Source organism: Maribacter spongiicola, assembly GCF_052119685.1.
GTDB lineage: Bacteria > Bacteroidota > Bacteroidia > Flavobacteriales > Flavobacteriaceae > Maribacter > Maribacter spongiicola_A.
This window is the reverse complement of the sequence record NZ_JBGQOO010000008.1, coordinates 1-57,671: the sequence shown is the minus strand read 5'-3', so window position 1 is coordinate 57,671 and position 57,671 is coordinate 1. Positions and strand designations below refer to the sequence as shown.

The 57,671-nt window shown below is 35.2% G+C and carries 53 protein-coding genes and 1 other RNA gene (1 of these 54 running past the window's edge); 33 read left to right on the top strand and 21 right to left on the bottom strand.

Annotation, left to right across the window (positions count from 1 at the left end; genetic code table 11):
- Positions 1-775: the 3' portion of a peptidylprolyl isomerase gene (locus ACEN2N_RS12905; protein WP_441824776.1), read on the top strand. 362 nt of this gene lie to the left of the window's left edge; 775 of the gene's 1,137 nt are visible here — the last part of the coding sequence; the start codon falls outside the window, past its left edge; it ends in the stop codon at positions 773-775.
- A gap of 63 nt (positions 776-838) precedes the next feature.
- Here ACEN2N_RS12905 and ACEN2N_RS12900 read toward each other — a convergent pair whose 3' ends face one another.
- Positions 839-2,284 (bottom strand): aminoacyl-histidine dipeptidase, encoded by a 1,446-nt coding sequence (locus ACEN2N_RS12900; RefSeq protein ID WP_441824711.1) that lies wholly within the window; start codon positions 2,282-2,284, stop codon positions 839-841.
- A 68-nt stretch (positions 2,285-2,352) separates the two neighbouring features.
- On the opposite strand from ACEN2N_RS12900, the gene ACEN2N_RS12895 reads away from it, so the two are divergent.
- The 3 genes from ACEN2N_RS12895 (at position 2,353) to ACEN2N_RS12885 (ending at position 7,880) form a co-directional block, all read left to right on the top strand.
- A complete protein-coding gene (locus ACEN2N_RS12895; protein WP_441824710.1) occupies positions 2,353-3,420 on the top strand; it encodes a DUF3810 domain-containing protein in 1,068 nt (355 codons plus the stop codon).
- A gap of 174 nt (positions 3,421-3,594) precedes the next feature.
- Positions 3,595-6,549 carry an amidohydrolase family protein gene (locus ACEN2N_RS12890; protein ID WP_441824709.1) on the top strand — a complete coding sequence of 985 codons (2,955 nt, stop codon included), beginning with the start codon at positions 3,595-3,597 and terminating at the stop codon, positions 6,547-6,549.
- A gap of 38 nt (positions 6,550-6,587) precedes the next feature.
- On the top strand, positions 6,588-7,880 hold the full coding sequence (locus ACEN2N_RS12885) for an amidohydrolase family protein (protein ID WP_441824708.1): 1,293 nt from the start codon (positions 6,588-6,590) through the stop codon (positions 7,878-7,880).
- 74 nt (positions 7,881-7,954) lie between these two features.
- Here ACEN2N_RS12885 and ACEN2N_RS12880 read toward each other — a convergent pair whose 3' ends face one another.
- From ACEN2N_RS12880 to ACEN2N_RS12835, 10 genes are all read right to left on the bottom strand, one after another.
- A complete protein-coding gene (locus ACEN2N_RS12880; protein WP_441824707.1) occupies positions 7,955-8,362 on the bottom strand; it encodes a hypothetical protein in 408 nt (135 codons plus the stop codon).
- 21 nt (positions 8,363-8,383) lie between these two features.
- Positions 8,384-9,574, bottom strand: a complete 1,191-nt coding sequence (locus tag ACEN2N_RS12875; protein WP_441824706.1) for a molybdopterin molybdotransferase MoeA — start codon at positions 9,572-9,574, stop codon at positions 8,384-8,386.
- A 65-nt stretch (positions 9,575-9,639) separates the two neighbouring features.
- Positions 9,640-10,416, bottom strand: coding sequence for a sulfite exporter TauE/SafE family protein (locus tag ACEN2N_RS12870; protein ID WP_441824705.1), 777 nt, complete (start codon positions 10,414-10,416; stop codon positions 9,640-9,642).
- Entirely contained in the window at positions 10,400-11,473 is a 1,074-nt protein-coding gene (locus ACEN2N_RS12865) for a ThiF family adenylyltransferase (RefSeq protein ID WP_441824704.1), read from the bottom strand. Before ACEN2N_RS12865 ends, ACEN2N_RS12870 begins: the two co-directional genes overlap by 17 nt.
- A complete protein-coding gene (locus tag ACEN2N_RS12860) occupies positions 11,470-12,063 on the bottom strand; it encodes an NTP transferase domain-containing protein (RefSeq protein ID WP_441824703.1) in 594 nt (197 codons plus the stop codon). The genes ACEN2N_RS12865 and ACEN2N_RS12860 overlap by 4 nt, the downstream gene beginning before the upstream one ends.
- Positions 12,047-12,520, bottom strand: a complete 474-nt coding sequence (gene moaC / locus ACEN2N_RS12855) for a cyclic pyranopterin monophosphate synthase MoaC (protein WP_441824775.1) — start codon at positions 12,518-12,520, stop codon at positions 12,047-12,049. The genes ACEN2N_RS12860 and moaC overlap by 17 nt, the downstream gene beginning before the upstream one ends.
- Positions 12,520-13,503, bottom strand: a complete 984-nt coding sequence (moaA, locus tag ACEN2N_RS12850) for a GTP 3',8-cyclase MoaA (RefSeq protein WP_441824702.1) — start codon at positions 13,501-13,503, stop codon at positions 12,520-12,522. Before moaA ends, moaC begins: the two co-directional genes overlap by 1 nt.
- A gap of 176 nt (positions 13,504-13,679) precedes the next feature.
- Positions 13,680-14,096, bottom strand: a complete 417-nt coding sequence (locus ACEN2N_RS12845; RefSeq protein WP_441824701.1) for a molybdenum cofactor biosynthesis protein MoaE — start codon at positions 14,094-14,096, stop codon at positions 13,680-13,682.
- Positions 14,096-14,335 carry a MoaD/ThiS family protein gene (locus ACEN2N_RS12840; RefSeq protein ID WP_133687088.1) on the bottom strand — a complete coding sequence of 80 codons (240 nt, stop codon included), beginning with the start codon at positions 14,333-14,335 and terminating at the stop codon, positions 14,096-14,098. Before ACEN2N_RS12840 ends, ACEN2N_RS12845 begins: the two co-directional genes overlap by 1 nt.
- A gap of 100 nt (positions 14,336-14,435) precedes the next feature.
- The gene (locus ACEN2N_RS12835; protein ID WP_441824700.1) at positions 14,436-15,230 is read right to left on the bottom strand and encodes a DUF6503 family protein; all 795 of its coding nucleotides are present in this window, start codon (positions 15,228-15,230) and stop codon (positions 14,436-14,438) included.
- An 85-nt stretch (positions 15,231-15,315) separates the two neighbouring features.
- Between ACEN2N_RS12835 and ACEN2N_RS12830 the strand changes: the two genes are divergently transcribed.
- From ACEN2N_RS12830 to ACEN2N_RS12750, 17 genes are all read left to right on the top strand, one after another.
- Positions 15,316-16,128: a TrmH family RNA methyltransferase gene (locus ACEN2N_RS12830; protein WP_441824699.1), complete on the top strand. Its 813-nt coding sequence runs from the start codon at positions 15,316-15,318 to the stop codon at positions 16,126-16,128.
- Positions 16,129-16,173: 45 nt separating this feature from the next.
- The gene (locus ACEN2N_RS12825) at positions 16,174-17,406 is read left to right on the top strand and encodes a M48 family metallopeptidase (protein WP_441824698.1); all 1,233 of its coding nucleotides are present in this window, start codon (positions 16,174-16,176) and stop codon (positions 17,404-17,406) included.
- A 44-nt stretch (positions 17,407-17,450) separates the two neighbouring features.
- Positions 17,451-19,655, top strand: coding sequence for a RelA/SpoT family protein (locus tag ACEN2N_RS12820; RefSeq protein WP_441824697.1), 2,205 nt, complete (start codon positions 17,451-17,453; stop codon positions 19,653-19,655).
- Between the two features lie 50 nt (positions 19,656-19,705).
- On the top strand, positions 19,706-20,182 hold the full coding sequence (locus tag ACEN2N_RS12815; protein ID WP_441824696.1) for a Fur family transcriptional regulator: 477 nt from the start codon (positions 19,706-19,708) through the stop codon (positions 20,180-20,182).
- Between the two features lie 19 nt (positions 20,183-20,201).
- Complete coding sequence (locus ACEN2N_RS12810; RefSeq protein ID WP_441824695.1) at positions 20,202-21,473, top strand: adenylosuccinate synthase; 1,272 nt, start codon at positions 20,202-20,204, stop codon at positions 21,471-21,473.
- A gap of 151 nt (positions 21,474-21,624) precedes the next feature.
- Entirely contained in the window at positions 21,625-22,422 is a 798-nt protein-coding gene (locus ACEN2N_RS12805) for a 3-keto-disaccharide hydrolase (protein ID WP_441824694.1), read from the top strand.
- Positions 22,423-22,433: 11 nt separating this feature from the next.
- Positions 22,434-23,870 carry a Gfo/Idh/MocA family protein gene (locus ACEN2N_RS12800; protein ID WP_441824693.1) on the top strand — a complete coding sequence of 479 codons (1,437 nt, stop codon included), beginning with the start codon at positions 22,434-22,436 and terminating at the stop codon, positions 23,868-23,870.
- An 86-nt stretch (positions 23,871-23,956) separates the two neighbouring features.
- Positions 23,957-27,118, top strand: a complete 3,162-nt coding sequence (locus tag ACEN2N_RS12795) for a PVC-type heme-binding CxxCH protein (protein WP_441824692.1) — start codon at positions 23,957-23,959, stop codon at positions 27,116-27,118.
- A 20-nt stretch (positions 27,119-27,138) separates the two neighbouring features.
- A complete protein-coding gene (locus ACEN2N_RS12790) occupies positions 27,139-28,122 on the top strand; it encodes a ThuA domain-containing protein (protein ID WP_441824691.1) in 984 nt (327 codons plus the stop codon).
- A 119-nt stretch (positions 28,123-28,241) separates the two neighbouring features.
- Complete coding sequence (locus ACEN2N_RS12785) at positions 28,242-29,897, top strand: OstA-like protein (protein ID WP_441824690.1); 1,656 nt, start codon at positions 28,242-28,244, stop codon at positions 29,895-29,897.
- A 9-nt stretch (positions 29,898-29,906) separates the two neighbouring features.
- Positions 29,907-31,082, top strand: coding sequence for an aspartate aminotransferase family protein (locus ACEN2N_RS12780; protein ID WP_441824689.1), 1,176 nt, complete (start codon positions 29,907-29,909; stop codon positions 31,080-31,082).
- Positions 31,083-31,186: 104 nt separating this feature from the next.
- Positions 31,187-32,590, top strand: a complete 1,404-nt coding sequence (locus ACEN2N_RS12775) for a tetratricopeptide repeat protein (RefSeq protein ID WP_441824688.1) — start codon at positions 31,187-31,189, stop codon at positions 32,588-32,590.
- A 17-nt stretch (positions 32,591-32,607) separates the two neighbouring features.
- Entirely contained in the window at positions 32,608-33,522 is a 915-nt protein-coding gene (locus tag ACEN2N_RS12770) for a DUF368 domain-containing protein (protein ID WP_441824687.1), read from the top strand.
- A gap of 13 nt (positions 33,523-33,535) precedes the next feature.
- Positions 33,536-34,555, top strand: coding sequence for a DUF368 domain-containing protein (locus tag ACEN2N_RS12765; protein ID WP_441824686.1), 1,020 nt, complete (start codon positions 33,536-33,538; stop codon positions 34,553-34,555).
- Positions 34,527-35,279, top strand: a complete 753-nt coding sequence (locus ACEN2N_RS12760; RefSeq protein ID WP_441824685.1) for a shikimate dehydrogenase family protein — start codon at positions 34,527-34,529, stop codon at positions 35,277-35,279. The genes ACEN2N_RS12765 and ACEN2N_RS12760 overlap by 29 nt, the downstream gene beginning before the upstream one ends.
- 148 nt (positions 35,280-35,427) lie before the next feature.
- Complete coding sequence (locus ACEN2N_RS12755; protein WP_441824684.1) at positions 35,428-37,446, top strand: DUF349 domain-containing protein; 2,019 nt, start codon at positions 35,428-35,430, stop codon at positions 37,444-37,446.
- 135 nt (positions 37,447-37,581) lie between these two features.
- On the top strand, positions 37,582-38,793 hold the full coding sequence (locus tag ACEN2N_RS12750; protein WP_441824683.1) for a sensor histidine kinase: 1,212 nt from the start codon (positions 37,582-37,584) through the stop codon (positions 38,791-38,793).
- Positions 38,794-39,180: 387 nt separating this feature from the next.
- Here ACEN2N_RS12750 and rny read toward each other — a convergent pair whose 3' ends face one another.
- From rny to ACEN2N_RS12730, 4 genes are all read right to left on the bottom strand, one after another.
- Positions 39,181-40,749 carry a ribonuclease Y gene (gene rny, locus ACEN2N_RS12745; RefSeq protein ID WP_441824682.1) on the bottom strand — a complete coding sequence of 523 codons (1,569 nt, stop codon included), beginning with the start codon at positions 40,747-40,749 and terminating at the stop codon, positions 39,181-39,183.
- Between the two features lie 50 nt (positions 40,750-40,799).
- A non-coding RNA gene (ssrS, locus tag ACEN2N_RS12740) (6S RNA) lies at positions 40,800-40,909 on the bottom strand.
- A 56-nt stretch (positions 40,910-40,965) separates the two neighbouring features.
- Positions 40,966-41,262 (bottom strand): cell division protein ZapA, encoded by a 297-nt coding sequence (locus tag ACEN2N_RS12735; protein WP_441824681.1) that lies wholly within the window; start codon positions 41,260-41,262, stop codon positions 40,966-40,968.
- Between the two features lie 13 nt (positions 41,263-41,275).
- Complete coding sequence (locus ACEN2N_RS12730; protein ID WP_441824680.1) at positions 41,276-41,566, bottom strand: hypothetical protein; 291 nt, start codon at positions 41,564-41,566, stop codon at positions 41,276-41,278.
- A gap of 193 nt (positions 41,567-41,759) precedes the next feature.
- Between ACEN2N_RS12730 and ACEN2N_RS12725 the strand changes: the two genes are divergently transcribed.
- From ACEN2N_RS12725 to ACEN2N_RS12715, 3 genes are read left to right on the top strand one after another with little or no spacing between them, the layout of a single operon-like run.
- Positions 41,760-43,451, top strand: a complete 1,692-nt coding sequence (locus ACEN2N_RS12725; RefSeq protein WP_441824679.1) for a M23 family metallopeptidase — start codon at positions 41,760-41,762, stop codon at positions 43,449-43,451.
- 29 nt (positions 43,452-43,480) lie between these two features.
- Positions 43,481-45,922 carry a TonB-dependent receptor gene (locus tag ACEN2N_RS12720; protein WP_441824678.1) on the top strand — a complete coding sequence of 814 codons (2,442 nt, stop codon included), beginning with the start codon at positions 43,481-43,483 and terminating at the stop codon, positions 45,920-45,922.
- A gap of 9 nt (positions 45,923-45,931) precedes the next feature.
- Complete coding sequence (locus tag ACEN2N_RS12715; protein ID WP_441824677.1) at positions 45,932-46,585, top strand: hypothetical protein; 654 nt, start codon at positions 45,932-45,934, stop codon at positions 46,583-46,585.
- On the opposite strand, the gene ACEN2N_RS12710 is transcribed toward ACEN2N_RS12715, so the two are convergent.
- The gene (locus ACEN2N_RS12710) at positions 46,586-47,731 is read right to left on the bottom strand and encodes a cysteine desulfurase family protein (protein WP_441824676.1); all 1,146 of its coding nucleotides are present in this window, start codon (positions 47,729-47,731) and stop codon (positions 46,586-46,588) included.
- Between the two features lie 103 nt (positions 47,732-47,834).
- Between ACEN2N_RS12710 and ACEN2N_RS12705 the strand changes: the two genes are divergently transcribed.
- Positions 47,835-48,341, top strand: a complete 507-nt coding sequence (locus tag ACEN2N_RS12705) for a hypothetical protein (protein ID WP_441824675.1) — start codon at positions 47,835-47,837, stop codon at positions 48,339-48,341.
- A 1-nt stretch (position 48,342) separates the two neighbouring features.
- Here ACEN2N_RS12705 and ACEN2N_RS12700 read toward each other — a convergent pair whose 3' ends face one another.
- Positions 48,343-48,885, bottom strand: coding sequence for a Smr/MutS family protein (locus ACEN2N_RS12700; RefSeq protein ID WP_441824674.1), 543 nt, complete (start codon positions 48,883-48,885; stop codon positions 48,343-48,345).
- Positions 48,886-48,911: 26 nt separating this feature from the next.
- Between ACEN2N_RS12700 and ACEN2N_RS12695 the strand changes: the two genes are divergently transcribed.
- Genes ACEN2N_RS12695 through ACEN2N_RS12685 form a run of 3 tightly spaced genes read left to right on the top strand, consistent with a single transcriptional unit; the run spans position 48,912 to position 49,912 of the window.
- On the top strand, positions 48,912-49,250 hold the full coding sequence (locus ACEN2N_RS12695) for a DUF2752 domain-containing protein (RefSeq protein WP_441824673.1): 339 nt from the start codon (positions 48,912-48,914) through the stop codon (positions 49,248-49,250).
- Between the two features lie 19 nt (positions 49,251-49,269).
- Positions 49,270-49,596 (top strand): CCC motif membrane protein, encoded by a 327-nt coding sequence (locus ACEN2N_RS12690; protein WP_441824672.1) that lies wholly within the window; start codon positions 49,270-49,272, stop codon positions 49,594-49,596.
- Positions 49,597-49,600: 4 nt separating this feature from the next.
- Positions 49,601-49,912 (top strand): CCC motif membrane protein, encoded by a 312-nt coding sequence (locus ACEN2N_RS12685; protein ID WP_441824671.1) that lies wholly within the window; start codon positions 49,601-49,603, stop codon positions 49,910-49,912.
- Between the two features lie 51 nt (positions 49,913-49,963).
- Here ACEN2N_RS12685 and rocD read toward each other — a convergent pair whose 3' ends face one another.
- The gene (rocD, locus tag ACEN2N_RS12680; protein WP_441824670.1) at positions 49,964-51,244 is read right to left on the bottom strand and encodes an ornithine--oxo-acid transaminase; all 1,281 of its coding nucleotides are present in this window, start codon (positions 51,242-51,244) and stop codon (positions 49,964-49,966) included.
- A 233-nt stretch (positions 51,245-51,477) separates the two neighbouring features.
- On the opposite strand from rocD, the gene rlmD reads away from it, so the two are divergent.
- From rlmD to ACEN2N_RS12665, 3 genes are read left to right on the top strand one after another with little or no spacing between them, the layout of a single operon-like run.
- Complete coding sequence (gene rlmD, locus ACEN2N_RS12675; RefSeq protein ID WP_441824669.1) at positions 51,478-52,890, top strand: 23S rRNA (uracil(1939)-C(5))-methyltransferase RlmD; 1,413 nt, start codon at positions 51,478-51,480, stop codon at positions 52,888-52,890.
- 1 nt (position 52,891) lies between these two features.
- A complete protein-coding gene (locus tag ACEN2N_RS12670; protein WP_441824668.1) occupies positions 52,892-53,398 on the top strand; it encodes a DUF6452 family protein in 507 nt (168 codons plus the stop codon).
- Positions 53,379-54,170, top strand: a complete 792-nt coding sequence (locus ACEN2N_RS12665; RefSeq protein WP_441824667.1) for a DUF6048 family protein — start codon at positions 53,379-53,381, stop codon at positions 54,168-54,170. Before ACEN2N_RS12670 ends, ACEN2N_RS12665 begins: the two co-directional genes overlap by 20 nt.
- Here the strand turns inward: ACEN2N_RS12665 and ACEN2N_RS12660 are convergent.
- Both ACEN2N_RS12660 and ACEN2N_RS12655 read right to left on the bottom strand, forming a co-directional pair.
- Positions 54,165-54,302: a hypothetical protein gene (locus ACEN2N_RS12660; protein WP_423998601.1), complete on the bottom strand. Its 138-nt coding sequence runs from the start codon at positions 54,300-54,302 to the stop codon at positions 54,165-54,167. The genes ACEN2N_RS12665 and ACEN2N_RS12660 overlap by 6 nt on opposite strands.
- 89 nt (positions 54,303-54,391) lie before the next feature.
- Entirely contained in the window at positions 54,392-55,561 is a 1,170-nt protein-coding gene (locus tag ACEN2N_RS12655) for a THUMP domain-containing class I SAM-dependent RNA methyltransferase (RefSeq protein ID WP_423998599.1), read from the bottom strand.
- Between the two features lie 93 nt (positions 55,562-55,654).
- Here ACEN2N_RS12655 and ACEN2N_RS12650 point away from each other — a divergent pair, with 93 nt between their 5' ends.
- The gene (locus ACEN2N_RS12650) at positions 55,655-56,326 is read left to right on the top strand and encodes a ZIP family metal transporter (RefSeq protein ID WP_441824666.1); all 672 of its coding nucleotides are present in this window, start codon (positions 55,655-55,657) and stop codon (positions 56,324-56,326) included.
- The gene (locus ACEN2N_RS12645; RefSeq protein ID WP_441824665.1) at positions 56,327-56,752 is read left to right on the top strand and encodes a DUF4268 domain-containing protein; all 426 of its coding nucleotides are present in this window, start codon (positions 56,327-56,329) and stop codon (positions 56,750-56,752) included.
- A gap of 23 nt (positions 56,753-56,775) precedes the next feature.
- On the opposite strand, the gene trhA is transcribed toward ACEN2N_RS12645, so the two are convergent.
- Positions 56,776-57,408 (bottom strand): PAQR family membrane homeostasis protein TrhA, encoded by a 633-nt coding sequence (gene trhA / locus ACEN2N_RS12640; protein WP_441824664.1) that lies wholly within the window; start codon positions 57,406-57,408, stop codon positions 56,776-56,778.
- Positions 57,409-57,671 lie beyond the last annotated feature (263 nt).

The following is a 57,671-nucleotide window of genomic DNA, read 5'->3' as shown; positions in this document are numbered from 1 at the left end:
AGGTATACTTTCAATGGCAAACTCTGGCCCAACAACTAACGGTAGCCAGTTTTTCATCACTCATAAAGAAACGCCTTGGTTAAATAACAAGCACACCGTTTTTGGTGAGGTTGTAGAAGGTATGGATGTGGTTGATTCTATTGCAAATGTTGCAGTAGGCGCTGGTAATAAGCCAGTAGAACCAGTTACGATGACTACAGTAGAAATCATTAGAAACGGTAAAGAAGCACGTAAGTTCGATGCTGTAAAAATCATGACCGATTATTTTGATGGTGAAGAAGATAGACTTGCTGCTATTGAAAAAGAGAAAGCTGAAAAATTAGCTGAAGTTCAAAAAATAAAAGCTGAATTCGCTTCTTCTACCGAAGCTCAAAAAGCAAAAGCTACTACCTTACCTTCTGGACTTAAAGTACTAACTTTAGAAAACGGAGACGGTGAAAAACCTAAGGTTGGTCAAAAAGTCAATGTTATGTATGCAGGCTATTTAATGGACGGTACTTTATTTGACAGTAACTATGAAGAAGTTGCTCAAAAATATGGTATGTTCGACATCAAAAGACAACAAGGTGGCGGCTACATGCCAGTACCAATGGATTACTCTCCCGAATCTCGTTTAATTGCAGGATTTAGAGAAGGACTTTTAACGATGAAAGTTGGCGATAAAGTTCGTTTATTCATTCCGTCTCATTTAGGATATGGTCCACAAGGTGGCGGTCCAATTCCACCAGATGCAGATTTAATTTTCGATTTAGAAATTACTGGAATAACCGAATAATATTCCCAAATAAAAAAAGCCCTTTAGTTTTCACTAAAGGGCTTTTTTTTTATACCTGTAATTCTAATTTGTATTCTTTAATATTTCTAAAAGTAGTTTCCAAAACTTCTGAACAGATGAAATACTCACTCTTTCATCTGGTGAATGAGCTCCAAGAATTGTAGGTCCAAAACTCACCATATCTACATCAGGATAATTCTGACCTAAAATTCCACATTCCAAACCTGCATGACAAGCAACAACTCTTGGTTGCTCTTTAAACAAATCTATATATGTAGCTTTCACAACAGAAAGTATTTCAGAATCCGGATTCGGATTCCACCCAGGGTATGATCCACTAAATGTTACATCAAAACCACTAATTTCAAAAACAGAACGTAAAGAATTCGCTAAATCTAACTTTGCAGTATCAACCGATGAACGAGTTAGACAACCAATCTTGATTTCTCCCTTTTCAACCTTTACAATGGCTATATTATTTGACGTCTCTACCAAATCAGCAATAGCACCACTCATCGCGTAAACTCCGTTATGTGCTGCATAAACAGCCTTAATCAATTTTTCTTGAGTACCTAGACCCATTACTTTTTTAGAAGGCTTAATATCAGCTAATTCTATTTGTAAGTTAGGCTCTTGAACACTCAACTCTGCCTTTATCGCTTCAGAAAGCTTACTAACTTTCTTTAAGAATTTATCAACGTGCTTTCTACCAACATTTAATTTACAAACACTTTCTCTTGGTATCGCGTTTCTTAGACTTCCGCCGTTTAATGAACTAATACGAACATTAAAATCAAGTCCTAAATAAAGTAATCGATTCATAATTTTATTGGCATTACCCAACCCTTTATGAATATCCATACCACTATGTCCGCCTTTCAAACCTTTTACCGTAATCTTTATACCGGCATCACCATGGGCTCCGTCTTTTTCATTATGGTTTCTCTTTGCCGTAACATCAATACCACCGGCACAACCTATGTCAATTTCATCATCTTCTTCCGTATCTAAATTCAAAAGAATTTGACCCTGTAAAACTCCGGCTTTCAACTCAAAAGCACCGGTCATACCAGTTTCCTCATCAATGGTAAATAAGGCTTCAAGCGCAGGGTGTTGAATATCTGTACTTTCTAAAAGTGCCATTATTGCAGCTACGCCCATACCATTATCAGCACCTAAAGTGGTACCCTTAGCTTTTACCCAATCTTGATCAATATACATTTCTATACCTTGGGTATCAAAATCAAATACGGTATCTGCATTTTTTTGGTGCACCATATCTAGATGACTCTGCAGCGTTATCATTTTCTTATTTTCCATGCCTTTGGTAGCAGGTTTTCTTATGATAACATTACCAATAGCATCAGAAAAAGTTTCTAAGCCAAGGGCATTCCCAAATTCTAACATAAAACTGATTACCTTTTCCTCTTTTTTAGAGGGCCTAGGTACTGCGTTTAATCTTGAAAAATTCTTCCAAACAGCCGTTGGCTCCAATTTTTTAATATCCATACATTATTTTTCACGGTTAGTGCCGACAAAAATACTGATAGAAAAAGGATTTCGCTATTTTTGAGATAATGAAGATATCTTTTAAGAATGCCATTGCAATTTCATTGATTCCCCAAATCATTATCGTCAAATGGCTAGGTACACGACCAGATTTAGTTGAACAGTATTACAGTACTGGGTTGTACCCCGTTATTTCTAAATTCTTTAGACTGCTCTTCGGGTGGCTGCCCTTTTCAGTTGGTGACATTCTCTACTTCGTTTTACTTATTCTTGCGCTTGTTTACCTTATTAAGAACAGAAATTATATTTGGCAACATAAGCTTCAGTTTCTACATAATATAGCTATGGTGCTCTCTGTTACTTATTTCACATTTCATGTAATGTGGGGTATGAATTATTATAGAGAACCGCTAGCTAAAAAATTAGAGTTAGTTCCTAATAAAGATTATCAAGATTTGTTAGAATTCACAGAACGATTAATTTGCAAAACCAACGAATCTCAATTTACAATTACAAAAGACTCCAGTTTAGCCGTTAAGATTCCGTATTCTCAGAAAGAAATTTTTAATAAAACAATACAGGGTTATGATCATTTAAAAACAATACATCCGTTTTTGGCATATGATAGACCTAGTATAAAAAAATCATCGTTCAGTACCGGATTAACATATATGGGCTACGCCGGATATTTAAATCCGTTTACGAACGAGGCTCAAGTAAATGACTTACTGCCTAACTTCAGATTTCCCTTTGTTGCAGGTCATGAAGTGGGTCATCAATTAGGATACTCCGCCGAAAACGAAACAAATTTTATCGGCTACTTGGTAACGTCGAATAATGAAGATGTATATTTCAAATATGCAGCATATGCCTATGCTTTAGGATATTGTTTAAATGATGTAAGACGCACTGATAACGAAGATTTTGATAGATTGATGTTACTATTAAATTCTGGTGTAAAAAACAATTTTCAAGAAATGTCCATATTCTGGAATTCTTACGAAAACCCTATGGAACCTGTTTTCAAATCAATATTCGATACTTTTCTAAAAGCTAATAATCAAACCGAAGGTATAAAAAGTTATAGTGCCGTTGTTTTATTTTTAGTTGCCTACCATAAAGATCATCCACTTTAAAACAAGGTTAGAACTTCGTATTCTAAATGTATTATCACTGCTCTTCCTATAATATTTTAAGAAAATAATAACTATTCGTAATAACGATCTGCTGAACTGTTAAACAAAAGTGAAAGAGACCAATTTTACTGCAGAATCCGAGTATTTTTAAAACACTAATTCAAACCAAACATAATGAAAAAACTAATTTTTGCGCTATGCCTACTCGGGTATGGCTCATTTTTAACTGCTCAAGATTATTTCCCAGAAAACGCCGGGGTAAAAGTCAATGAAAACAATTATACGGCTTTTACAAATGCGAAAATCTTTGTTACCCCTACACAAGTAATTGAGAAGGGAACTTTATTGATTCAACATGGCAAAGTTGTAAGTGCATCAAGTACTGTTACCATTCCGAAAAATGCTGTTGTAATTGACTTACAAGGCAAATCTATCTACCCATCTTTTATTGATGTATATTCTAAATTCGGAGTAGAACAAGCTAAGAAAAAACCGGGCAGAGGAAGATCTACCGAGTACGAACCATCGCGTGAAGGCTATTACTGGAACGACCATATTATGCCAGAGAATAAGGCAGTCGAAAAATTCACTTATGATGACAAAGAAGCAAAAGTGCTACGTGATGCAGGTTTTGGTGTCGTTAACTCTCACATTCAAGATGGTATCGCCAGAGGTACCGGTGTTCTAATCGCTTTAAACGGAAACGGAACTAATGCAAATAGAATTTTAGATGACCGTTCTGCACAGTATTTTTCATTGAGCAGAAGTATAGCTAAAGGGCAATCTTACCCTGGTTCATTAATGGGTACTTTAGCTTTATTAAGGCAAATGTATAGCGATGCAGACTGGTATGCAAAAGGCAATGCGACTACAAAAGATTTGTCGTTAGAAGCATTGAACAGTAATAAAAACTTAGTTCAAATTTTCGAAGCTAAAGATAAATCTAACGATTTACGTGCCGATAAGGTCGGTGATGCCAACGGAATACAATATACTATTTTAGGTGGTGGTAATGAATTTGAACGTATTGAAGAAATAAAGGCTACCAATGCCAAATATATTTTACCGCTAAACTTTCCAGAGGCGTACGATGTTTCTAACCCATATGCTGTTGGCTATATCTCTTTACAAGATATGCGTTATTGGAATCAGGCACCATCCAATCCGAAAGTATTAGCAGAGAACGGAATTCAATTTTCATTAACTACCCATGATTTAAAATCACCTGCTAATTTCAAAGAAAAGCTAATGAAAGCCATTGAATACGGACTTTCATCTACCAAAGCATTAGAAGCCTTAACGACTGTTCCTGCACAAATATTAGGAAAATCAAATGAAATTGGTTCTTTAAAAACTGGTGCACTTGCTAACTTCTTAATTACTTCTGGTGATGTCTTTGATACATCTACTACTCTTTACGAAAACTGGGTACAGGGTACAAAAAGTGTTGTCAATTCAATGGATTCAAAAGATATTCGTGGAGATTATAGTTTAACAGTTCAAGGCAAATCGTATAATGTTTCTATAACAGGTGAAATTTCAAAACCGGCTATCGAAGTAAAGCAAGACACGACCAAATTGACTTCTAAAATTGCATACGATGACAACTGGGTTACGATGTCATTTGCGACCGATAAAGGTGAAAAAACATATAGAATGATTGGTGCGGTTACTAAAGCATCAGACAATTTATCGGGTCGTTTGGTATTGCCAGATGGTACAGAATCTCAATTTACGGCCACAAAATCAAAATCATTTACAGAAAAGGAAGCTGAAAAAGATACAAAAGAAGACGTGATTAAAGTAATGCCAGTGACCTTCCCTAATGTAGGATACGGATTCGCATCTAAACCAAAGGCAATAAATACATTATTCAAAAACGCTACCGTATGGACAAGCGAAGAAGCTGGTATTCTAGAAAATACCGATGTACTTGTAAAAAATGGTAAATTAGTTAAGATAGGAAAAGATTTAAGTGCCAGCGGTGCAACCGTAGTCGACGCAACCGGAAAGCACTTAACTGCAGGTATTATTGACGAACATAGCCATATTGCAGCTTTGGCGGTAAACGAAGCCGGACAAAATAGTACTGCTGAAGTTAAAATGGAAGATGTAGTAGACCCAGAACACATGGGTATTTACCACTCACTTGCCGGTGGGGTAACTTCTTTACAGTTATTGCACGGATCTGCAAACCCAATTGGTGGTCGATCTGCCATATTGAAATTAAAATGGGGAGAAGAAGCAGACGGATTAATTTATGACAACTCGCCAAAGTTTATCAAATTCGCCCTTGGCGAAAATGTAAAACAAAGTAACTGGGGTAGCTTCTCTCGTTTTCCTCAAACACGTATGGGTGTTGAACAGATGTACATGAACTACTTTCAAAGAGCTAAAGAATATGACTCCAAAAAGAAAAATGGAGAGCCATATAGATATGATGAAGAAATGGAAGTATTGGCAGAAATCATAAACGGAGAGCGTTTTATTTCGTGCCACTCTTATGTACAAAGTGAGATCAATATGATGATGAAAGTAGCCGAACATTTCGGATTCAGAATTAATACATTCACACATATTTTAGAAGGTTACAAAGTTGCAGATAAAATGGCAGAACACGGTGTTGGCGCTGGTACCTTCAGCGACTGGTGGGCATACAAGTTTGAAGTGAACGATGCCATACCTTACAATGCTGCAATAATGCAACAGCAAGGTGTTGTTACTGCAATTAATAGTGATGACCGCGAAATGATCAGAAGGTTAAACCAAGAAGCTGCTAAAACTATTAAGTATGGTGGCATGACAGAATTGGAAGCTTGGAAGATGGTAACTATCAACCCTGCAAAACTTTTACATTTAGATAATCGTGTAGGTAGTATTAAAGAAGGCAAAGATGCCGATTTGGTATTATGGTCTGGCAGTCCGCTTTCAGTATACTCGAAAGCTGAAAAAACAATGATCGATGGTGTTACCTATTTCGATTTGGAAACCGATAAGAAAAATCGTGAAACCATTAAGAAGGAAAGAAACGAATTGGTTACGATGATGCTTAAAGAAAAAAGTGGCGGTAAAAAAACACAAGGTCCGAAACAAAGTGTGAAAAAAGATTTCACTTGCGATAGTCTATAATTCCACAAGCAATAGTTCAAAAATATAAAATAATACACATGAAAAAATTCATAATATTAATCATAGCCCTAGGTTTGGTCATACCGACTATGGCACAACAAACACCCGGTGCTAAACAGACCGAAGCTATTACTATTGAAGGTGCAACTGCACACTTGGGTAACGGCGAAGTAATTGAAAGTTCTTTAATTATGTTCGAAGACGGAAAAATTACTTTCGTAGGCGATTCAAAATTGAAGATTGCGAGAAAAGGAAAAGTAATCGATGCAACCGGTAAACATGTTTACCCAGGCTTCATTGCCCCCGCCAAAACATTAGGCTTAGTAGAAATAGATGCCGTTAGAGCATCGAACGATGAAGATGAAATAGGCGATTTTATTCCGCACGTACGAAGTTTAATCGCTTATAATGCGGAATCTAAAGTAGTAGAGAGTATGCGCCCAAATGGAGTTTTAATCGCACAAATCGCCCCAACTGGTGGTCGTATTTCTGGTACCTCCAGCATTGTACAGTTTGATGCTTGGAACTGGGAAGATGCTGCTATTAAAGTAGATGATGGTATTCATTTAAACTGGCCAACAACTTTTAAAGAAGGTCGTTGGTGGGCAGGTGAAGAACCAGGGTATCAACCAAATAAAGACTATGCTAAACAAATGGAAGAAGTAGTTACATTTTTCAAAAATGCTGAAGCTTATGGGAAATCTACTCCTAAAGAGGTAAATCCTGCTTACGCAGCAATGAAAGGTGTATTTGATGGCAGTCAAAAACTATATGTGCATGCAGATGATGAAAAACAGATTATAGATGCTATCAACACTTTAAAATCTAATGGCGCCAAAGAAGTGGTTTTAATTGGTGGCTACCAAGCTTATAAAATCCCCGAGTTTTTAAAAAGCAACAATATTCCTGTACTGGTTCAGTACACTCATAATCTCCCTACATTCGATGATGATGACTACGACTTACCTTATAAGCTCCCTAAATTATTGGTAGATGCAGGATTAATGGTAGCTATTCAAAATTCAGATGCAGAAAATTTTCAGACTAGAAACTTACCTTTCTATGCTGGGCAAGTTGTACAACAGGGTCTAGATAAAGAAGTAGCTGTTCAACTTTTAACCGGTAATACAGCTAAAATATTAGGTATCGATGACCTCTATGGAACGTTAGAGAATGGTAAAAGCGCAACCCTTTTTATATCTAAAGGTGATGCTTTAGATATGGCTGGAAATCAGGTAACACATGTGTTTATAGACGGTAGAACAGTTTCTTTAGAAACACACCAAACGGAGCTTTGGAAACGCTACATGGGCAAGTACGAAGGAAAATAAACTTTTTAAGTTGGTATAATAAAAGAGGCTGTCTAACATTTTAGACAGCCTCTTTTTATAAAATAAGTTAGCATTTATTTTTTAGCAAGCATATATCCTAGATATCCCATAGGCAAATAAGCTACTATAATATCTAAGGCAGTAAACCACATTGGTCCGCCGAGCATTGCAATATTTGCTGTACCACCTATTAAGAAAAACAAACCAACAAGTAATGCCATAGTCATTTTTCTTGTAGCAGCAATTTTTGTTGCTATAACTGCACCCACCAACGTTCCTAAGGCATGGGCAAGAAACGGAAAAATAAAATGTTTGGGTTCAAATAAGTGCATAGAAGCCTTTAGCCCTTCCATAGTTGTAATATCTCCGCCTTCTGGTGGCGGAATAATAGAACCACTGATCATAATAATTCCCATATTAACTATGCTACCAACAACAATTCCGGCTACGACCGCCAAAATATTCTTTAACACTGGACTCATATAAAAAAATTTAATTGGTTACTATCTGATCTTTACAAAGCGTACTACCTCACCTACTTCATAATCTTCATCTCTTGGTTCAAGACAAATAAAACCGTCTGCCTTTGCCAAGCTGGTTAAATCTCCCGAACCATTTTCAACAACGGGCGTAGCCCAAAATATTCCATCTTTTACTTCCGTACTAACCTGAATAAATCTGGTTAGCGGCTGTGTTATTTTAATTGCTGCACTTAGCTTAATATACGAATTATCTAATGGAAGTCCCCACGAGGTCTGTAGCCATGGTAAAAAATAGAGGTGATAATTAGCAAATGTAGAAACCGGATTTCCTGGAAAAGAAAAAATAACCGTTTTCAGTTTTGGGTGAATGCCGAACCAAAATGGCTTACCTGGTCGCTGTAGAACCCTATGAAACACTTTTACAACTCCCAGCGACTCCATTACTTCGGGTATAAAATCAAATTTCCCTTTTGATACTCCGCCACTCAATAACAGCACATTATTATTCTGTAAAGCTTTTTCTAGTTCTCGCTCAATTTTTATTTTATCATCTAACAAATGAAGAGAACTGGCGTCAATTTTAGAATTCATTAATGCCGCTTCAATAGTCACCATATTCGATTTTCGTATTTGGTGTGATTTAGGAGTTTCGTTAACGGCAACCAATTCATTACCCGTAGCTATGGTACAAACTTTAGGATTACCCATAACCTTTACTGTGGCTTTACCAACAGTAGCCATTACTCCTATTTCTGCCGGAGTAATTTTTTTTCCTTTGGATAAAAGAAGCGCACCTGCTTTTTCATCGCTACCTTGGTAATGAATATTCTGACCTTTTACTACATTCTCGTTAAGGGAAACCTTGCCATCTTCAATAGTGATGTGCTCATACATAATAACAGTATCGCAATTTTCTGGCACTACAGCACCCGTCATTACCTCTAAACAATTGTTTTTATCTGTTAAAACTTGTTGAACTACACCTGCAGCAGCTTCACCTTCAATTGTGAAAAGGTGACCATTATTAACGAGAGTTGAATACTGAATGGCAATACCATCTTTGGTGGCACGATCAAACGGAGGGAAATCTCTATCGGCATAAATATCTTCTGCCAATATTCTATTTAAGCTATCCATAAGCGAAACGATCTCTATACCTAAGTCCAGAGGATGATCTAATACTTTTTGAAATGCTTCTTTAAATGTTATCATAGATTTAAAGGTAAAACGATTATAAATTTTACTCTTGAAGAATTGATGCTATATTATTTGAAATTTTAAAACAAGCCTAAACCATTAACCAATAATACTCGTATACCTACTACAAATACTAATAAAGCTGTAACCCTTTTAATACCATTTGCCGATAGTTTTTTAAGACTGATGCGAATACCTAACTGTCCGCCAAGAAGCACCGCCATAACCAAGCAATTAGTTTCTCGCCATGGTAATGACAATGAATCGCTTGTTATCAATCCGAATAAACCGGAAACCGAATTCACTAAAATAAAGAAACTGGCAAGAGCAGCTATTTTTATAGCTTTATTCCATCGTAAATGGTTCAGAACGGGAGCTAAAAATATACCTCCACCGATGCCTACTAACCCTGATAAAAATCCGATTCCTGCACCAAGAACATAGCTCAAGTAATTTGGATAATCTTCCACTTCCTTTTTTGACTTATTAATTTCAAATGTCTGAACAGCCAAGAACAGGGCGGAAAGAATAAGTGAGCATCCTAAAATTATAAAGAACACACTTTCTTTTAATCGGAATGTTGCACCTATATATGCTAACGGAATACTCGCCAAAACAAAGGGAAGAAAATCTTTAAGCTTTGCATGACCATTTTTTAAATACAGATATGTACTGCCTGAAACTACCACCAAATTACAAACCAATGCAATAGATCGGATGGCAAAAAAACTAGTTAAAACAAGAGTCAATAATGCCAAATAGCTAGAGCCACCACCAAATCCCACAGAAGAATACAAGGTGGCAATGATGAAAAACCCGATGCATAAAAACACCAATTGCTCAATAGGTATCAACATAATTCTTCATCTGGTTCATACCACCGGTAACATTGACAAAATCTTTACCTGGGAATAATTCTTGTAACTGAACAATCGCCTTTCTACTTCGTACACCAGATTGGCAAATTATATAAACGGTAGTTTCTAAATCAACCTCAGCCACTCTATTGATTAATTCACCTAAAGGTATATGTTTGGCCTCTTTTAAATGTTGTCTTTGAAATTCTTTTACTGTACGCACATCAATTAGCTCAACAGCCTGTTCAATCAGAATAGTATTAAACTCTTCAGCTTCTACTGATTTCAAAGGAAGTTCACAGTCAAACTCATAACTTGTAGCAAGAGTTTTAAATTCGTTATTACCTGGCTGCAACTTGAACTTCATTTGTTGTGTTCGTTGAGTAAGCGTATCAAACAGCAATAGAACTCCCGACAGCACCTCTCCCATTTCTGCAATAATCTTTACTACTTCTAAGGCTTGAAAATTACCAACGATACCCGGCAAAATACCCAATACGCCATTCTCATTACAATTAGGAACCGCATCTGCCGCTGGGATGGACGGGAACAAACAACGATATGTTGGTCCGCCTTTATAATTAAAAACACTCACCTGACCTTCAAAAGAATGTAACGCACCATAAACAAAAGGTTTATTTGCAATTACACAGGCATCATTAATTAAATATCTCGCAGGGAAATTATCGGTAGCATCAATAACGATATCATAATTTTTAATAATATCAAGTGCGTTAGCGACCGATAAAAAAGTTTGATGCGTATGTATTTGTGTACTAGAATTCTGTGCAGCCAATTGATTTTTAGCAGCAATCACTTTCGGAATACCCACCATATCTTCGGTAAACAAAACCTGACGATGAAGGTTGGATAATGAAACTACATCAGCATCAACAATACCTAAAGTACCGACGCCCATGGCGTTTAAATAGGTAAGAACCGGAACTCCGAGTCCGCCAGCACCTACTACAAGTACTTTTGCTTGGCTTAGTTTCCGTTGACCTTCGGTTCCAAATCCGGCTAAGGTGATTTGTCTTTGGTAACGATCTTGGTTCATAGTGCTATTTTAAGTAGCGCTTCTTCATATTCTGCTCTTGAATTGGCATTGAGCAATACTTCTTTCTGTTTTGGAAACACCAAATTGACATCTGAATTAATTAAAAATTTTCTTGGGCAAGATCCGTTACCTGCTTTCAAGTATTCAACAGATTGTTTTAAAGCTTCTGGTTCCCAAATAGCACAAAGTGGTTCTGGTAGGGGATCTTCAGCATCGGCAAATGCACTCGCTATCTTATCTGAGTTTCTTGCAGCTATTAATTCTTCAAGTGCCCTTTTATCCATCAATGGTAAATCGCATGCCAATACCAACCAAGCAGCTTCTGGGTGTGCTTTATGAGCAGATAACAGTCCGTTGTAAGGACCACGAAATTCATCTTGATCTAGAATAGTTTTAAACGAATTGGAAATCTCACTCTCTTGATCTTTACGAATACTTAGAAATGTTTGATAACACACCTCACTTAACAAATGGTATAAATGTTCTCGTTGTGGTAGGTTATGATACGTAATCAAACCTTTATCTTCACCCATTCTTGTGCTTTTACCTCCTGAAAGCACCAATCCGTATAACTTAGCGTTGGAAATCATTTTTCCCTCCTGTTTTTTGTTCTAATTGAATTGCACCAATTACGATGTCTTGCGAAAGTGCTTTGCACATGTCATAGATGGTTAATGCAGCAATTGAAACTCCCGTTAAGGCCTCCATCTCCACACCTGTCTTTTCATTACATTTTACCGTACATGTAATTTGAAAAGCATCTATACCTGGTTCAATTTCAACATTGATTTTTGATAAATTTATTTGATGGCACAACGGAATCAATTCTGCTGTTTTCTTTACACCTTGTATACCTGCAATAACAGCCGTTTGTACTATACTTCCTTTTTTACCAACAAAATCTTGATCCGATAAAGATTTAAAAACCTCTGATGGAAATTTTATCGTTCCACTAGCAATTGCTGTTCTTACCGAAACTATTTTTTGAGAAACATCTACCATCATAGCATTCCCAGATTCATCTATATGTGATAATTTCTTCTGCATCATCCTCCTATTGAAGTCATTGAATTACTAAAAACGTCTTTATATTTTTCTTGTGCTTCAAAACCTGTTTTAGCACGACTGCCAACAGCCTTTAAAATTTCTTTTTTGATATTTTCTTCCACATCATCAGCTCTCATAATATCCCTAAGATTCGCACTTGCTTTGGCATATAAACACGTAATTACATCACCTGTTGCAGAAATTCTTAAACGATTACAGCTTCCGCAGAACGTTCTACTAAAAGAAGGAATCACTCCGAAAGTCCCTTTAAAACCAGGAATCTTATAATTTATGGATGTTGATGTTTTTGGAGATTCTAATTTATAGTAATTAGGATGTGCTCCTCTAATATGTTCAAGAATGGTCTTAAAATCCCATTTTATAGTTTGAAATTCTTTTGACCCACCATTAAAAGGCATTTCTTCAAGATAACGAACCGATACATTGTAGTGCTTAGTCAATTCTAGCATAGGCAGAATATCATCTGTATTCTGACCTTCTAAAGCAATGAAATTAATACGAACATTGAAGCCTTCGGTGATTAAGCGAATCATGTTGTTATACACCACATCATAATGATCGCGGCGAGTAATACGCTCAAAAGTCTCACGATTAATGGCATCCATACTTACATTAATATTCTTAATACCAAGTTCTTTCAATTCATCTATATGCGGACCAATTAAGGTTGCATTCGTAGTCACTGAAATATCATTTAACCCTTCTAACTTTGATAAGCTTCGCAATAAAACCATTAAGTCTTTGCGAACAAAAGGTTCACCACCAGTAATTCGTATTTTATCTATGCCTTGAGATACCACTATCTCACTTAATTTCACCAACTCATCTATGGTAAACAATTTGTCATTTTTAGCAAAATTGATTCCCTCCTCTGGCATGCAATAATTACAACGCAGATTGCAACGGTCTGTAACCGCTAACCTCAAGTAATTTATTGCTCTATTATGGTTGTCTATTAACATACTTTCATTACCAATTGAAATACAAAATTAAGTTCAAGTGTCAAATTCAAATTCAAAAAACAAACTCAAAATAAAGTTCAAGTTCAAGTTCAAGAGTCAAGTTCAAATCCTCTCCTCTCTCTTTTCTATTTTCTTAATTCTTTTCTCTAACTTCTAATTTCTTTTCTCTCAAATACTCACGGATGCGCAGAAACCCACACCGTTTTATTCTTAAATTTCTCTTTCTTCCAAATAGGTACAGTTTCTTTTAGGGTATCAATTAAAAACCTGCATGCTTCAAAACAAGCATCTCTATGCGCAGATGATGCACCTACAACCACTACTGGTTCTTCTACACCTTTTTCACCTACGGCATGCCTCATGACCACTTTATTCAATGGCCATTTTTGCATAGCTGTATCGGCAATCTTATCCATTTCCTTTAACGCCATTGCCTTATAGGTTTCAAACTCTAAAGCAACTACTTCTTCATTGTTTGTAAACTCACGTACGGCACCCACAAAAACACAGATTCCGCCACTATTGGCATCGCTTAATTCAGCATAAACCTTAGCAGTATCAATTACATCAACTATTTCGATTACTTTCTTCATTAGCCTCCGCTTACTGGTGGTATAATGGCAATTTCTTCATTGCCGTTCAATAGTACATTATCATCAGCATATTCACTATTTACAGCTACTGCCAAAGAATTCAATTTAGAAAATTCAGGGTATGATTCAATAAGTTGTTTTTTTAATTCGGCAACGTTTACAGGTTTAAATTCATCAGAAAAACTGATTTCAGAGCTACCTACAATATCTTTTGTAATGCCAAAAAAAAGTACATTCATATCCCTTTTATATTAGATAAATTCCAAGTTAGGTATAAAAAATAAGGTGCCATAAAAATGGCACCTATTTTAAAAAAATTATATGATTTTGAGAAAAGCCTTACTCCACAATTACTGCATTCTCAGGTGCAGCATAAAATTCAAGGGGTTTAGGGTCTGTAGATAAACTAGCATTTTCAAAATTTACCGTTTTAGCCGCTTCTATAACTTTGCCCTCTTCAACCTTATGCCATGTAATAGAATTTGGCAACAAAACTTCATCAACCTTTACCCAATCAGCATAATTTATCCAATTAATTTTTGTTGATGGCTCACCACTAAAATAGGTCATGGTATAACCCAACCATCTCATTTCATATGTTTTTGCATCATAATGAATGTAGTATTCATCTGTAGAAGACGCTCCCACTCCATTATTATATGAAATTTTGTACCCAGGGTATGAAATTCCGTCATAAACCAAAGCATCAACTTCTTCATATTTAATTCCGTCATCTGCCAATACAAATGGCATCGCATAGAAATAGAACATTAAATTATGATAGAATTTTGGCTTGCCTTCATAATTACCGGTGTTGTCTAAAAGCCAAACTTCTCCGTTATAACCAAGCTTGTAATCTGGTGTAGAAATTTTATCGAACCTTTTTTGTAGGTCGATGGTTTGAACTTCGTTGAATTTCTCATTCGGCATTTCAAAATTCAATGTTTTATAACCTTTCCAAGCATTTAAACCACCATGAGCTTCAAATACTTTATTTAATTCAGCAGGGTATTTATCTAAGTTCACCTGCATAGCTATTTCTTCAACAGCATCGGTAATCATTTCTTTTTTGGGTGTTTCTTTACATGAAGATATAGCCAAGGCTAAAACTAAAAAGTAAAATTTATTCATCATCTCAATCAGTTATTTATTAATTTTTTGAAATCGCTTAGTCGATAAAATATAACGGACTTACCAAATTGAACTATTTTTGCATCTCATGCAAGAAACAAAACACATAAGCAGCCTACAAAACCAACTGATCAAGAAGATTTTACTCTTAAAAGAAAAATCTAGGGAGCGCAAAAAAACGGGACTTTTTGTGTTAGAAGGTTTACTTGAACTTCAGTTAGCAATTGGTGCACAATATAAAATAGAGACAATTTTATACTGTACTGATATTCTAGAAAATGCCCATGAAAATGCTATTTTAAGATCATTCACAAATGAAGAACTGATCTCAGTGAGCTTAGATGTTTATAAAAAAATAGCCTACAGAGATACCACCGAGGGTATTGTAGCAATAGCCAAAAGCAAAGACCACCAACTTTCGACATTGAAATTCGAGACTAAAAATCCGTTAATTCTTATCGCAGAGGCTCCTGAAAAACCTGGTAATATTGGCGCATTACTTAGAACGGCAGATGCGGCAAATTTAGACGCAGTTTTAATTGCCAATCCGAAAACAGATTTATACAACCCCAATATCATTAGATCAAGTGTGGGTTGTGTATTCTCTAGAAATGTAAAAATGGGCAGCACTACTGAAATTATATCGTATTTAAAAAAAGAAGGATTTCAAATATTCTGTGCAGCACTATCAGCATCTAAAGATTATACGACAGTCGATTTTACAGCACCTACAGCAATAGTAGTAGGTACCGAGCATTCGGGACTAAGTGATGAATGGCTAAAAAACAGCAATCAGAACATCATAATTCCTATGGAGGGTCAAATAGATTCTATGAACGTTTCGGTATCTGCGGCAATACTTATCTTTGAAGCGAAACGTCAGCGAAAAATAAACAAATAACATTTATACTTTTTATAGTACCGTTTTCGTTTGCAACTACACTATATGGATAAAACATTCGTCTTTTATTGCATCCTTTTCATTTTGATTGCAGAATTCATACTTGCCACAGTAATGAATTATTTGAATGCAAAACGCTTTAAAGACCCTATTCCTGAAGAATTGAATGACGTTTATAATGCTGAAGAATATGAAAAATCACAAGCATATAAATTAACCAACTACAAGTTCGGTGTTTTTACCTCCATTTTTTCGTTAGTATTAATCTTAGCCTTTTTATTTTTCGGAGGATTTGCTTGGGTAGATAATATTGCTCAAAATATCAGTGAGAACATTATTATACAGGCATTAGTATTCTTTGGTATTATTATGCTAGGAAGTGATATTCTGAACACTCCCTTTTCATACTATCAAACCTTTGTAATCGAAGAAAAATTCGGATTCAACAAAACCACAAAAGCTACATTTATAGTTGATAAGTTAAAACAATGGGCAATGACCATTATTTTTGGCGGTGTAATTCTATCGTTGGTCATATTATTTTTTGAATGGGCAGGCACTAACTTTTGGGTGTATACCTGGGCATTTGTAGCTATTTTTACATTGTTCATGAATTTATTCTACAGTAAACTCATTGTGCCTTTGTTCAATAAACAAGAGCCTTTGGAAGCTGGTAGCTTAAAAGAGAAAATAGAAAATTACGCAGCCCAAGTAGGTTTCGATCTGCAAAATATTTTTGTCATTAATGGATCTAAACGCTCAACAAAAGCCAACGCCTATTTCTCAGGCTTCGGAAAAGAAAAACGCGTCACTTTATATGACACCTTAATCAACGATTTAGAAGAAGAAGAAATTGTTGCTGTTTTAGCACATGAAATAGGGCATTATAAAAGAAAACACATCATTTTTAATTTAGCAACATCAATAGTACTTACAGGTATAATGCTATTTATACTTTCATTATTTATCAATTACCCAGAAGTTTCTTTGGCAATCGGTGTAGACAGACCAAGTTTTCATGCCGCATTAATCGGTTTTGGAATTTTATATAGTCCCATTTCAGAAATCACCGGGTTGCTAATGAATTATTTTTCAAGAAAATTTGAATACCAAGCAGATGACTATGCAAAGACCACTTACGCAGCCTTGCCTTTAGTGACTTCTTTAAAAAAACTGTCAAAAAACAGTCTTAGCAACTTAACTCCCCATCCTGCATATGTTTTTATGCACTATTCCCATCCTCCACTTATTGACCGCATACGTAATTTAAAGGCATAATTTTTGTTGCCCATCATATAAGATTATCTTATTTTTAATCTAGTATGACACAGGCAGCAATAGAAGAGGAAAATAAGCTTATAGCTCACGAGTACAAAGAATTACTGCGTATTAGTTACCAAAACCTAACGGATGAGGATAAAAAACTAATACGAAGTGCTTTTGAAGTAGCTGTTGACGCGCATAAAACGCAACGAAGAAAATCGGGCGAGGCTTATATTTTTCACCCCATAGCGGTTGCAAAAATTGTAGCATCAGAAATTGGTCTAGATGCTGTATCTATTGCATCTGCCCTATTACACGATGTTGTAGAAGACACCGAATACACCTTAGATGATATTGACCGCATATTTGGTGAAACTGTCGCACGTATTGTAGACGGACTCACAAAAATATCTCATTTAAAGAAAGACATGAATATCTCTCAACAAGCAGAGAATTTCAGAAAAATGTTGTTGACCTTAAATGATGATGTAAGGGTAATCATTATTAAAATTGCAGACAGATATCACAATATGCTCACTATGGATTCTATGCCAGAGCATAAGCAAGTAAAAATTGCTTCTGAAACCTTATACATATATGCACCTTTAGCACATAGAATAGGGCTGTATAATATTAAAACAGAACTAGAAGATTTAAGTTTAAAATATACCGAGCCAGAGGTTTATAAATCTATTAAAGATAAAATAGAAGATAGTAAAGAAGAGCAGCAAGCCTATATTGATGCTTTCTCTGATACCATTGATAATTCACTTAAAAAAGAGGGACTTCATTATATTATTAAAGGGAGGATGAAATCTATCTTCTCTATGCGTAAAAAAATGATTGCCCAGAATGTCACTTTTGAGGAAATCTATGACAAGTTTGCAATTCGTATTATCTATAAGTCAGATGTACAAAACGAGAAGTTTCTTGCTTGGAAAATCTATTCTATCGTAACTGATCACTTCACCCCTAACCCTGTTCGATTAAGAGATTGGATCTCATCGCCTAAATCTACCGGATACGAAGCGTTACACATCACCGTAATGGGACCTAAAGGAAAATGGGTAGAAGTACAGATCAGAAGTGAACGCATGCACGAAATAGCCGAAAAAGGCTATGCAGCACACTTTAAATACAAGCACGGTAACCAAAAAGAACAGGGTATTGAAATTTGGCTGAACAAGCTTCAAGAAGCATTAGAAAACGCAAATACCAATGCCGTTGATTTTGTTGAAGAATTCAAGCTCAACCTCTATTCTAAAGAGATATTTGTATTTACGCCTAAAGGAGAATTAAAGTCTTTACCAAAAGGCGCTACTCCCTTAGATTTTGCATTTAGCATACATACCGAAGTAGGTATGCGCACAAGAGGCGCTAAAGTCAATGGTAAATTAGTACCATTGAATACTACACTATCTAGTGGAGATCAACTTGAGATTATCACTTCTGACCAAGCAAAACCAAATCAAAACTGGTTAGACTATGCTACAACAGCACGGGCTAGAGCAAAAATTAAATCTGTTTTAAGGGAAGAGAAAAAATCTGTTGCCGAAGACGGAAAAGAAATTTTACGTAGAAAGTTAAAATCACAAAAAATAACGCTGAACGAAGATTCCATAAATAAAATGGTCACCTTCTTTAAGCTTAAAACAAGTTTAGATTTATTTTATAGAGTTGGTATTGGATCGATAGACAATGCCATGCTTAAAGATTTTGCTTCATCATACAGCAATGCGTTCATTAGTTTCTTCAAAAATCGCATGCGTAAAACGCCGATACCAGAAGATATCAATAGAGATGAGATTACCTCTAAGTATGACATGTTGGTTTTTGGTAAAGAAGAAGAAAAGCTAGAATATAAACTCTCTTTATGCTGTAACCCAATACCTGGCGATGATGTATTTGGTTTTGTTAGTGTATCTGAAGGTATTAAGGTTCACAAAAAGAACTGCCCTAATGCTATCTCTTTACAATCTAATTATGCCTACCGAATCATTAGCGCGAAATGGATAGATTCTTCTCAGCAAGAATACCAAGCAGATATTGTAATGACGGGTATTGACAACATGGGGTTAGTGAGCGATATTACAGAAGTAATTTCTGATATTATGCACGTAAATATGCGTAATTTAAATTTCAGTACAGATGGTGGCACCTTTAAAGGTAAAATTACCGTGGTGGTCAAGAACAAGGCAGTATTAAAAAAGCTGACCGATAATTTAATGAACATCAACGGTATTGATAAAGTTACTCGTATTTAGAAAAAGGAAATTAAAATTTAACTGTACCTTTGTGTATTAATGTAGTAAATATGTCTTCTGATAAAAATCAAGAAATTGTAAAAAATGTCTTCACTACCTTTTTGGAGGACAAAGGACATAGAAAAACACCTGAACGCTACGCCATACTTCAAGAAATTTATGTAAGTGAAGAGCATTTTGATATAGAATCACTCTATATTAAAATGAAGAATAAAAATTATCGCGTTAGTAGGGCAACATTATATAATACCATAGAACTTTTATTAGATTGTAAATTGGTACGCAAGCATCAGTTTGGTAAAAATCAGGCACAATACGAAAAGTCATATTTCGACCGTCAGCACGACCATGTTATTCTAACCGATACCGGCGAGGTAATGGAGTTTTGTGATCCAAGAATTCAAACTATAAAGAAAACAATCGAAGAAGTTTTTGATATTACGATAAACACACATTCCCTTTATTTTTACGGGACTAAAAATACTCCTGCAAAAGATGCAGGCAAAAAAGAAATTAAAGAGAACTAACCAAGTATATAATATTTAGATGGCAGTAGATTTATTGTTAGGCCTACAATGGGGTGACGAAGGAAAGGGAAAAATTGTTGATGTATTAACTCAAGATTACGACATTATTGCGCGTTTTCAAGGTGGACCAAATGCTGGTCATACTTTAGAATTCGACGGAATTAAGCACGTACTACACACAATCCCTTCAGGAATTTTTCATAAAAATGCAGTGAATGTAGTTGGTAACGGTGTTGTTATCGATCCTGTTATTTTCCAGAAAGAATTAGATGCATTGAAGAAATTTAATTTAGATGTAAAGTCTAAATTATTCATTTCAAGAAAAGCACATTTAATATTACCGACGCACCGCTTGTTAGATGCCGCATCTGAAGCATCTAAAGGAAAAGCAAAAATTGGTTCTACGTTAAAAGGAATTGGTCCGACTTACATGGACAAAACTGGTAGAAATGGTATGCGAATCGGTGATTTAGAATTAAGCGATTGGAAAGAAAAATACCGTAACCTAGCGAACAAGCACGAAGCAATGATCAGCTTTTACGATGTAGATATTCAGTATGATCTTGCCGAGTTAGAAACAGACTTCTTTAAAGCTGTTGAAGATTTAAAACAATTAACTTTCATTGATAGCGAAGAATATTTATACCAAGCACAAAAAGCAGGTAAGAAAATATTGGCTGAAGGTGCTCAGGGATCATTATTAGATATTGATTTTGGAACCTACCCATTTGTGACTTCTTCAAATACAACTGCTGCAGGCGCTTGTACAGGTCTTGGTGTTGCACCAAACCAAATTGGTGCAGTAAAAGGTATTTTCAAGGCATATACGACAAGAGTTGGCAGCGGACCTTTCCCTACCGAACTTTTCGATGAAGATGGTGAAACTATGGGTCGCGTAGGTAATGAATTTGGTGCTACTACCGGTAGACCAAGGCGTTGTGGTTGGTTAGATTTAGTTGCCCTAAAATACGCCGTTCGTGTAAACGGAGTTACTGAATTAATGATGATGAAAGGCGATGTACTTAGCGGATTCAAAAAACTAAAAGTTTGTACCGCATATAATTACAAGGGCAAACAAATAGAACATTTTCCATATAATATCGAGGCAGAAAATGTTACTCCCGTTTATTTAGAAATGGATGGTTGGAAAGAAGATCTTACAAAAATGACTTCTGCCGGTCAATTACCAAAAGCACTTAATGACTACATAGCATTTCTTGAAAAAGAATTAGAAGTGCCAATTAAGATTGTTTCTGTAGGTCCAGATAGAACTCAGACGATTTTAAGATAGACATTTAGCGACTCGAATAGGTTGTTCAACTTACAGGAATGGCGATATAGGGAAATACCTTTATCGCCATTCTTTTTTTTTGTAATTTCAGTACTATGTAAAATTTAAATTTTTACAAATCAACAACAGCTAAAAACAACATCTCTCAAGAATGAAAAAAACTACTTATGCTACACTATTCATTCTACTGATTTTTGCCGTTTCATGCAAAACAGAAACTAAAGAAAAAGTAGAAGAGCCTGCCACCACCGAACAGCAAACAAAAGGAAAATGGATTTCTTTATTCGATGGTACCACCACCAAAGGTTGGCGCGCTTATAACGGCAAAGAACTACCACCAGGATGGATTGCCAAAGATGGAGAATTACAATTCGATACTGAATTAGGAAAAGAGCAAGACTACACCGGTGGCACTGATATTATTTATGGTGCAGAAGAATTCGACAATTTCGAACTATATGTAGAGTGGAAAATACCAAAAGGTGGCAATAGCGGTATTTTCTACCACTTAAAAGAAGGCTATGATAGTCCGCCAGAAGTTTCACCAGAGTACCAATTGATAGACGATGAGAACTATGCCAATATTCATGATTTAACCGATTACAACTTAAGCTTAGGCTATACTGACAAACCAGAAGAATTAAAACCCCTTCAACAAACGGCTTCTGATTATGCTATGCATGCGGCTGACCCTGAAGGAAAAATTTTAAACCCTGTCGGAGAATGGAATACTACAAGAATCATTTTTACTCCAGAACAAGTTGAGCATTGGCTAAACGGTAAAAAAGTTGTGTCATTTGTACCTTGGGATGAAGCTTGGTACGCCAAAAAAAATTCAGACAAATGGAAGAATAGTGAAGATTACGGTAAATTCAAAACTGGCTTTATTGGCTTTCAAGATCATTCTAGCCCAATATGGTTTAGAAATATAAAAATTAAAAAACTATAACCACCTCACCGATGAACAAAAGAGATTTTATAAAAAACGCAGCGGCCTTGTCCACATTTGTATTATTACCATCAGGACTTTGGTCCTGTAAAAAAGAAGAAACGAAATTAACCAGACTTCGTACTGCGCATATTGGTGTTGGTAATATGGGATCTGAAGATTTAAAGGCAATTTCATCTCATAATAAAGTTGACGTAACCGTATTGTGCGACGTTGATGCAAACAACTTGGCAGAAGCTAAAAAGCTACATCCAAATGCAAAAACATATACCGATTACAGAGTGATGTTAAAAGAAATGGGCGATGAAATTGATGCTGTTGTGGTTTCTACGCCTGATCACACACACGCCCCTGCTTCAATGATGGCAATGGAAATGAACAAGCCAGTCTATTGCCAAAAACCATTGACTCATTATGTATCAGAGGCTAGAGCAATGAACAAATTGGCAGAAGAAAAAGGCTTGGTTACCCAAATGGGAATACAAGTACATTCCTTTTACGATTACAAACTAGCGACCTTACTAATACAATCGGGTATTATTGGTAAAGTACATACAGTACGTGCATGGTCGCCGAAAGATTGGGGCTATGATGGTGCCGAACCAACAGGCTCAGACCCTGTACCAGAATCATTAGACTGGAATTTATGGCTTGGAACTTCAGCAGAAAGACCATATAAAGAAGGTTTTTACCACCCAGGAAATTGGAGAAAATTAGTGGATTATGGCTGTGGCACTTTAGGTGATATGGGCGTTCATATCTTTGACACACCGTATAACGCCCTAGACCTTCAAGTTCCAATGACTATTAAAAACGAATGTAGAGAACCAAACGGATTCGGTTTTCCGCAAAACAATATTGTGACTTACGAATTTCCGCAGACCAATTATACTACCGAAACATTAAAATGGGTTTGGTACGATGGTCCGGGTGCACCAAAAGACCATGTGGACTTAATTCTACCAGGAGCTGAGAACATAACAGATTCAAAAGAAACTTCTGATGATTCTATGGAAGACAAAATGTCTTTGAAAACCAAAACTGCAGGTGAAGGTACATTACCAGATCAAGGCGCTATGTTCATTGGTGAAAAAGGTAGACTATTGCTACCACACTTTATGCAACTACCAAAGAAGATAGTAGATGGTAAATATGTAGATATTTCAGCAGAAATAGCAGCAGTAGAAAAAGTGAATAATATGGATAAACCAATTCGCGATTATGATTTGGAGGGACCTAAACATTACCACCAATTTGTAGATGCTTGTTTAGGCACAGATAAGACTACCGCTCCATTTTCATACGCATCAAGGCTTACAGAAACCATATTACTTGGTGTAATTGCCGGCAGGTTCCCAAATCAGGTTTTACATTGGGACAGTGAGAATGCAAAATTCGCCGAAGAGGAGGCAAATGCTTTCTTAGCAGGCGATTATAGAAATTTCTAAATCAATTATTAAAACTTCAAAACCACTTTCGAGTGGTTTTTTTATATGTATAATTAAAGGAACGAACCGCTAACTACTTACTCAAAATGACAACAATCTATACAAACATTTTTAGATATGCTCTTTTACTCATTAGCGTTCTATTGGTTCAAAGTTGCACCGAAAACAAAAAGCCAATACTTCAAATAAAGCCTCATACCACTATTGCTTTTATAGGAAATAATTTAGGATCAAGAATGTTGAATTATGGAAGTTTAGAAACAGAATTGCAACTGCGCTACCCAAACGATTCATTAATTATAAGAAACATGTGCGATGGTGGCGACACTCCAGGTTTTCGTCCGCATTCGGGGCGTGTTTCCCCATGGGCTTTTCCTGGTGCAGAAAAATTTCAGACAGAATTAGCACAGAATTCTGGTAGCGAAGGAGTTTTTGAAACTCCAGATGAATGGCTTTCACGATTAGAAACTGATATAATTTTAGCCTTTTTCGGCTACAATGAATCTTTTGAAGGCATTAGCGGAGTAGAAAATTACAAGTTAGAGTTAGATGCATTTATCAAACATACGTTGAAACAGAAATATAATGGAGTTACCGCTCCGCAATTAGTAATCGTTTCGCCTATTGCTTTTGAAGATATTTCAGACCATGTTGATGTGCCAAATGGAGTCTCAGAAAATGATAATCTAAACCTGTATGCCGATGCGATGAAAGAAGTCAGTAAGGCTAACAATGTTCCTTTTATAGATGTGTTTAACCCAACAAAAACTTGGTTTCAAAATTCCGATAAAGATTTGACCATAGATGGCTCTCAAATGAATAAAACCGGATATGATAAATTCGCTAAACTTTTAGCTGATGAACTTACCGGAAATAAAGCTATAAAACCTGAAAATAAAAGAATAGCTACAAACGAAGCTATCAACGAAAAGAATTTTTACTGGCATAATGATTATAAGATACCGAACGGAGTACATGTTTTTGGAAGACGTCATGCACCATATGGTACTGATAATTATCCGTATGAAATCAAAAAAACAAGAGAACTTACCGCAATAAGAGATTCGTCTATTTGGGCTACCGCTCAAGGCAATACTTATGATATAAATTCAGCTGATGCCCTAACAACTCAGCTACCTCCTGTAAAAACCAATTACAATTTAGCAAATGGCGAAGATCTTTTACATTATAAGTATGGAGAAGATGCAATTGAAACGTTGACCGTACCCAATGGGTATAAGGTTGAGTTATTTGCCTCTGAAAAAGAATTCCCCAATTTGGCTAACCCCGCACAAATATCTTTTGACAACAAAGGTCGATTGTGGGTCGCTACCCTGCCCTCTTATCCACATTACAAGCCAGGCGACCCAAAGCCAAATGATAAGATAATTATCTTAGAGGACACCGATAATGATGGTAAGGCAGACAAGGAAACGGTATTTGCAGATAAATTACATTTACCTATCGGATTTGAATTTTCACCAGAAGGCGTTTATGTCAGTCAAGGCACCAACTTAAAACTGTACACAGATACCGATGGAGATGACAAGGCCGATAACGTTGAAATAATTCTGAGCGGATTTGATGACCATGATACCCACCACGCCATTTCGGCATTTTGTGCAGATCCTTCTGGAGCATTTTATATGTCTGAGGGTATATTTCTTCACACGAATGTTGAAACCTCATACGGACCAGTTCGAGCCACAAATGGTGGATTTTACAGGTACAATCCGCAACGAAAACATTTAGAGCGCACATTACAAGTGGCAATTCCGAATCCGTGGGGAATTGCTTTTGACGAATGGGGACAAGATTTCTTTTTACACACTTCGGGTCCGGCAGTAAATTGGATGATGGCGAGTTCTTTAAAACCAATTTACGGCATTTCATCTCCATTGACCGAAGAATTGGTTGAAGAAGCACATCGGGTTAGACCAACTTCTGGAATGGAATTTATATCTAGCAGCCATTTCCCTGACGAAGTTCAAGGAGATATGTTATTAGCAAATTCCATCGGGTTCTTAGGTTTAAAGCAACATCAAATGATGGAAGATGGTACAGGCTACACATCTAAACACAGACAAGATTTAATTACGAGTACCGATCCTAATTTTAGACCTGTAGAAATGGAATTTGCGCCAGATGGGTCATTATATATTGTTGATTGGCACAATGTACTCATCGGGCACATGCAGCATAATGCACGCGACCCTTTACGAGATCACGTACATGGAAGAATCTACAGAATCACCTACCCTTCTAGACCTCTAGTAAAACCCGCCAAAGTTGATGGAGCTTCTATAGAACAGCTACTCGAAAATTTAAAATTACCAGAGTATCGAACTCGATACAGAACACGTCGCGAGCTAAGAGGTCGAAATACCGATGAAGTTTTAAAATATTTAAGTACTTGGGTTAATAATTTAGATAAAAACAATAGTAATTATGACCACAATCGCCTAGAATCTTTATGGGTTTCATGGGGCATGAACAAAGTAGATACAACACTTTTAGAATCACTACTAAAATCTGATGACCATAGAGTTCGTGCAGCAGCAGTTCGAGTAGTACGGTATATGGGGCACCAATTAAATAATGCACAAGAATTGATGAAATCTGCTGCCGCCGATAACCATGGTAGAGTTAGATTGGAAGCAATTACCGCAGCATCTTGGTTACCTAAATCGGAAGGTATAGAAATATTGGAAGTCGCCAAAAATTATCCTCTAGACAAATGGATGCAAGATTCTTTCAGTTTTGCCGGAACAAGATTAACAGGTAACTTTCTTGAAGAAAATAAAGAACAAATTCTAGCATCGCACCTAAAAGGAAACGATTTAGAAGTCTTCGCAAAAGGAAAGAAAATTTACGAAACAGAAGGCTATTGCATCACCTGCCACCAAGAAAGTGGCGCAGGTTTACAAAAAGCGGGCTACCCAACTTTGGTGGGTCAAGAATGGGTTTTAGGAGATGAAGAACGATTGATAAAATTAGCATTACACGGACTTTACGGACCAATGAATATAATGGGCAATCAATATGAAGGCCAAGTACCTATGATGGCTTTCAAAGGACTTTTAAAAGATGATGAAATTGCAGCAGTTCTTACTTATGTTAGAAATTCCTTTGGCAACAAGGCATCAGTTATTGACCCCAATAAAGTGAAAGAGGTCAGAGAAGCAACTAAGGATCGTAACAGTTTTTATACCCCAGATGAGTTATTAGAAGAGCATCCCATGAAATAAATAATCATAAAATAGATCCTATGAAATTAAAATATATAGCACTACTCTTTATAAGCATACTAACCGCATGTGGAAAAAAAGCCAAAGAAAAGACAGCAACGAAAACTGAAGAAACCAAACCACTTCATATTGTTTTCGTAACTGGTGAAGAAGAATATCGATCAGAAGAATCATTCCCCATGTTGGCAAAATTAGCAAAAAGAGAACTGGGTGCAAAAGTTACCGTTGTCTATTCCGTAGATAGTTTAGGCTTCATTGACCCTAACAGAACTGATCATATTGCAGGGCTTGAAGCTTTAGAAACAGCAGATTTAATGGTGGTATTTATGCGTTTTAGAAATCTACTAAAGGGCGAACGAGATTATATTACCGACTACGTAGAATCTGGCAAACCAATAGTCGGTTTTAGAACATCTACCCATGCCTTTAAATATGATAATGATTCAACGTTAACCGAATTCAATGAAGCTTGGCCCGCAAAGGTTTTTGGTCAACAATGGATTACGCACCATGGTCATTTTGATGATGGTAAATTTCCTGTAACCAAAATATCAATAAAAGAAGGTCATGCTGACAACCCAATTTTAAAAGGATTTTCAGAATTCGAAGCCTACAGCTGGTTGTACCATGTAGATGGTGGCGATTGGAAACTTCAAGGAGATAGTGAGCCTTTTCTTATGGGGCTCTCCACAAAATCGCAACATGAAATCGATGGCAAATTAGAAGAGTTCTCTTTAAATAACCCAGTTGCATGGACCAAAAGCTATACCGGAACTTCAGGTAAAAAAGCAAGAGTATTCTTTACAACACTTGGGCATCCATATGACTTTAAACTACCCGTTGTTCGTAAAATTGCAATGAACGGAATCTATTGGGCATTAGATAAAGAAGATAGTATTCCTGCAGACGGCGTAAATGTAACCTTAGAAGATCCCTTCTTACCCAACAATTCAGGGTTCGGTCAAAAATTCAAAAAGAATCAAAAACCAGAGTCGATACAGTAGTACTTTACTAAATGTATGCTAATAGTTTTATGCGCTCTTTTAAAATGTTCTATTTTTGAAAAAAAAGTAGATTGAAAACCCTTTGCGCGACCATCTTGTTATTTTTAACTTTCACAATTTTGGGTATAGCCCAAGATGCTAAAAGTGAAGAAGAATCAAAACAAATAAATATTGTCTATGGTGCCAACTTCACAAAAAATGAAGCTGAATACCCAGGTGCATCTATATTTAGTAAAGATGATCGACAAGTACAATTTGAACATCAAGGTGCCGACTTATGGTGCGATGTTGCTATTTACTACCAATTAGAGAATCGATTAGAAGCTATAGGAAATGTTGTTCTGAAGCAAGGTGACTCCGTCGAAATGACGAGTAAAAAAATCAACTATTTAGGTGATATAAAATTAGCGAAGGCTTGGGGCAATGTTGTTCTGACAAACTCAGACATGACGCTCAGAACAGACACCCTTCGTTTAGATCGCGAAAAGCAGGAAGCTTTTTATCAAGATAATGGTACCGTAATAGATTCTGCAAATACTTTGACAAGTAAAATTGGCAAGTATTTTATGGAGCTTAAAAAATATCAATTTTTAGATAGTGTACACGTAAAGAATCCGGAATATACTTTAGATTCTGAGCAGTTGGATTACTACACCACTTCTAAGAATGCTTATATGTACGGTCCGTCCACCATTAATGGCGAGACCTATAAAATATATTGTGAAAGAGGATTTTACGATACTAAAATTGAAAGCGGCTACGGAATTAAAAACACGCGAATAGATTATAACAACAGAATTATTGAAGGTGATAGTGTGTACTTTAATAAACTACAAGAATTTGCGTCTGCGACCAATAATATCACTGTAACAGACACCATCAATAACGGAATAATTAGAGCACATTATGCCGAAGTTTACAAGGCAAAAGATTCAGTTTTTGCTACACGTAGAGCGGTTTCTATTTCGGTACAAGAAAGAGATTCACTTTACGTACATGGCGATACTTTGATGGTAACCGGTAAACCAGAAAATAGAATTCTACGTGCTTTTAGAAATGCAAAATTCTACAAAACCGATTTAAGCGGTAAATGCGATAGCATACACTCTGCCCAAACAACAGGCATAACTCAATTAATTAAAAATCCAATTATTTGGAACGGTGCCAACCAAATGACGGGTGATAGCATTCACCTAAAATCGAACTTAGAAACTGAAAAATTAGATTCGCTTAAAGTATTACAAAATGCATTTATTATTTCGTTAGATAGTGTCAGCATGACGGGCTATAACCAAGCAAAAGGTATCAACCTCTACGGACAATTTATTGAAAACGAATTAAAGATTATCGACCTAGTCCAGAATACAGAAGTAGTATACTATATGTATAATGATGATGATGAACTTATTGGCATCGATAAAACGGTATGCAGTAAAATACGCATTACTATGGCAGAAAATGATATCGAAGATCTTACATTTTACACTGATCCCGACGGCGATATATTTCCTGAAAAAGATTTACCTGAAAATAGTAGAATATTAAAAGGCTTTATTTGGCGCGGCGATGAGCGTATTCTTACCAAAGAAGATATTTTTGACGAAGACGATAACAATTTAAAACTTGTTGTTATTAACGGCATTGACAACCCTATTGATATTGATGCCGAAGAGCAACAACGAAGCAAAAACGCTACCGACCCTATTAACAATATTCCAGGGCAGGATAAAGCAACAGATCCGAAAAAAACTGGGAATCCGAAAAAAATAAAATAAGTCTTTGACATGAATAAAGACTTTCTACAATATCAAGCTCAAACATCTCCGTATCCATTAGGGATGGAAGTATCTCATGCCAGTGGCAGTTATATTTATGACACCAATGGCAATGCACATCTAGATTTTGTTGCAGGTGTCTCAGCATGTACACTTGGTCATTGCCATCCAGAAGTTGTTGAAGCAATTAAAAATCAGGTAGAAAAGTATATGCATGTAATGGTATATGGTGAATATTCGCAATCACCAGCAACAACGTATACAAAATTACTGGCAGATAATTTACCAGAACCTTTAGAGGTTACCTATTTGGTAAATTCAGGAACCGAAGCCATAGAAGGCGCTTTAAAATTAGCCCGAAGATATACAGGACGTTCACAAATAATAGCGGCAAAATCTGCGTATCATGGTAATACCATGGGCAGCTTGAGCCTTATGGATTTTGAAGAACGTAAAAGTGTTTTTAGACCTTTGATGCCAGATATTTATCATATTGAATTCAACAACGATAAAGATTTAGAGAAAATAACCACCAAAACTGCATGCGTAATATTGGAGACAATACAAGGTGGTGCAGGATTTATACTTCCTAAAAATGGTTATTTAAAGAAAGTAAAAGAGCGTTGTACAGAAATGGGCGCATTACTTATACTTGATGAAATACAGCCAGGTTTCGGCAGAACAGGAAAATTATTCGCCTTTGAACATTTTGATTGTGTTCCCGATATTTTAGTTATTGGCAAAGGCATGGCATCTGGTTTGCCTGTTGGTGCATTCACGGCAAGCAAAGAGATTATGCATACCTTGAGCGAGAATCCGAAAATGGGTCATATTACTACATTTGGTGGTAATCCTGTAATTGCAGCATCAAGTTTGGCAACTCTGAACGTACTATTAAACTCAAATTTGATTACTGAAACTTTAAGGAAGGAAGCACTATTTAAATCGCTATTAAAACATCCGAAGATAAAAGAAATTAGAGGTAGAGGTTTAATGCTTGCCCTAATAATGGATACGCCAGTAACAGCTAATGAACTGGTATTACGAGCAAAAGAGAAAAACCTAATTCTATTCTGGTTACTGTTCGAAAATAGAGCCGTACGTATTTCTCCGCCATTAACCATTTCAGATAAAGAAATTAAAGAAGGCTGCGCAATAATTTTAGCACTTCTTAACTCCATGTAAATCAACGTTGTTAACTAATTTGTTAATAATATCGATTCCTAAGATGGCTGAAACCCCATACAATCACTTACTTTTAAAATATCTTGTAAAACCAAAAAGTTCCTATGGCGTTAGAATCTAACGAGAGACCGGACAAGCCAATTACAAAATTCGAATCAATGTTGAAGACAGACGATGTCTATTTCTTTGATGCCGAAGATTTTGAGGATATTGTGCACCACTACCTAAATCATGGGAAGATTTCTTTGGCTAAAAAAGGAATTAAAATAGGCCTACAGCAACACCCAGCTTCGATAGAATTGAAATTACTTCAGGTTGAAGTCATGGTTTTCGAAAACCAGATGGAAAAAGCTGAAGCACTTTTAGATGAACTACAACAATTAGATAAACACAACGATGAAATTTATATTCAACGTGCCAATATCTTTTCGAAACGAGATGATCACGAAGGTGCCATTGATTTGCTTCAAAAAGCATTAAGCTTCACCGACAATAGTTTTGATATTTATAGCCTTTTGGGCATGGAGTATCTGTTTATGGACAACTTCAAAAATGCCAAAGAAAGCTTTATGAAATGTGTAGAGTTCGACGAAGAAGATTATTCTTCACTTTACAATGTGGTGTATTGTTTTGAGTTTCTTGAAGATTATGATGGTGCCATTATTTATTTAAACGGTTATTTAGAAAACAACCCATATTGCGAAGTTGCGTGGCATCAGTTAGGTAAACAGTATTACTATAAACATATGTTTACCGAAGCCTTAACGGCTTTTGATTTTGCCATTATTTCTGATGATACTTTTATAGGAGCTTATTTTGAAAAAGGTAAGGTGCTAGAAAAATTAGGAAGGTATAAAGAGGCTATTGAAAATTACGAGACGACCATTTCTATTGAGGATCCCACATCTCACGCATTTTTAAGAATAGGAAAATGTTACGAAAAGTTGAAAGATACCGAGATGGCAAAATACTATTTCTACCAAACCGTTCATGAAGATCCCTTATTAGATAAAGGTTGGTTAGCGATAACAAATTTATATTACAGTATTAAAGATTTTGAAAAGGCTATTTTCTACATCAACAAAGCGCTGAATATAGATGGTGAAAATCCGCAATACTGGAAAAAATGTGCCAATATTCATATGGCACTAAAAAACTATGACCAAGCAGATTTCGCTTTTAAACAAGCGGTAGATTTAGGAAACTTTGAATTGGAAACTTGGTTAAACTGGGCAGAAGTAGTGCATATTAATGGAGAAGAAGCAGCGGCAGTAGAAATTTTAACTCAAGGAAGAGAATTTTATCCTGATAATTTAAAGCTATTATATAATTCTGTAGGTTACCTATTATTGGCCGAAGATCCAATAAACGCACGTATCATGTTAATGGATGCGTTGAAAATTGACAAGAAGCTGAAAAAACTACATTTGTTCACTGAAAATTTTCCAGAATATGGCAAGTCTGAATGGACGCAAGAAATTGTAAGAAAATACAATAAAACCTCATAGAAAAGGTTCTACATTTCATGAACAATAGAAAACTTAAAGATTATACGTTCATATCCCTAAAGGGTATGGCAATGGGTATTGCAGAATTAGTGCCAGGCGTATCTGGTGGCACAATTGCTTTTGTAACAGGCATTTACGAAGAATTTATTACTTCTATAAATAACGTCAACCTTACTACTCTAAAAATTCTAAAGGACGAAGGTTTTAAAAATTTTTGGGAGAAATTAAATGGCAATTTTCTATTAGCCTTGGTCTTGGGTATGATGATTAGCATTTTCTCGCTATCAAAAGTCATTGCTTGGTTATTAGAAGAACACCCAATAATTACATGGTCTTTCTTTTTCGGTTTGGTTTTGGCAAGTGTCATTTTTGTAGCCAAATCGATTAAAAAATGGAATGTTCTAGCTATTCTATTATTCATAATGGGTACCGTAAGTGCTTTCTATATTACGACCTTACCCCCTTCTGCTAGTTCTGGAAGCCTACCATTTATATTTTTATCGGGTGCGATAGCAATCTGTGCCATGGTTTTACCAGGTATTTCCGGTTCTTTTATATTAGTCTTGCTGGGCTCTTACAAAACTGTACTAGAAGCTGTTAATGAAAGAGATTTTGGTATTGTTATCACTTTTGCATTTGGTGCTGCATTTGGTATTTTAAGTTTTGCTCGAGTTTTAAAATGGATGTTTACCAATTATAAAGATGCGACACTTGCAGTTTTAACAGGTTTTATCTTAGGATCGTTGAACAAAATATGGCCATGGAAGAATATAATTGAGATTATTCAGATTGGTAAAAAAGAAATTATAATCGATGAAAACATCTCACCTTTCGCTTTTCAAGGCGATAATCAATTAACCTTTGCTATTGTAGCCGCTGTAATAGGTTTTTCTCTTATTTTTATATTAGAAAAATCAGCTTCTAAGAAGTAAAGCGAAAACCTACATGAACGAACCCCGATCCTTTACCGATAAATTTTTCTTGGTCGTAAAAGGGCTTTGTATGGGTGCTGCCAATAAAGTACCTGGCGTATCTGGCGGTATTGTTGCTTTTGTAGGCGGTTTTTACGAAGAATTCATTTATTCCCTTCAAAAAATAAATACCAAAGCTTTTAAGCTTCTAATTAGTGGTAGACTTAAAAGTTTCTACAGATATATAAATGGTCCATTTCTAACACTGCTTATTTTCGGTATGCTCGTTAGCTATTTCAGCATTTCGAAATTATTAGACTATTTTTTAGTAACACATGAGCTATATGTTTGGTCAGCTTTTTTTGGTATGATTCTAGGCTCTATTTACTATATAGGCAAAGATTTCGATTATTGGAAAAAGAAAACATTTACGGCTGCCATCATAGGGCTGAGTGTTGGTATTGCTATCAGTTTTCTTAGTCCGGCGAAAGAAAACGATAACTTATTATTCATCTTTTTATGTGGTATGATCAGTGTGTCGGGCATGACATTACCCGGACTTTCGGGTTCATTCATATTAATTCTATTAGGTAATTATGTGCTGTTACTCGTAGACTCTGTAAACGCATTATACGATACTTTCTCAGAATTACTAGTAGGTGATTTTAGTTTCACTTCTAATACCGAAAGATTACATACCCTTAAAATTTTAGCTGTGTTCACCTTGGGATCAGCAACTGGTCTAGTAACTCTTTCTCATGTATTGACTTTCGTATTAAAACATTATAAACATGTTACTACGGCAACTATATTGGGATTTATAACAGGATCATTAGGAGTTGTTTGGCCTTGGAAAAAAACTATTTTTAAAACAGGAATAGATGGGGAGACTATTTTAGACTCTAACGGAAAAGGCATAATAATGAACTACGAACGGTTTTTGCCAGATATGACCACTGTAGAAAACTGGACGGCTATTTTCTTTATTATATTTGGTATTAGTATTTTGTTACTTTTAGATTGGTATGGAAAAAACAGAAAGACAGAAAGCTAACTACGGCTTAATAGGAAAAGATATTTCTTATTCATTTTCAAGAGGATATTTTAAAAAGAAGTTCGAAGATATGGGATTGGATAATTGCTCATATCAAAACTTTGATTTACAATCGATTTCAGAATTCCCGACCATTTTTAAAAAAACTGAAAATGTACAAGGACTAAATATTACCATTCCTTATAAAGAAGAAGTCATGGCTTTTTTAGACGATATCGATATTGCAGCCAAAAAGATAGGTGCCGTAAATACCATAAAATTTACTAAAAATGGTTTAGTTGGGTTTAATACAGATGCCTACGGATTTCAAAAATCACTTGAACCCCATTTAAAAGATCATCATAAAAAAGCACTGATTTTAGGTACCGGTGGGGCATCAAAAGCTGTGGCATTTGTACTTGAAGAATTAGGCATTACGTTTTCTTTTGTATCTAGAAGCGGAAAAAACGATGGGTATACCTATCATGAGCTCAGCGATAATATCATAGTTGAACACACCTTGATCATTAATTGTTCTCCGGTAGGCACTTTCCCTAAAATAGAAGAGAAACCTGCAATACCGTATTCGAAAATTAGTGAAGCACATCTGCTTTTTGACCTCATATATAATCCAGAAGAAACCGCATTTTTATCTGCGGGTAAAGCCAATGGGGCATCGATTTGTAACGGACATAGAATGCTAGAGTTTCAAGCCGAAAAATCTTGGGAGATTTGGAACCAGTAACCTTCTGTTCTTAAACTTCTCTTTTAGTAATACATTTCAAATTCTTGATTTTGCTAAGATGTATTCAATTACATATAGCTAAAAAGAACAATCAATTCTTTGCCAATCGTAGGGTTGTCACTATCTTGTAAACATATAATTTAGGATTATGTCTGAGGATAAAGAACAACAATTAACAGAGAATTCAATAGATGAAAAAACTGTAACAGAAACTGCTGAAAACGCAGTGTCAGAAACAGTTGATTCTGTTAAAGAATCGACAGAGGTAGAAGTCGAAACATCAACTAAATCTAATGAAGAGTCAGTAGAAGCCGATGTTATGGAAGAAATTGATGATTCTAATGCTGAAGATGCTGAAGATACCGACACTGAAAAAAGGCATGAAATACCAATGCCTGATTACCATGAAATGAGCATGGAAAATTTGGTGGGTGAACTACAGCGATTAGTAAATAATGAAAAAGTTCAGTCCATTAGAAAGCATGTTGATACTATTAAGGATGAATTCAACCAAAAATTTGATGAACTACTAGAAGAAAAGAAAGAAGAATTCATTTCTAACGGTGGTAATGAAATTGATTTTAGATATAATTCAGTTGACAAAAAACAGTTTAACGAAGTATATACAGACTACAGAGATAAACGCAATCAACATTATAAAAGCTTAGAAAAAAGTCATAAAGAGAATCTTGCCTATAGATTAGACCTTATTGAACAGTTGAAATCTCTTGTAAATGTTGAAGAAGATATAAATACGACTTACAATAACTTTAAGGATATACAGGCGAAATGGCGTCATGCAGGTGCTATACCAAGAGCAGATTACACTAACGTTTGGAAGACCTATCACCATCACATAGAAATATTCTACGACTTCTTAAATATCAATAGAGACTTAAGAGACTTAGATTTTAAGCATAATCTAGAAGAAAAAACTAAAATTGTGGCAAGAGCTGAAGAGCTTTCGAAAGAGCCCGATTTAAATAGAGCTTTTAGAGAATTACAGGTATTACATAAAATCTGGAAAGAAGATTTGGGCCCTGTAGGTAAAGATCATAGAGAAGCTATTTGGGATAGTTTTAGTGCTGCAACCAAAATTATTCATGAAAGAAGACAAGATTATTTTAAGAATCTTGACCAGATAAAAGAAGAAAATTTAGCACGCAAACAAGCTATTATTGCCGAAATTAGTGAACTAAGTTCGAATGTCTCAAGTAATCATGGCACGCTACAACAACAAATTAAAAAATTAGAAGAATTAAGGGAGGCTTTTTTCAAAGCTGGTCAGGTACCTCAGAAATTAAATTCTAAAACTTGGAATAGTTTTAAAGGAGCCGTGCGCGCATTCAATCAGAATAAAAATGCGTTCTACAAAAATCTCAAAAAAGACCAACAAGAAAATTTAGACAAAAAGAGGGCGCTTTTAGAAATTGCGAATACCATAAAAGATAGCGATGATTGGGATGCTACCACGGCAGAAATGAAACGCATTCAAGGGCAATGGAAAAAAATAGGGCATGTTCCAAGAAAATACTCAGACAAATTATGGAAAGAGTTTAAAACCGCTTGTAATCATTATTTCGACAAGTTAAACGCTCTTAAAAATGATGCCTTTAAGGAAGAGGAAGCCAATTTTAAACAAAAAGAGGAATATATTGACCGTCTTAAAGCCTTTGAATTAAGTGGCGATAAAACGAAAGATCTATCTGCAATTAAGAAGTTTTCTGAAGAATGGAAAACATATGGTAGAGTTCCTTTTAAAAAGAAAAATATTAATTCAAGATTTGATAAAATCATTGATGCGCTTTACCAAAAAAGTGGTGTAAGTAAGCAAGAGTCTGAATTGTTGAAATACGGCAATAAGATTCAACAGCTGAGTGTTAATGATAATCAAGAACGTGCAATACAGAATGAGCGTGCATTTATCAGAAAAAAAATTGATGAAAGTAAAGATGAAATAAGGCAATTAGAAAACAATTTACAGTTTTTCTCAAATGCATCTGAAAGTAATCCTTTGGTGCAAGATGTTATAAAAAGAGTCAACCAGCATAAAGAATCTTTAGCAGCATGGAAAGCTAAATTGAAAAAATTGAACATCTTAAAAAACAACCTTAACAAAGAAGACGAAGAGGTTGAAGAATCTGAAGAAACTAAAACGGAAGAATAAATTCAACCATTTAAGACCACTATATAATTATATCGATTTATATAAATTAAGTTGATATTTTTGATAATTGGAAGACATATACCAATCAGGCAATTTGAACGTTTTTTATATAAGAAATAACGTACTATTAAAAGTATGGTTAAACCAGAAATAACAACAAACGAAAAACAACGTCTTAAAGCTTTAAAGAGCTTTAACATTCTTGACACCTTAGAAGAAAAAGAATACGATGCCATAACCCGTATTGCAGCAGATATTTGCGATACGCCTATGGCATTAGTTTCTTTAATAGATGAAGATAGACAATGGTTTAAATCGCATCATGGTATAGATGCTACCGAAACTCCGAGAGATTTAGCATTTTGTGCTCATGCCATAAACACACCAGACTCTTTATTCGTTGTCAACGATGCCAATCAAGATGACCGTTTTTTTGACAATCCATTGGTAACCGGAGGTCCATCAGTACAGTTTTATGCAGGTGCTCCATTAAATACCAAAGATGGTGAATCTATAGGTACGTTATGCGTGATAGATATCAAACCCCGAAAAGAATTTACCGAAAGACAAAGGGCTTCATTAAAAGATCTTGCCGATCAAGTAATGGCTCAACTAGAACTTAGAAGACAGAATATTCAGCAAAAAATTATCAATGAAGAGTTACGTATAAAGAACGATCAGCTAAAACATTTGTCTTATCGTTTGGCTCATGATATGAAAACACCCCTATTAGGCATAAGTTCTATAGTTGGCTTTATCAAAGAAGATTACTCAGATTTTTATAAAGAGACTGAAATTCCAAATTACCTAAGTATTATCGATAATAGAGTAGAGTTTATGGAATCGTTAATTAACGGCATCATTAACTATAATGCTATAACCAATGCAGATATAACCTTGCAAGAGTTCAATATCTCTAAAGAAATTGAATCGGTGCTCAACAAACAAACTAATGCTACCAAGGTTCATTTGCAATTAGACAGCTGCAATGAAACTATAAACCACTCACTTAATAGTTTTCATCAAATATTCAGAGATTTAATTTCTAACAGTATAAAATTCACCGATAAATCTACTATTGATATATTAATAGGTTTTAAAGAAGATCAAGATTTCTATGAGTTTACCTACGAGGATAACGGACCAGGAATACCCGAGCGATATTGGGAAAAAGTTTTTACACTTTTTGAAAAATTGGGTACAGAAAATACCAACGATACTGGTATTGGCTTATCCACTATTAAAGCTCTTATAGATAAACTTGGTGGCACAATTAGCATTGGCAAAAGAAAAGATGATAAAAAAGGTGTGTATTTTAATTTTACCCTTTCCAAAAATATAGGTTAACCTTGCTAACCCCTGTCAAATTTTTTTTATGGGTCGTAGTAATCGTATATACTTTTATTGACTTAAGCTCAAAAAAAAAGATAGCGATACTACCAAAGGTCAATCTAAAATACTACAACGAGAAGCCTTCTCCGTTCTAAATACTACCTGTAATTTCCGCCATGAGGGAAAAAGAAACAGAACAATCTTCAGCCTTGAAAAAATGAATACTTTGGCAAAAACAATAGAATACCAAGTATTTACTACTCGAAAGATGCCGAAAGGAAGAAAAAATAAACTATCACCTTTAGTAGAAGAGAAGTTGAAGAATTGGATGAACTCTCTGCATATCCCATAAAAAAATGCCTCTATAATATAGAGGCATTTTATATATATTCTAATTTAAAATTATTTCGCTACATTGACAGCTCTTGTCTCACGTATTACCGTAACTTTTACTTGACCAGGATAGGTCATATCTGTCTGTATTTTTTGTGAAATCTCAAACGACAATTGAGCAGCTCTATCATCATTTACTTTTTCGCTCTCAACAATAACACGAAGCTCTCTACCAGCTTGTATTGCGTAAGCCTTCTGTACACCACTAAAGCCAAATGCAACCTCTTCAAGGTCTTTTAGACGCTGAATATAAGAATCTAACACCTGTCTTCTTGCACCAGGTCTTGCACCACTAATAGCATCACAAACCTGTACGATAGGTGCAATTAGAGTTTTCATTTCAATTTCGTCGTGGTGAGCACCAATAGCATTACAAACTTCCTCTTTTTCTCCGTATTTCTCGGCCCATTGCATTCCTAAGATTGCATGTGGAGTTTCTACTTCATTTTCAGTATTCGGCACTTTACCAATATCGTGCAAAAGACCTGCACGTTTAGCTATCTTAGGGTTCAATCCTAACTCAGCAGCCATAACGCCACAAAGTTTAGCAACTTCCCTAGAGTGTTGCAAAAGATTTTGTCCGTAAGAAGAACGATATTTCATTCTACCCACTGCACGAATCAACTCTGGGTGTAATCCATGAATACCTAAGTCTATAACAGTACGCTTACCGATTTCTACGATTTCTGCTTCAATCTGCTTTTCTGTCTTCTTAACTACCTCTTCAATTCTTGCAGGGTGAATTCTACCATCGGTTACTAATTTATGAAGCGAAAGTCTTGCTACCTCTCTTCTTACTGAATCGAAACAAGAAAGAATAATAGCTTCTGGAGTATCATCAACAATAATTTCAACACCTGTAGCAGCTTCTAATGCTCTAATGTTTCTACCTTCTCTACCAATGATACGTCCTTTTACATCATCAGATTCAATATTAAAAACAGAAACACAGTTTTCAACAGCCTCTTCAGTACCTATTCGTTGTATAGTATTGATAATAATTTTACGTGCTTCTTGTTGTGCCGTAAGTTTAGATTCTTCAACCGTAGATTGAATATAAGCCATAGCATCAGATTTTGCAGTTTCCTTTAAACTCTGTACCAACTGATTTTTAGCTTCATCTGCAGAAAGACCAGATATAACCTCTAATTGTTGAATTTGGCTTTTATGCATTTTATCCAACTCTTCATGACGTTTTTCGAACAATTCTATTTTCTGTTCGACTTCCTTCATTTTACCATCTAACTGAGAGTTCATGTTCTTGTTTTTGGCAAGCTCACTACTCACTTGAGATTCTTTATCTCTTGTACGCTTTTCAGCATCGTTTATTTTTTTATCCTTACTATTAATAACCTTCTCATGTTCAGCTTTTAATTCTAAAAACTTCTCTTTCGCCTGTAAAATCTTTTCTTTCTTGACACTCTCTCCCTCAGCATTTGCATCTTTTAATATGCGTTCAGCGTCTTTCTTTGCGTTTATTATGGTTTTAGAGGCTTTCCCTTTTTCCAAAAATTTTGCTATTGCAAAACCGATCGCCAGCCCAACTATTGCGGCAATAATTATCATTGTACTATCCATAGTGTAATTTATTAATAAAAAAAAAAGCCCACATTGGAGAAGTTTTGATCAAACTCCGGTAAACAGGTTTAGGGTTAACAGACTGATCAAGGATCCCTATACGAGTAGGGCTTGCTTTTACAATCTAAACTCACCCTTCTTAAAAAAATAAATGTTGAGTTTGTCAAAAGGTATTACCAATGTGGGCAGTAACTTAATATATTTAAAAGAACGTTTTTATTTTAAAGCCAATTTAGAACTCACCAAATCTTCTAACGCTTTTAAACGTTCTTCAGCTTCTTTGGTACCTTCTGTTTGCTCTATGCCACTCTGCTCAATTTTAGAAGCAAACTGCAAGGCACACATGGCCAATACATCTTGTTTGTCTCTAACTGCATAGTTCTGCTCAAATTTTTTAGCCAACTGTTCTATATTTTTAGCGGCTTTACGCAAACCTTCTTCCTGAGCAGGATCAATAGTCAATGGGTAGACCCTATCAGCAATCGAAAGTTTAATTTTGAGCTTATCTGACATATTATTATAAACATTACTCCGACAATTGAGCTATACAATGGTCCAACTCTCGTATTAATGTATTTATTTTAAGCTTAGCTTCTGTTTTGTTTGTATTACTGCCAAGCATTGAATTTGCAAGTTTGAGTGAATTATATTTTTCTTCCCATTCAGATACCGTTTTACTGGTATTTTCTTGTGAAGATTTTATATTCCTCAATTCTTTTTCCAATTCACTATTAGCATTGTTTAAAACCTCAAGTTTATGCAACAATTTGCTAATTTTATTTTCTAAAGAATCAACGATTTTAATTAACTCGCTCATACATTACAGTCAATGCGATTTACACAAAGTTAACATACATTATATGACTTAGCAATAGTTTTGTGAAATATTCGTAAATCTGTTGTTCTTAATTTCAGAATACATAACAATAAACTCTTTATAATAATTTTAGCGTCCTCAACTTCACGGAATTGTTATTGATTAATTATTTTCGCACTATTGCTGTCTACCTATGAAAAAAATATCCCTTGGTCTGTTATTATTATTTTGTTTTAGTCTTTTCGCACAAGAAAATTATCCGAAAGATGCTTTTGGACCACCAATGGATATCCCCATCATTTTAGCGGGTACGTTTGGCGAACTACGTTCAAATCATTTTCATTCTGGAGTTGACATTAAAACGCAACAACGAGAAGGCATTCCTATAAACGCTATCGGCGATGGTACTATTACCCGAATTAAGGTCTCACTTTGGGGTTATGGCAAAGTTCTTTACATCGCTCACCCAAATGGATACACTTCTGTATACGGGCATCTTCAAAAATTCTCTCCCGCTATCGAAGCTTATATAAAAAAGCTACAATACGATAAAAAATCTTTTGAGGTAGAGGTATTTCCTGATTACGGAGAGTTAAAAGTATCGAAAGGCGAATTAATAGCTTATAGCGGCAACACGGGTGGTTCTGCCGGTCCGCATTTACATTTCGAAATAAGAAGTAGTATTTCTGAAAAGCCCACCAACCCATTAATGTATGGTTTAGACGTTGCAGATGCCACCAACCCTATAATTGAAAAACTTTTCGCGTATCCCTTAAATGACAAATCTCATGTAAATAGTAATTATGAGAGAACACAAATAAATTTCAGCAAACAGAGCGACGGCACTTTTTTAGCAGATAAAGTTTCTGCCCTTGGTGACATCGGATTCGGTTTTGTTGGTTTTGATAGGTTAGATATGGCTGCAAATAAAAATGGAGTATATAGTGTTGAACTAAGTGTAAACGGTAAAATATATTCACTTTACGACTTCGAATCATTTTCATTCGGTGAAACCAGATATATAAACACATTGGTAGATTACGATTATTATGGCCGAACAAGAGAGCGTATTCAAAAGAGCTTTAAATCGGCGGGTAATAACCTGAACATCTATAAGGAGCTATACAACAAGGGATTAATTTCGGTAGCCAACGGTTTAAGCTATACCGCCAAATTATTGATTAAAGATTATGCCGGTAATAAAATAGTGTTAAATATACCCATTGATGGAACAAAAAATTTATTGGGAAACAAAAAAGAAATTGCCAAAACCGATAATTATGTAATTGCAAAAAAACCAAATAATTTTGATTTAGGCGCTGCTAAAGTATACTTCCCCACCAATACCTTTTACGAAGATTTTTATATCGATCTAAAAAAAGGAAAAGACACAGTAACCATTCATAACAACACGGTACCGGCACATAGAAATTTCACCATTACTTTTGATGTCTCAAAATATTCGAACGAGATACAAAAGCAATTATTTATTGCAAGATTAGATGACAAACTTAGACCCAACCACGCAAGCACCTATAAGAGAGGTAATGAATTTACTACTCGTACCCGTAATTTAGGCACCTATACTTTAGCAAGAGATTCTGTTGCGCCAACCATTAGAACCAAAAATTTTAAAGAGAAACAATGGCTTAACAATTACAAATATCTTAGTGTTCATATAGCAGATGATTTAAGTGGTGTAGATACCTATTCGGCAACCTTGAATGGGGAATGGATACTGATGGAATACGAACCAAAACGTAATACATTGACCTATAATTTTGACGATAAGATAGAAGACAAAACGCAATGTGTTCTTGAAGTTACCGTTACAGATAATGTAGGCAATACAAACACCTTAACCACCTCTTTTTATAGAAAATAATATAGTTGAAACTCCTTAACGTTCTTAGCTTGATTCTACTGCTGTGCAGCTCCTTTGTTTTTGCGCAGAATGCTACTATTTCAGGTATTGTATTAGGTGACGACAACGAACCACTACCCAATGTTAATATAACCGTAAGTGGTTTAGGAACTACCACTAATTCTGACGGATTTTATATTCTAGAAATCACTTCAGATGAAGAAAACACAATCGTTTTTTCACACATTGCTTACAAAGATGTGGTATTAGAAAATTTGATTCTGACTACGAACGAAACATTTGAGTTCAACCCCATCTTAAAAAGTGATATTACGCAGATAGATGGCGTAACCGTATCTGCAACCGGCGAAAGAAACGTAAGTAGCATATTAACAATTTCACCAGAAAAAATAAGAAAAATACCAGGCGCTAATTCAGGTGTTGAAACAATATTAAAATTACTACCAGGTGTATCTTCTAATAACGAATTAAGCACACAATATGCAGTTCGTGGTGGTAACTACGATGAAAACCTAGTATACGTAAATGAAATTGAGGTGTATAGACCTTTCTTAATACGCTCTGCTCAACAAGAGGGACTAAGTTTTGTAAATAGCGATTTAGTACAAAATGTAAAATTTTCCGCTGGCGGATTTCAAGCCAAATATGGTGATAAATTGGCATCGGTTTTAGATATTACATATAAGACCCCTACTCTATTTTCACTTCGGGCAGATGTAAGTTTCTTGGGCGCCAGCGCAAGTTTAGAAACCGTTTCTAAAAATCAGAAATTAAGCTCGGTTTCTGGCGTTCGGTATCGCAACAATTCTTTATTGGTGAATAGTCAACAGACGCAAAGTAACTTCAATCCGGCATTTACAGATATTCAAAGTTATTTAACCTATCATGCATCCCCTAAATTTCAGCTAAACTTTTTAGGCAACATTGCGGTCAATAATTATAAAAACGAACCTTTAAACCGACAGACAAATTTTGGCACCATAGATAATCCGCAGGCATTAGTAGTGTATTACGAAGGTGAAGAAACGAATAAATACACCACTGCTTTAGGTGCTTTAAAAGGAAGCTATATTTTAAATGAGCAGACTACCCTAAAACTTATTTCATCTATATATCACACAACAGAAGAAGAATATTCAGATGTTGTTGCAGCATACGAACTTGGCGAAATAGATAGTAATTTGGGCAGCAATTCTGCCGGTGAAGTATTGACATCGCGCGGTATCGGTTCTCAGTTTAACCGTACTCGAAACGATTTAGATGCGCTCATATTTAATTTAGAACATAAAGGATTTAGTACTTTGGATAATTCTGTATTAGAATGGGGAGCAAAATATACTCATGAAGATATACGAGATCAGTTGCGAGAATCTGAATTTATCGACTCTGCCGGGTTTTCAATTAGACCACCGAGGGCAGAATTTATAAACAATCAACCTTCTGAACCATTTACAGCTCCTTTAGAGGCATACGATGGAATAAACGCTCTTAATTTTGTGAAAACAAATCGATTTTCGGGCTTTATACAAATAGGAACTCATAAAACATGGAACAATGCCGATATATATTATAACATAGGCGTACGTTCTCATCATTGGACGGTTAGTGGAACCGGAGTTGAAAAAGTATCGCAAACCGTAATTAGTCCACGTGCACAGTTTGCCATTAAACCAGAATGGGAGAAAGATATGCTCTTTAGGCTATCTACAGGTGTATACCATCAACCACCATTTTATAGAGAATTAAGAGACAGTACTGGTACAATTCAACCAAATGTTAAGGCTCAGAAATCTTTTCATATTGTTGCGGGTAATGAATATAGTTTTCAATTGTGGGATAGACCTTTTACATTGATCAGTGAGGCTTATTACAAAAAATTAGAAAACGTAAACCCCTATACACTCGAAGATGTTCGCATACGCTATGCGGCGAACAATAATACCGAAGCTTATGTCTATGGTGCAGAGGTTAGATTAAATGGTGCCTTTGTACCAGGTACAGAATCATGGGTTAGCTTGGGGTATTTAAAAACCGAGGAAAATAGAAACAATAGAGGATACATACCACGCCCAACAGATCAACGGGTAAAATTCGCGATACTTTTTCAAGATTATATTCCTACAATTCCTGATTTAAAAATGTATTTGAATTTGGTTTATCAAACGGGTGTGCCGGGTGGTTCGCCCAGTTATGCAGATCTGTACATTTTTCAGAATAGATTAAGAGATTATAAACGTGCAGATTTAGGAATTTCCTATATTTTTGCAAACAAGGATAAACAATTTCCAAGAACACATTGGCTTCATAATTTTAAAGAATTGAGTTTAGGTTTTGAAATTTTCAATTTATTCAACAACCAAAATTCGATTACCAATACTTGGGTTAGGGATGCGGACAGCAAAAATGAGTATGCAGTGCCAAATTACCTTACATCGAGAGTATTGAATTTAAGATTAGGAATTCGCCTTTAAACACTAAAAATGAAAAGAATACTTTTCTTACTAGCACTGATTTCTACACTAACCGTAGCGGCTCAGAAAAACATTTACGAAAGTCCGAATTTTGATGTCTTAAGTACTGATCACAATGTTTTAGCCATTATACCATTTCTTACTAATTTGGATCTTAACAGTAAAATATCTAAAACTGAACAAAAGAAGCTTGAAGAAAATGAAGGGTATGCCGTGCAAAATGCCTTAGAAACCTATTTTTCTAAACGTAGCAAAAAGAAAAAATTACCGGTAACCTTTCAAAACATTGAAAATACTACAGCCATATTGGCTAAAAACAACATTCGCTACGATAATATTGACGTATATACCACTAAAGAATTGAGTGAAATTTTAGGTGTTGATGGTATCATAAGCGGCACTTTAGATTTGAATATACTTTTATCTAATGGTGTACCAACAGAATTCAGCTTTACAGATTACTTCTCTGGTGGCGCAAATTATGGCAGAATAGGCATAAAAATCAGTGATGGCGACTCTGGTAAACTATTATGGAAATACGAAAAGGAAATCAATAAGAAAACCGGCAAAAACACCACTGACCTTATTGATCGTATGATGAAGTTGGCCATTAGAAAATTCCCTTATGAACGAGAACGTAAACGCGATCGAAACAAAAGCTAATTACGCTTCTATAATATCCTTTAGAATACCAATAGTATAATCAATATCTTCTTTGGTATTGTAAGTAGAAAATGAAAAGCGCACAGATGGCTTTTTCATATCTTCGGCAGACAGAATTTGTGTAAGTACATGAGAACCGGCATCACTACCAGACTGGCATGCACTACCTTTAGAACAAGCGATACCTTTCATATCTAAGTTGAACAATAGTAGCATTGCTTTAGCTTCGGTTATTGGTAAACACACATTGACCAAGGTATATGTACTTTTTTCCATATCACCAGAATGCCCATTAAATGTAGCATCAGGTATATCTTTATTTATTTTCTCGATGAAATAAGATTTCAGGCTTTCGACATACTTCTTCTCTTCCTCTAAATTATCGTAGGCGTGAATAAAAGCTTCTTCAAGCCCTACAATATTATGAAAAGACTCCGTACCAGCTCTAAGTCCGCGTTCTTGCGAACCCCCAGAGATCATACAACTTAATCCCGAATTTTTACGAATAAAAGCAAAGCCGATACCTTTTGGGCCATGAAATTTGTGAGCAGCAGCGGCTAAGAAATCAATAGGAAATGCTTTTACATCCCAATTATAATGTCCTAAAGATTGAACGGTATCAGAATGAACTAACGCACCATATTTCTTAGACAATAGGGTAATTTTTTCCAAGTCGATTTTATTGCCTATTTCATTGTTCACGTGCATTAAACTGACCAACTTCTTAGAATCATCTTTTTGCAATAGTGTTTCTAAATGTGCCACATCTGGGTTACCAAATACATCTAAATTTACATACAACACTTTTACAAAACCTTTTTGTTCCAACTCTTCTACCGTATGCAAAACAGCATGGTGCTCAATTCTCGTAGTAATAATAGTTTTTACACCTAAATCTCGAACAGCACATCTAATAATCATATTATCTGCTTCGGTACCACCAGAAGTAAATATAATTTCTGAAGGTTGTGCATTTATATACTTAGCAATAGTTTTACGAGCACTTTCAATGGCCGTCTTTGCAGTTCTACCGAAACTATGGGTAGAAGAAGGGTTGCCATAAGTACCTAAGGCATCTTGCATTTTTGCAATTACATTAGGGTGAACTTGTGTAGTAGCTGCGTTATCTAAATATACATTTTTCATAAAGGCGTACTCTTAAATACATAAAGGACAAAAATAGTTAATTAACCTATAATTGACCCTGATGCGACAGACACATTTACATTTTTTAAATTAAATTTGAATTATGAAAAAATACCTTTTAATTGGTTGTTCGATTTTGTTCTTTGGATGTAATGATGGTGACTTGCAAATAGAAACCGTAGATTTTGACAGTATAGAAACAGTTCAAAGTTGTAATGATGTTTCTGCATCGACCGAAAATGTTGTGTTTAAGATAAATGGCGATGAGGCATTGATTTTGACCATCGCTAACGGACTATTAAAAAACGAAGTAACCGCTTCTAGTTTAGAAAGTGCAGTACCTGGTAGTTCGCAAATTAGTTATCGAATATTCTCTGAGACTGTAACAAGTGCATATTTTTGCGATTCACCACCACCACTTACACCTACTGTTTTAGAAGAAATTGAAGCTGAAGGTGGTAGTATAATCGTAACTACCACGACCGAAGATAGTATTACATTTACTCACACTATTCAATTAAGCGGTATTACGTTTTTAAATGAAAACGGTAGTAGAATTACAGATTTGCAAGTAAATGAATTTGGTACGGTAACCACAACTGCAGAGTAATTTAAAAATTCTGCATAATATAAACTTCGGTTGCTCCTAGTCCATATTTTTGATAATCGGCATCGTAGAATTTGACATTGTCATATTTACCGAACAAATAGCCCAATTCTTCTTTTAGTACGCCCTCACCTACCCCGTGTATAAAGACAACTTTTTGAATTCTTTTACTGATTGCAAAATCTAACTGGCGTTTAGCGGTTTCTAATTGTAGGTTCAGCATTTCAAACTTACCGATAGACTTAGGGTTTTTCATTAATTGATTAATGTGCAAATCAACTTCCATTTTGGGGGCGGTACGTTCTTTTATTTTCTGAACGGTAGTTTTTCTTTTTTTAGGAATTTCTTTTTCCCTTTTAATTTGTGCAATCTCGTAATTCGATACCCTTATATCATCAGCAATTAAAACCAGTTCATGAGCAGCGAATATTAAAGGGAAGCCATCATCGCTCAACATGGTAATATTAGAACCATTAATAGATTCTACAACGCCTTTTATGACATCATCAATTGTTTCTACCGTATCGCCAATATTAAAATGAGACATGTTTTTGTTTTGAATACACAAAAATAATGGTAATTTTCGGACTATTAATTTATTTAGAGATGCGCCTTAAGGCATTAATCATTTTTTTAGGATTAGAAAGTTTCATGCTACCTTGTTTTACCAAGCAGTTATTAGGCGTTGATTGCCCTGGCTGCGGCTTACAGCGTTCACTGTTATTTTTCATCAAAGGTGAATTTGCTTCGGCTTTTTTAATGTATCCTGCCATTTATCCTATGTTGGCTTTATTTGCTTTTTTAGGATTCAATAAGTTTTATCCTGTTAAACATTCAAATACTATTACTATTACTCTTATGGTTAGCACCGTAGGTTTTATATTGACCAATTATATTTTAAAATTCATCTAATTAACTAAACCTTTAAATTATGGAACAACAAAAATTACCCAATGTAACGTTAGCATTAGTGCTTGCTATTTTAGGATTTGTATGCTGCTGCTTTGGTGGATTACCTGGTATCATCTTTGGTGGAATCGCTTATTTTTTAGCTACGAAAGACGAAAAATTATACAAAGAAAATCCTGAAAATTATAATAACTATAGTACTTTAAAAACTACCAAGACAGTTTCAATTATAGTTTTAGTTATTGGTATTCTTTATTTAGCATATTCAATATACGGTATAATGAGTATCGGTGGATGGGAAGCATATATGGAGCAAGTTCAAATAATGACAGAACAATATTCTCAATAAAGGAATGAACAATTCAGAGTACCAACAAATACCAGGTTCTAGTAATGCATTAACTTTTGGCATTTTATCTATTGTATTAACCCTTTTCTGTTGTGGTCCTTTCGGTGCCATATTCAGTTTTATCGGTTTAAGCAATGCTAAAACCGCAAAGAGGCACTACGAGGCTAACCCTGGTAATTATAGAGGGTACGAAAATATTAGTACAGGAAGAATTCTTTCTTATGTAGGTCTGGCTTTAGCCCTTATCTACCTAATGTTTGTCATTTTATACTTCGGATTGATAATCGCCTTCTTCGCTTCAGCCGATTTTCAATAAGAGAATAACACTCAAAAAAAATCCCCGATTTTCATCGGGGATTTTTTATTCCTATTTTTTAAATTCTTTCAGTGTTTTTATAATAATTGAAACACAGTCTAAAAGTTGCTCTTTCGTCATAACCAATGGTGGTGCAAAACGAATAATATTACCGTGGGTAGGTTTAGCTAATAATCCGTTTTCCTTTAAGGCCATACAAATATCCCAAGCTGTAGAACTTTCTTCGCTGTCATTAATTAAAATTGCGTTTAATAGACCTTTACCACGAACACTGTTCACTAAGTCTGTTGTCGGTATAAACTTGTTTAGTTCTGATCTAAAAAGTTCACCTAAAACAAATGCATTTTCTGCAAGTTTTTCATCTTTTACAACCTCTAAAGCAGCCATACCAACAGCTGCAGCAATTGGGTTACCTCCAAAAGTACTACCATGGTTTCCTGGTCGAATAACATTCATAATGGCATCATTTGCCAATACTGCCGAAACCGGGTAGGCACCACCAGAAAGCGCTTTACCTAAAATTAATATATCTGGCTTTATTTCTGGTGTACCACTACAATGCTTATCTGAACAAGAACAGTTACCACAGGTTGCCAATAAACGACCTGTTCTTGCAATACCTGTTTGTACTTCATCAGCAATGAACAATACATTATATTTTTCACACAATGCCTTTGCTCCGCTTAAATAACCTTCAGAAGGCACATAAACTCCCGCTTCACCTTGAATAGGCTCCACTAAAAAGCCGGCAACATTAGAATTTGATTTTAAAACTTCTTCAAGAGCCGATAAGTTATCATACTCTATTTTAACAAATCCGTCAGTATAAGGTCCGAAGTTCTTACGAGCTACTGGATCATTAGAAAAAGAGATAATCGTCGTTGTACGACCATGAAAATTATTCTCGCAAACAACTATTTCAGCCTTGTTCTCTGCAATACCTTTTTTCTCGTAAGCCCATTTTCTACAAATCTTCAAAGCAGTCTCCACCGCCTCGGCACCTGTATTCATAGGCAACAATTTGTCGAAATGAAAAGTCTCGGTAGCATACTTCTCATATTTACCCAACATATCATTATAAAATGCCCTAGAGGTCAAAGACAAGGTCTTAGCCTGTTCTGTCATTGCATTTACAATTTTTGGGTGGCAATGACCTTGATTTACGGCAGAGTAAGCAGAAAGAAAATCATAATACTTTTTCCCTTCCACATCCCAAACATGAACGCCTTCGCCTTTGCTTAATACAACAGGTAGTGGGTGATAATTGTGTGCTCCGTGTTTTTCTTCTAATGCGATTGCATCTTTAGAAGTGATGTTTTCTAAAATTGACATGATAAAAATTACTTTAAATAAAACTTTAGCAATTCCTTCTATACCTTTTTCCTTTCAAATCCCGAAAAGTTATCGGGGCGAAAATTCAGCGTGGGAGAGAAATCATCCTTGTAGAATCTCAAAAATACGAAATATTGACTGCAAATATAATAATTACGGCGAATGGTTCCAATATCTTGTTAATACTATCAACAACTGCTTCTCATTTCAAAGAAACCATTTATTTTTGCGTCATGCGAAAAAAGACAAATCGACTAGTTTTTGAAAATGTAATGGTATCCGATGCAGCTGCAAAAGGAAAAACTATAGGTAAAGCCCCAGATGGTAGGGTAATTTTCTTAAATAATACAGTACCTGGTGATGTAGTTGATGTGCAAACCACAAAAAAGCGAAAAGCATATTTTGAAGGTACAGCTATAAACTTTCATACATTATCAGACAAACGTGTTGATCCTGTTTGTCAACATTTTGGAGTTTGTGGTGGTTGCAAATGGCAAGATATGGGCTATGAACACCAACTTTTTTATAAGCAAAAAGAAGTAGAGAATAACTTAAAGAGAATTGGTCATTTAGATTTGCCAGAAATGACACCTATTCTTGGCTCGGCACAACAATACTTCTACAGAAACAAAATGGAATTTTCATTTTCTGATAGCCGTTGGTTAACTCTTGACGAAATACAATCTGACCATCAAATTGATGATAAAAATGCATTAGGTTTTCATATACCAGGCATGTGGGATAAAATATTGGATATTAAAAAATGCCACCTTCAAAAAGACCCATCAAATGCCATTCGATTAGAAACTAAAAGATTTGCGGTAGAAAACGGATTAACTTTTTTCAATCCGCGCAATCAATATGGTATGTTGCGAACCCTAATTCTTCGTACAACATCTATTGGTGAAATAATGGTAATGGTTCAGTTTTTTGAAGATGATAAAGAGAAAAGAGAATTGCTTCTAAATCATCTTGCTAAAAAGTTTCCAGAGATTACCTCATTATTATATGTTATCAATCCGAAACAAAACGATACTATTTATGATCAAGAAATCATCTGTTTTTCTGGACGGGATCATATTTTCGAAGAAATGGAAGGACTGAAATTCAAAATTAATGCAAAATCTTTTTATCAAACAAATTCAGAACAAGCTTACGAGTTATATAAAATAACCAGAGATTTTGCTGATTTAAAAGGTGATGAATTGGTTTATGATCTGTACACAGGTACAGGAACTATTGCTCAATTTGTCTCTAAGAAGGCTAAGAAAGTAGTAGGTATAGAATCGGTGCCAGAAGCTATATTAGATGCAAAGGCAAATGCTGTTCGTAATGAAATTGAGAACGTAGATTTCTTTGTTGGTGATATGAAAAATGTTTTCAACGAACAATTTATAGCTCAGAATGGAGTGCCAGATGTAATTATTACAGACCCACCACGCGATGGTATGCACAAAGATGTAGTTCAACAAATATTGAACATTGCTCCTAAAAAAGTGGTCTATGTAAGCTGTAACAGCGCTACGCAGGCTAGAGATTTAGAAATGATGAAAGAAATGTATACTGTAACTAGGGTTCAACCTGTAGACATGTTTCCACAGACCCATCACGTAGAAAATGTTGTACTTTTAGAAAAGAAAGTTTAAAATGAGAAGATTTCAAATCGGATTATTAATTTTTCTAGGGATAATTCTATCGTCATCATGCGAGAAAGATGATATCTGCGTAGAAGGTGACACTCCCCTATTGGTCATAGAATTTTACGATATATCAGATACCACAACTTTAAAGCAAGTTCCAACTTTGAGAGTTGTAGGCGTTGGGCAAACTGTTACCGTAAATACAGTAACAGACCGCAGCAATTTAAGTACCATATCCATCCCATTAAAAACAGATGAGAACACAACTAGTTTTATACTCATAAATAGTTCTGCTGCAGCCGAAGATGGTACAGAAACAGGCAATATTGATACCATAACTTTTTCGTATTCAAGAATTGAAGACTTTCTCTCTCGTGGCTGTGGTTTTGTAGTCAATTATGATGAATTAGTAGCCGAGGTAACAGCAGACACCAATAATTGGATTCAAGATATCGAAATAACACAATCGTTAGTCACCAACTCAGATTCTACACATGTCAAGATATTTCATTAATCTTTTACTCCTATTAATTACATATTCGGCATTTAGCCAGAGCAAACCTATTGATCTAAACCCAAAAGATACTGTCGGTTATAAACAATCGTATGGCTTAGGCCTAGGTATTGATTTAAGTAGGATTATAAAAGGTGCTTTAGATGATAATTACAAAGGCTTTGAAATAGTTGCAGATTATAGACTAACTCAGAATTTATATTTAGCTGCAGAGATAGGTACTGAAGAGAAAACACGACAAGAAGATTTATATAATTTTACCACCTCTGGTAATTATATAAAATTAGGTGTAAACAAAAATAATTATGCGAATTGGTACGGTGAGCGAAACCTAATTTATATGGGCGGTCGATTGGCATTTAGCACTTTCGATAACACACTTAACAATTATCAATATTTTGATACAAATAGATATTGGAGTCCTGACGAATTTTCAAACGGCTCTGATGTTCCTGAGAAATTTTCTGGTTTAAATGCTACTTGGTTAGAGGGTGTTTTTGGCACGAAAGTAGAATTATTGTCTAACGTGTATGTGGGCGCAAGTATACGCTTAGGTCTAATTATATCTTCCAATAATAATGATTTTGAAAGATTTCCTAATCTTTGGATACCAGGTTTTAATAAGGTAACCTGGGATAGTAATTTCGGGATCGGATATAACTACAGTATTTCTTATTTCTTACCGCTATATAAAAAGAAGAATAAGATCAAGAAAAAGATTGAATTATCTAGTGAACCCCAAGGTCCACCAAAACCAAAAGAGCGTCTATAAAGTTTTAAAACCCTTTATAAAAATCCATTTCATCACAATTTTATCGACACCTTCAATTTTGGCAACAGCAAATTTAGGAGCTAAAAAAGAAGCTGTAATAGCGGCAATAGCTGATAAATAAAGAGAGTTCATAGTTACAGAGATGTATAAAATGTAACGAAATAAAACAAACAGTACCGCGAAACTCAAAAAATTATAGATTAGAACTTTGTGCTTTAGCTTCATTCTTCCGTATTTTTTTGAAATTTTGCCTTCTTACTTCCTTCGTACATCTCGTACTTCACCAATCGAGACTCTAAGTGGCTGTTAAAGACTTTAATTTTACGAGATGGTCTTAGACCTACAAACTTTAAAGCTGGCAAATTACTTGTTATAAACCATGCATTCGTACCTGGGTATCCTTGCTTTAAGGTATCACCTATCGCACTATAAAAGTTCTCCATTTCAATATCTAATCGCTCACCGTATGGAGGGTTAAAACACATATGCAGTGTGCCTTGTGATTCTTTTTCGGTTTTGAAAAAATCTTTTCTTTCTACCGTAATATAGTCGGTTAGATTAGCATTTTCAATATTATCTTGAGCCTTTCTTACCGCAGAGGGTGCTTTATCGTAACCAATAATTTTAAAATGAAACTCTCTGGTTTTCTTTAAGCAAGAATCAATAATTTTCTCAAATAAATCAGCATCAAAGTCTGACCATTTTTCAAAAGCAAATCCTTTTCTATTAATATTGGCCGGTATATTACAAGCTATCATAGCGGCTTCAGTCAGCATAGTACCACTACCACACATAGGATCAAGAAAATCTGACTGACCATCCCAGCCACTTAATAGAAGCAAGCCAGAAGCTAATACTTCATTTATAGGTGCGATATTCGTTGCCGTACGATAACCTCTTTTATGTAATGAGTAACCAGAACTGTCTAATGATACGTTACAATCATTATTATGAATATGAATATTTATTCGAAGATCGGGATCTTTTACATCTACATCTGGTCTAATACCATCTGTATCTCTAAATTTATCAACTATGGCATCTTTGGTTTTTTGAGAGATATATAATGAATGTGTAAACTGCTCAGAGTTTACGGTAGCATCTATAGCAAAAGTTTCGTTGACAGAAAGATGCTCGGTCCAATCCATCGCATAAATTTTCTTATACAAGTCATTCTCATCTCTAACACGAAACGAATGGATAGGTTTTATAATTTTAATAGCTGTTCTTAAACACAGATTAGCTTTGTACATAAAACCAGTATCTCCTTCAAAAGATACATTTCGAGTTCCTTCTACCACATTACTGGCACCTAGATTTCTAAGTTCTTTTGAAAGCAGCTCTTCAAAACCAAATAAGGTCTTTGCGACCATTTTAAAATTATTACCCATATTCATTTTTTCTCGTACCGCAAAAATACGCTAATTTTGACGCCTGTTTAATTTATGACCTATTTCCTTTTTTAAAAGGTTTATCAGCATCACATGATTTATATTTTACCTATTCTGGGAGTGCTTATTAGTTTTCTGTTTGTGGTTATTACTAAACCACAAAAAAATGAATCTTTTAAACTATTATTGGCTTTTAGTGGAGCATTTCTATTGGCGCTTACCATTTTTGAAATGTTACCCGAAGTATATTCTAGTTTAGAACCCAAATCTATTGGTGTTTTTATCATGCTAGGAATTCTATTCCAAATTTTCTTGGAATTTTTCTCTAAAGGAGCTGAACATGGCCATGTGCATATATCAAAAGATAGCCAAACTTTCCCCTGGCTACTCTTTATAAGCCTATGTATTCATTCACTGTTAGAAGGTCTTCCAATAGGTACGAATGACACTATCATTTATGGTATTCTAATACATAAGATTCCTATTGCAATTATTCTAAGCATATTTCTTTTAGGTTCAAATATAAAACCGCTATATGCTGGACTTTTTATGGTATTATTTTCTATCATGACACCTTTGGGCACTTATTTAGCACATACTATTGAATTAGTGTCAACTTATGGTATATACCTAAATGCATTAGTAATAGGAGTATTTCTGCATATTTCGACAGTTATATTATTTGAAAGTTCTGAAGGTCATAAATTTAATTTAAGAAAATTATTGGTTATCATACTTGGTATAACTATCGCATATTTTTTATAAATGTTCAGCAAAGAAGAATCTAGAAAATTACGGGAAGAATTTTGGATCGCTTTTGGAAAATCGTTTCCGAATAAGTGGACATTATATAAGACTAAGGTGAAAGGATTATCATTTAAATTTCATTTTGATTTAAAAATGGCAATGGTTTCCATTGATGTTGATTCAGATTTTGAACAGCGTATAAAGGTATGGGACCAACTAGCTGCACTTAAATCTATATTAGAAGATGAATATCTTCCTGAAGCTGTTTATGAGGATTTCTTTATATTAGATAACCAAAAAGATATTTCACGGGTGTATGTTGAACTAAAGGGCGTTTCAATTCACAATAAAAACACCTGGAGAGAAACCATGGAGTTTTTTAATAAATCGATGTTACAAATTGAAGCTTTTTACGAAGAATATAAAGATATTATAGATACGTAGTTCAAAAAACACCAAAATATACCTTAAATAACATCTAGGTATATAAAAAACCAATGACTAATGGCACCGCATAGAACAAATATGTGCCAAATAAAGTGATTGTATGGAATTCTTCTTACCGCATAGAAAATAATACCAATCGTATAAAATGCTCCGCCAAGCATCAATAATTGAATTCCCAATTCAGAAGTATTATCCACTAAATTCTGAAAGTCAAAAACAATTAGCCATCCCATTGTCAAGTATAGCAGTAATGACACAATTTCAAACTTACCTGTAAAAAATATTTTCAAAATAGTACCAACAGCAGCTATACCCCATACTGCAAAGAAAATAAGCCATCCATTTCCGTTTACAAGAGTTATTAAAGCCACAGGGGTGTAAGTACCAGCAATAAGATAATAGATATTTATATGATCTAAAATTCTCATTCTAAGTTTCCAAATTGTATTGTCCACTGCATGATATATCGTAGACATTAATAACATACTTATCAATGACAAACTGTATATCACTATTCCCCAAGTTGCATAATCAGATTTATGATTATTGGCATTAATGAGTAATATCATACCTGCAATTGCCAATAATGCTCCAATACCATGGGAAATTGTATTGAACTTTTCTTCTTTTTCTAATGCATTAAAATAGGACATATGAATTAATACGTTATATATGCAACGCTTGTTTTAACCTTTTATTAAATTGTTTATGCATTCTTCTCTTTTGTATAAAACCGGTAGTAAGAAATAAAAGCACCGATTAAACTATCCTTTTACATTCAAACTCGTTCGGTAAATACATTCCTTGACATCCGGGTATAAAAAAAGCCCTTTACATTACTGTAAAGGGCTTTCGAAAAAGGCGGCTACCTACTCTCCCACTTGATATAGCAGTACCATCGGCGCAAACGGTCTTA

Coding starts and splice junctions, on each gene's coding strand:
- ACEN2N_RS12770 (WP_441824687.1), top strand. CDS start 32,608: ATGAACAATAGAAAACTTAAAGATTATACGTTCATATCCCTAAAGGGT.
- ACEN2N_RS12845 (WP_441824701.1), bottom strand. CDS start 14,096: ATGAAGAAAGTAATCGAAATAGTTGATGTAATTGATACTGCTAAGGTT.
- ACEN2N_RS12820 (WP_441824697.1), top strand. CDS start 17,451: ATGACACAGGCAGCAATAGAAGAGGAAAATAAGCTTATAGCTCACGAG.
- ACEN2N_RS12775 (WP_441824688.1), top strand. CDS start 31,187: ATGGCGTTAGAATCTAACGAGAGACCGGACAAGCCAATTACAAAATTC.
- ACEN2N_RS12670 (WP_441824668.1), top strand. CDS start 52,892: ATGAGAAGATTTCAAATCGGATTATTAATTTTTCTAGGGATAATTCTA.
- ACEN2N_RS12665 (WP_441824667.1), top strand. CDS start 53,379: ATGTCAAGATATTTCATTAATCTTTTACTCCTATTAATTACATATTCG.
- ACEN2N_RS12700 (WP_441824674.1), bottom strand. CDS start 48,885: ATGTCTCATTTTAATATTGGCGATACGGTAGAAACAATTGATGATGTC.
- ACEN2N_RS12690 (WP_441824672.1), top strand. CDS start 49,270: ATGGAACAACAAAAATTACCCAATGTAACGTTAGCATTAGTGCTTGCT.
- ACEN2N_RS12815 (WP_441824696.1), top strand. CDS start 19,706: ATGTCTTCTGATAAAAATCAAGAAATTGTAAAAAATGTCTTCACTACC.
- ACEN2N_RS12885 (WP_441824708.1), top strand. CDS start 6,588: ATGAAAAAATTCATAATATTAATCATAGCCCTAGGTTTGGTCATACCG.
- ACEN2N_RS12800 (WP_441824693.1), top strand. CDS start 22,434: ATGAACAAAAGAGATTTTATAAAAAACGCAGCGGCCTTGTCCACATTT.
- ACEN2N_RS12840 (WP_133687088.1), bottom strand. CDS start 14,335: ATGAATGTACTTTTTTTTGGCATTACAAAAGATATTGTAGGTAGCTCT.
- ACEN2N_RS12655 (WP_423998599.1), bottom strand. CDS start 55,561: ATGGGTAATAATTTTAAAATGGTCGCAAAGACCTTATTTGGTTTTGAA.
- ACEN2N_RS12730 (WP_441824680.1), bottom strand. CDS start 41,566: ATGAGCGAGTTAATTAAAATCGTTGATTCTTTAGAAAATAAAATTAGC.
- ACEN2N_RS12830 (WP_441824699.1), top strand. CDS start 15,316: ATGCAAGAAACAAAACACATAAGCAGCCTACAAAACCAACTGATCAAG.
- ACEN2N_RS12650 (WP_441824666.1), top strand. CDS start 55,655: ATGATTTATATTTTACCTATTCTGGGAGTGCTTATTAGTTTTCTGTTT.
- ACEN2N_RS12870 (WP_441824705.1), bottom strand. CDS start 10,416: ATGTTGATACCTATTGAGCAATTGGTGTTTTTATGCATCGGGTTTTTC.
- ACEN2N_RS12895 (WP_441824710.1), top strand. CDS start 2,353: ATGAAGATATCTTTTAAGAATGCCATTGCAATTTCATTGATTCCCCAA.
- ACEN2N_RS12660 (WP_423998601.1), bottom strand. CDS start 54,302: ATGAACTCTCTTTATTTATCAGCTATTGCCGCTATTACAGCTTCTTTT.
- ACEN2N_RS12780 (WP_441824689.1), top strand. CDS start 29,907: ATGAATAAAGACTTTCTACAATATCAAGCTCAAACATCTCCGTATCCA.
- ACEN2N_RS12810 (WP_441824695.1), top strand. CDS start 20,202: ATGGCAGTAGATTTATTGTTAGGCCTACAATGGGGTGACGAAGGAAAG.
- ACEN2N_RS12790 (WP_441824691.1), top strand. CDS start 27,139: ATGAAATTAAAATATATAGCACTACTCTTTATAAGCATACTAACCGCA.
- ACEN2N_RS12875 (WP_441824706.1), bottom strand. CDS start 9,574: ATGATAACATTTAAAGAAGCATTTCAAAAAGTATTAGATCATCCTCTG.
- ACEN2N_RS12825 (WP_441824698.1), top strand. CDS start 16,174: ATGGATAAAACATTCGTCTTTTATTGCATCCTTTTCATTTTGATTGCA.
- rocD (WP_441824670.1), bottom strand. CDS start 51,244: ATGTCAATTTTAGAAAACATCACTTCTAAAGATGCAATCGCATTAGAA.
- ACEN2N_RS12645 (WP_441824665.1), top strand. CDS start 56,327: ATGTTCAGCAAAGAAGAATCTAGAAAATTACGGGAAGAATTTTGGATC.
- ACEN2N_RS12685 (WP_441824671.1), top strand. CDS start 49,601: ATGAACAATTCAGAGTACCAACAAATACCAGGTTCTAGTAATGCATTA.
- ACEN2N_RS12765 (WP_441824686.1), top strand. CDS start 33,536: ATGAACGAACCCCGATCCTTTACCGATAAATTTTTCTTGGTCGTAAAA.
- ACEN2N_RS12695 (WP_441824673.1), top strand. CDS start 48,912: ATGGTAATTTTCGGACTATTAATTTATTTAGAGATGCGCCTTAAGGCA.
- rny (WP_441824682.1), bottom strand. CDS start 40,749: ATGGATAGTACAATGATAATTATTGCCGCAATAGTTGGGCTGGCGATC.
- ACEN2N_RS12890 (WP_441824709.1), top strand. CDS start 3,595: ATGAAAAAACTAATTTTTGCGCTATGCCTACTCGGGTATGGCTCATTT.
- moaA (WP_441824702.1), bottom strand. CDS start 13,503: ATGTTAATAGACAACCATAATAGAGCAATAAATTACTTGAGGTTAGCG.
- ACEN2N_RS12705 (WP_441824675.1), top strand. CDS start 47,835: ATGAAAAAATACCTTTTAATTGGTTGTTCGATTTTGTTCTTTGGATGT.
- ACEN2N_RS12725 (WP_441824679.1), top strand. CDS start 41,760: ATGAAAAAAATATCCCTTGGTCTGTTATTATTATTTTGTTTTAGTCTT.
- ACEN2N_RS12805 (WP_441824694.1), top strand. CDS start 21,625: ATGAAAAAAACTACTTATGCTACACTATTCATTCTACTGATTTTTGCC.
- trhA (WP_441824664.1), bottom strand. CDS start 57,408: ATGTCCTATTTTAATGCATTAGAAAAAGAAGAAAAGTTCAATACAATT.
- ACEN2N_RS12735 (WP_441824681.1), bottom strand. CDS start 41,262: ATGTCAGATAAGCTCAAAATTAAACTTTCGATTGCTGATAGGGTCTAC.
- ACEN2N_RS12795 (WP_441824692.1), top strand. CDS start 23,957: ATGACAACAATCTATACAAACATTTTTAGATATGCTCTTTTACTCATT.
- ACEN2N_RS12710 (WP_441824676.1), bottom strand. CDS start 47,731: ATGAAAAATGTATATTTAGATAACGCAGCTACTACACAAGTTCACCCT.
- ACEN2N_RS12900 (WP_441824711.1), bottom strand. CDS start 2,284: ATGGATATTAAAAAATTGGAGCCAACGGCTGTTTGGAAGAATTTTTCA.
- ACEN2N_RS12760 (WP_441824685.1), top strand. CDS start 34,527: ATGGAAAAAACAGAAAGACAGAAAGCTAACTACGGCTTAATAGGAAAA.
- rlmD (WP_441824669.1), top strand. CDS start 51,478: ATGCGAAAAAAGACAAATCGACTAGTTTTTGAAAATGTAATGGTATCC.
- ACEN2N_RS12755 (WP_441824684.1), top strand. CDS start 35,428: ATGTCTGAGGATAAAGAACAACAATTAACAGAGAATTCAATAGATGAA.
- moaC (WP_441824775.1), bottom strand. CDS start 12,520: ATGCAGAAGAAATTATCACATATAGATGAATCTGGGAATGCTATGATG.
- ACEN2N_RS12715 (WP_441824677.1), top strand. CDS start 45,932: ATGAAAAGAATACTTTTCTTACTAGCACTGATTTCTACACTAACCGTA.
- ACEN2N_RS12750 (WP_441824683.1), top strand. CDS start 37,582: ATGGTTAAACCAGAAATAACAACAAACGAAAAACAACGTCTTAAAGCT.
- ACEN2N_RS12880 (WP_441824707.1), bottom strand. CDS start 8,362: ATGAGTCCAGTGTTAAAGAATATTTTGGCGGTCGTAGCCGGAATTGTT.
- ACEN2N_RS12835 (WP_441824700.1), bottom strand. CDS start 15,230: ATGATGAATAAATTTTACTTTTTAGTTTTAGCCTTGGCTATATCTTCA.
- ACEN2N_RS12860 (WP_441824703.1), bottom strand. CDS start 12,063: ATGATTTCCAACGCTAAGTTATACGGATTGGTGCTTTCAGGAGGTAAA.
- ACEN2N_RS12865 (WP_441824704.1), bottom strand. CDS start 11,473: ATGAACCAAGATCGTTACCAAAGACAAATCACCTTAGCCGGATTTGGA.